The following is a 54,850-nucleotide window of genomic DNA, read 5'->3' as shown; positions in this document are numbered from 1 at the left end:
GGTCGCGGCGCACAGGGCGTTCAAGCAATGGAAACGCAAGACCGCCAAGGAGCGTGCCGAACTGCTGCAACGCTGGTACGCGCTGATGCAGGAGAACCTGGATGACCTGGCGCAGATCCTCACCGCCGAGCAGGGCAAGCCCCTGGCCGAGGCCCGGGGCGAACTGGCCAATGGCACCTCGTTTGTGCAGTGGTTCGCCGAGGAAGCCAAGCGCATCTACGGCGACACCATCCCGCAGCCCTCGGCCGACAAACGCATCCTGGTGACCAAGGAGCCGATCGGCGTGGCCGCAGCGATCACGCCGTGGAACTTCCCCCACGCGATGATCACCCGCAAGGTCGCGCCGGCCCTGGCGGCAGGCTGTGCGATGGTGTTGCGCCCTGCGAGCCAGACGCCTCTGTCAGCCTTGGCCCTGGCCGTGCTGGCTGAACGCGCAGGCATTCCGGCCGGGGTGTTCAGCGTGGTCACCGGCAGCGCGACGCAGATCGGCAGCGTGCTGACCCGCCATCAACTGGTGCGCAAATTCAGCTTCACCGGTTCCACGCCAGTGGGTCGCCTGCTGATCGGCCAATGCGCCGAGACGGTCAAGAAAGTGTCGATGGAGTTGGGCGGTAACGCGCCGTTCATTGTCTTCGACGATGCCGACCTGGATCAGGCGGTCGAGGGGGCGATGCTGTCCAAGTTCCGCAACGCCGGCCAGACCTGCGTCTGCGCCAACCGCATCTACGTGCAGGACGGCATCTATGACCTGTTTGCAGAGAAACTGGCTGCGGCAGCACGTTCACTGTTGCTGGGCGACGGCACCCAGCCGGGCGTGACCCAGGGCCCGATGATCGACGAGGCGGCGGTGCGCAAAGTCGAGGAGCACATCAGCGACGCCCTGGAAAAAGGTGCGCGGCTGGTCACCGGCGGCAAGCGGCATGCGCTGGGCGGCAGCTTCTTCGAGCCGACGGTGATGATCGGTGTGACCGCCGAGATGAAAGTCGCCCAGGAAGAAACCTTCGGCCCGCTGGCGCCGCTGTTCCGCTTCAGCAGCGAAGAGGAAGTGATCCAGCAGGCCAACGACACCGAGTTCGGCCTGGCCAGTTACTTCTACGCCCGGGATATCGGCCGGGTGATGCGCGTCAGCGAGGAGCTGGAATACGGCATGGTCGGCGTCAACACGGCGGCCATTGCCAACGAGATGGCACCGTTCGGTGGGGTCAAGCAATCGGGCCTGGGCCGCGAAGGTTCGAAATACGGCATCGAGGATTACCTGGAAACCAAATACGTCTGCCTTGGCGGCGTAGATCGCTGACCCCACCACCGCCGACGCCGGCAAGCCGTGCTGCTACGGTCTGGCGGCGGATCTGTGACCCTCGTCTAACCCGGAGCTGTGGGAGCGGGCTTGCCCGCGAAGGCGTCAGACCTGACACATTGAGGGTGACTGACCCACCACCTTCACGGGCAAGCCCGCTCCCACAGGTTATTGGTATTGCCCCCGGACCTCATAAACACTCCGATCCCGTAGCAGCCGGGCTTGCCCGCGGGTCGGTCTCGAGGCCTACGCGCGGGTGCTCTCGCGCACGATCAGCTCGAACCCCAGATCCACCGTTTCAGGCTCTGCCGGCAGGGTGCCGGTTTCGATCCAGTGCAACAGCCGGCTGGCCACCGTACGCCCGATTTCCACCGGATACGGGCGTACCGTGGTCAGGCGCGGAGCGCTGAGTTTGCTCAGGGGCAGGTCGCCAAAGCCTGCAATCGCAAGCTCGCCCGGCACATCGATGCCACGGCGGCGCGCTTCGAACAATGCGCCAATGGCCAGCACGTCGTTGGAGCAGCACAGGCCCTGGGGCTCGCTGGCCGTCAGCGCCAGTTCGTCGAACACCTGGGTCAGCACCGCATCGGAGGTGCCTTCCTGCAACGCAATCACCCGGGCCTCGCAGCCTTTGTTCGCCAGCCAGGCGGTGAAGCCTTCGGCGCGCTTGCGTGCGCGGTGGTCAAGGTGCATGCGGGCGCCGACGTAGGTGAACTGGCGCAAACCCAGATCATAGAGGTGTTCGGCCAAGGCCGCGCCGACGTGCTCGTGGAAGAACCCCACTTGCAAGTGAAACGGCGTGTCGCCCAGTTCCCACATCTGCGCCACGGGAATGCCGGTGGCCTGCAGCAGGGTGCGCGCGGCTTCATGCTGGCTACCAGTCAAAACCAGCGCGGCCGGGGACCAGGACAGGTGGGCGCGCAGCAGTTCAAGTTCGCGTTCGGGGTCGTAGTTGCTGTTGCTGATGAGCAGTTGATAGCCACGCTCTTCGAAAACGTCCTGCATGGCCTGCAGGGTTTCGGAGAAGAAGGCGTTGATCATCGACGGCACAATGACCGCCACGGCCCGGCTGTGGGAGGCGGCGAGGGCGCCTGCCAGGCGGTTGACGGTGTAGCCGGTTTCCTCGATGGCCTGGCGGATGCGCTCGGCGCGCTTGCTGGACACCGCTTCAGGGTCACGCAAAAAGAGTGAAACCGTGCTGGGCGACACCTTGGCCCGTTCGGCGACCACATCCATGGTCACGCGATTGCCCTTGCGACGGCCAGCATTGAGGTTGGCCACGGTGGCCGGTAAGTCGCTCATCTGCTACCTCAGGTGCAAAAGCTCAAGAGAATGAAAGCAGCCCGCGTGCAAGTCAATCGTGACCATCGCGATGTTCGAAATTTCGAATGCGAACAAAAATGCGCCGCAAACGAATGAAAAATCGTAGCGCTACGATTTAGCTTGGTTTATTCTCGCCCTTCAAGATTTAGCAGCGCTGCGATTTTGCCGTGCTGCTGCCCAACCCACGTTGGAGAACAACTATAAAAATGACTACGTCCCTGTTCACATTCCTCAGCATGCTGTTTTTCACAGGCCTCGTCGCTGCCATTTCCTGGTCCTTCACCCGCAAGGCCAAGGACGTCGGCGCCCACGGCTATTTCATGGCCAGTGGCGGGCTCAATGGCTGGTTCATTGCCGGTTCCATGATGCTCACCAACCTGTCCATCGACCAGTTGGTGGGCCTCAACGGCGACTCCTACGCGCACAACCTGAGCTCCATGGCCTGGGAGGCGACTGCCGCCGTCTCGACCATCGCCCTGGCGCTGTTCTTCCTGCCGCGTTACCTGCGCGGCGGGTTTTCGACCCTGCCGGAGTTCATCGAGAAGCGCTACGACGTGACCACCCGGCGCGTGGTCAGCGGCCTGATGGTGGCAACCTACACCCTGGTGCTCAACCCTGCGTCGCTGTACCTGGGGGCGATCACCTTCAACCAGATCTTCGATTTGCAGACCATCCTCGGCTGGTCCTATCCGGCGACCATTTCGCTGCTGATCGTCAGCACCGGTGTGATCGGCGCGGCCTACGCGGTGCTGGGCGGCCTGCGCGCGGTGGCGGTGTCGGACACCATCAACGGCGTCGGCTTGCTGGTCGTGGTGGTGCTGATTCCGGTGATCGGCCTGTGGACCCTGGGCAACGGCGACGTGCTGTCCGGCGCCCAGACCATCATGCATGACACCCCCGAGAAGCTGAACGCCATTGGCGGTCCCCAGGACAAGGTGCCGTTCGGTGCGCTGTTCACCGGGATGATCTTTGCCAACCTGTTCTACTGGTGCACCAACCAGGCCATCGTGCAGAAGAGCATGGCGGCCAAGAACCTCGCCGAAGGCCAGAAGGGCGTGTTGCTGTCCGGCTGCCTGAAGTTGCTGGTGCCGCTGGCGATGCTGATGCCCGGCGTGATTGCCTGGCATCTGTTCCGCGACCAGCCGCTGGCCAACTCCGACCTTGCCTACCCGGCGCTGGTCTCGGCGCTGATGCCATGGTGGATGAAAGGCTTCTTCGTGGCGGTGATCTTCGGCACGGTGATGAGCCACTTCAACGCGATCATCAACGGCACCGCCACGCTTTTGACCTACGACTTCTACAAGGCCCTGCGCCCGCTGGCCGACGACCAGGCGCTGGTGCGCTTCGGCAAGCGGGTCAGCATCATCGCCGCGCTGGTGTCACTGGTGGTCGCGCCCATGCTGATGTACGCACCGGAAGGCATTTATGCGGTGCTGCGCCGCTTTACCGGGTTCTTCAACATGCCGATCATCGCGATCATGCTGTTCGGTTTCTTCAATGCCCGTGGCGGCGCATTCCCGGCCAAGCTGGTGCTGGGCCTGCATGCCTTCTGCTACGCGGTGTTCGTGCTGGGCTTCAAGATCGACACGCGCTTTGGCATCAGCTTCATCCATGTGATGGGCATCATGTTCGCCATCGAAATGCTGATCCTGATCGCACTGCGCAAGCGTTTCGCCCGCGCCGAACCTTACGTGGTGCAGGTCGCGACTCGCACCATGGACCTGACCCCATGGCGCCACGCCGGCAGCTTCAGCATCTTCCTGCTGGCGGCTTTGGTGTCGATCTACCTGACATTTTCCGGACTGGGTGTGGCCAGCGCCACCGGCCCAAGCCCTTGGTACGGACCGCTGATGGCCGCGGTCTGGGCTCTGGCACTGGTGGCTGCAAGCGTCAGCCGCCGTCGCTGGAACCGCCGTGAACTGGCCAACAAGTCCGCTCTGACAACCTGCGAGGCACATTCTTGATGACAGCGTTCAATTCTCTCGCCCAGGCAGGCTTTCAACAGATTGACGATGAGGTTCAACTGATTGTCGGCGGCCGCGTGCTGCTGCGTCACAGCCAGGCCAACCCCGGGATTTTCATCGGCCATGGCGATGCCAGCATCAGCATGCAGCGCGGCAACTTCTCCATCACCGATTACGTGCAGGAGCGCATCGCCCTGCGTCATGCATGGCTGGACACCGCGACCAATCGCCTGGATTTCCGGGTGTGGGCCGACGGGCCGGTGATGCTCAGCCTGGCGCTGGAAGTACAAGGCAACCTGTTGCGCCTAGTGCCTGTGAACGTAGATGCCGGGATCAATCGCTTCTGGCTACGGGTGCCGGCACTGGTCGATGAGCACGTATGGGGCTGCGGCGAGCAGATGTCGTATTTCGACCTGCGCGGCCGGCATTTCCCGCTGTGGACCTCGGAGCCAGGCGTGGGCCGCGACAAATCCACCTGGCTGACCCTGCAGGCCGACAACGAAGCCAACGCGGGCGGTGACTACTACCACACCAACTACCCGCAGCCGACCTACATCTCGTCGCAGCGCTACTGCCTGCATGCGGTCACCACCGCCTATGCGGATTTCGATTTCCGCCACGACGATTTCCATGAGCTGCAATTCTGGGCCGTGCCTGAGGCGTTCGAATTCATGCTGGGCCAGGACTTCCCGGATCTGGTGGGTCAGGTGTCGAGCCATTTCGGGCGACAACCGCGTCTGCCGGAGTGGGTGATGCAGGGGGCGATCCTGGGCCTGAAAAACGGACTTGAGCACGCCCAGACGCGTCTGGACGATGCATTGCAAAAAGGCGTTGCGGTCAGCGCGCTGTGGTGCGAGGACTGGGAAGGCCTGCGCATTACCTCATTCGGCAAGCGCCTGTTCTGGGACTGGCAGTGGAATGCCGAGCGCTACCCGGATCACGCGGCCTGGGTCGATAAACTGCAGGCCCAGGGCATTCGCTTCATGGGCTACGTCAACCCGTACCTGTGCAACGACGGCCCGCTGTTTCTCGAAGCACAGGAAGCAGGATACCTGGCGACCCGCGTCGAAGGCGGAACCTACCTGGTGGACTTCGGCGAGTTCCTCTGCGGCGTGGTCGACTTTACGCTACCTGCGGCGGCGCAGTGGTTCGAAGAGCGCATCCTGCGTCGCGAGATGCTCGACAAGGGACTGTCCGGCTGGATGGCTGACTTCGGCGAGTATCTGCCGATCGACCTGAAGCTGGCTGGCGATGCCGACCCGATGCTGGAACACAACGCCTGGCCGGTGCGCTGGGCCGAGGTCAACGCGCGGGCCATCGAAGCTGCGGGCAAGACGGGCGATGCGTTGTTCTTCATGCGCGCCGGCTACAGCGGCGTGCAGCGTCACTGCCCGTTGCTCTGGGCGGGCGATCAGTCGGTGGACTTCAGCCGCCACGATGGCTTGCAGACCGTAATCTGCGGCGCCTTGTCGTCGGGGCTGCTGGGCAATGCCTATCACCACAGCGACATCGGCGGCTACACAAGCCTCTATGGCAATTGCCGCACCGCCGAGCTGTTCCAGCGCTGGGCGGAAATGGCGGCGTTCACCCCGGTGATGCGCACCCATGAGGGCAATCGTCCTGACCAGAACCTGCAGTTCTGGGACCACGACGAAACCTACGCACATTTCGCCCGCATGACCCGTCTGTACGTCGCGTTGCGGCCGTACCTGCAAAGCCTCGTCGAGGAAGCGCAGGCCACCGGGTTGCCGTTGCAGCGTCCGTTGTTCCTGCATTACGAAAACGATCCGGACACCTACGCCATTCAGGACCAGTACCTGTACGGCCGTGACCTGCTGGTGGCCCCGGTGCATGCCGAAGGCCAGCGCGAGTGGTCGGCGTACCTGCCCCAGGGCGATCAGTGGCAACACCTGTGGAGCGCCGAGCGTTTCGAAGGCGGCCAGCGGGTCCGCGTCGCTGCGCCTTTGGGCCAGCCGCCGGTGTTCATCCGCGTCGGCAGCGCCTGGCAAGAGCGCCTCGAAGCGCTGGGCCGCAACGCCTCATGAGTTGATTTCCACCGCAGTGCGCACGCGTCTGTGCGCCTTCCAGAGAGAAGGCGCCGGGTTCGTGCGCGCCCAGGAAACACCAACACCTGCGTTATCTGAGTAAGTGAACATGCATAACAAGAAAAATCACTGCTTTGCTGCTTTTGCGCTGTCTGCCGGGCTTTGCTCGGCCACCCAGGCCCAACCGCTGGTCTTCAAGGAAGGCAACTGGCAGGTCAACCCCTACGGCATCCTCGATCTGTCGCTGCAGACCGGCAAGTTCACCGACGATCATCCCGCACACGGCATGGTGTCCGATGGCAACCTGCAGGCCTCGCGCATTGGCTTGAAGATCGACTACAAGCTGGGCGACTCAGGCTATGGCCTGCGGGCGTTCGGCGAGCGCGGCCTGGTGCTGCGCAACATCTGGCGCACCGGTTACAACGAAGGCAAGATTTCCACCAACCGCGGCTATGGCGCAGGCGTGACCGGGCCCTTCGGTTCGGTGGATGTCGGCAGCCTGTACATGCCCATCTACTGGGTGTTCCTCGATTCGGACGTCGCCTTGTACGGCCTGTCGAACATGGCCTCGATCATGAGCCTTGAGCACACCACGACCCTGGGCAAGAGCGGCACCGGCGGCTTCTACGACACCACGGTGCGCTATCGCTCGCCAGAGGTGGCAGGCTTCTCCACTGAGCTTGGCTATTCCTATGGCAATTCCGACGTTGAAAACGGGCCCAAGGAGAACCGCACCAGCGGTTTCAACCTGCGCTACCGCGATGGCGACACCCGGCTGGGCTACGGCTTCAACCGCCACGACTCGATGCCGTCGCTGACCACCGGCGAAACCTACACCCAGAACACCCACGTCATCACCGGCACCTACCGCCTGGGCAAGGTATTGTGGGGCGCCAACTACATCTATTCGGATCGCGACACCGACGCACGCTGGTTCGCCTCGGCGCAGATGATCAATGCGCGCATCACCTTCGGACCCGGGGATGTGACGCTCGGGGTGTCGCACCGCATCGAAGCTGAGGGCGCCCGCGCCTGGGCGACGCACGCCGGCTACCTGTACTCACTCAACACCGACACCCAGCTCTATACCTACGTCTCGCACATCGTCAACAACGGTGACTCGACCCAGGGCTTTGCGCTGCTCAGCGAAAGCTACCCGAGCGTGCCCAAGGGTTACGATCCGTGGGCGATGACGGTGGGCATTCGCTGGGGATTCTGACTTTGAAGGCCATGCATGGACATTCTTGAACTCCACAGCGGTGATCTGCACCTTGGCGTGCTGCCCGAACTTGGCGGTGCACTGGCCTTCTTGCGCCATCGCCAGACGGACCTGCTGCGGCCCTGGGACCAGACGCCAACGGTGCGCCGTACCGCGTGCTACCCGTTGGTGCCGTACTCCAACCGAATCGCCTGGGGACGGATGGTCGTGGAAGGTCGTGCCCATGAGCTGGCGCGCAACTTCGGCGATCATCCGCACTCGATTCACGGGGTGGGCTGGCAACGTCCGTGGGCGGTTGTCGAGCAATCGAAGACGCGTTGCGTGATGCGTCTGACCCACGTTCCGGACGAGCATTGGCCTTTCGCATTCCAGGCTGAGCAGACGCTGAGCCTGGACCAACAGGGGCTGTCGCTGGTCATGAGCCTGCGCAATGACAGCGCACACAGCATGCCGGCCGGACTGGGTTGGCACCCGTATTTCCCGAGGTTTGCGGGCATCGAGCTGCAATTCGATGCCTCTGCCGTCTGGCTTAGCGATCATCAGTCGCTGCCCGCCGAGCGCGCGGCCGTACCGCCGCAGTGGCAGTTCGCGCAACAGCGTGAGGCAGGCTATGTGGGGCTGGACAATTGCTTCGAGGGCTGGGGAGGGCAGGCGCGTGTCTTCTGGCCGCAATCGGGTCTGGAATTGCACATGGACGCAGGGCCAAGGCTGAGCCATCTGGTGGTCTTCACACCACCCCAGCCACAGGATTTCATTGCGGTGGAGCCGGTCAGTCATTTGAACAACGCGATCAACACGCCGTCGCCCGAGGCGCACGGCATCGTCCTGCTCGCAGGCGGTGAACAGATCGAACGCCGCCTGCGCATGAACGTCAGGCAGCTTGCAGCAGGAGCAACAGCATGAGTTACACCGTCAATTGCGTGGTCACGCGCACCAGCGAACTGGGCGAATGCCCGGTGTGGTCCGTGCGCGAACAGGCGCTGTACTGGACCGACATCCTGGGCCGGCAGTTGCATCGCCTCGATCCTGCGACCGGCGCGGTGACCAGCCTCACCTTGCCCGAAGACCTGGGCTGCTACGGCCTGCGCCGCGACGGCGGTTTCATCGTCGCCCTGCGCAGCGGCATTTACCTGCTCGACGAACAAGGCGTGCTGGGCAAAAAGCTGGCCGACAACCCGGGTGGCGTGGAGAACAGCCGCTTCAACGATGGCCGCGTCGACCCTTGGGGGCGGTTCTGGGCGGGCACCATATGGCAGCCACGGGATCGCAACGGCGGTGTACTGATGCGCGTCGATGAACACTTGAACGCGCAGGTCATGGCCGACGACGTGATGGTGTCCAACGGCCTGGCCTTCAGCCCCGACCGCGCCTGGGCCTATCACAGCGACACCCCCAACCATGTGCTCTACCGCTACCCGCTGGATGCAAACGGCCAGCCCGGCCCCCGGCAACTGGTGCGCCACTTCGAGCGGGGCAGTGGCGGGCGGCCTGACGGCGGCGCCTTCGACAGTGAAGGCTGTTACTGGAGCGCCCAGTTCGACGGCGGCCGCATCCTGCGCCTGGCACCGGACGGCACGCAGCTGGACGAAATCCGCGTGCCCACGCGCTGGCCGACCATGGTCGCCTTCGGCGGGCCGGGGCTGCGCACCCTCTACATCACCAGCTCCAGGGAGAACCGCAGCGCCGAGGAGCTGGCCGCCTGGCCGCTGTCGGGCTGCGTCTTCAGCGTGCAAGTTGGCGTGGCCGGTTGCCCCGAACCGCTGTTCCTGGGTTGAACTTCAATACTTTCTGGCAAGGACATCGTCATGACGCAACACACTGACACCCGATACCCGTCGCTCGGCGGCAAGGTCATTCTCATCAGCGGCGGCGCCTCGGGTATTGGCGCAGCCTTTGTCGAAGCCTTCCATGAACAAGGCGCGCGGGTCGCGTTTCTGGATCTGGACGAGGCCGGTGGCGCGGCGCTGGCGGCATCGCTGGACCCGGAGCGGGTATTCTTCGCGCCCTGTGACGTTCGCGATATCGACGGCCTCAAGTCTTCCATCCAGGCAGTCGAGGCACGCTGGGGCGCCATCGACGTGCTGATCAACAACGCAGCGCGGGATGACCGCCACGCTATCCAGGACGTCAGCGTCGAATACTGGGACGAACGCATGCAGACCAACCTGCGCCATGCCTTCTTCGCCGCTCAGGCGGTGGCACCCGGCATGGCGCGCCGTGGCAGTGGCGTCATCATCAACATGGGCTCGATTTCGTGGATGCGCGGCCGGCCGGGCATGGTCTGCTACACCACGGCCAAGGCTGCATTGAACGGCATGACCCGCACCCTGGCGCGGGAGCTGGGTGACAAGGGCATTCGGGTCAACAGCCTGGTGCCGGGCGCCATCCGTACCGGGCGCCAGGACGCGATGTGGTCCAACGACCCGGCAGGATTGCAGGCTGCCAGCCAGCTGTTCATCGACCAGCAGATGCTCAAGTTCCGCCTGGATGCCAGTGACTGTGCACGCATGGCGCTGTTTTTGGCCAGTGACGACAGCCGTGGCTGCACCGGGCAGAACTTTGTGGTGGATGCCGGGTTGTCGATTCAATAAAGCGTTCCAGACGCTCGGTCTATTTCCTGTCCAGCAGGTCCAGGCACTGCCTGAGCACGGGCGACACGTCCCCGGCACGGTAACTCACGACAATCGGCGAGGTGGCGCTGCTGTCGAGCAGCCGGGTGTAGCCGATGTCGTCGCGGTGCAGCCGCTGGACCGAGGCGGGCACCAGGGTGATACCGATGCCTGCTGCCACCAGGCCAATGGCGGTCTGCAGTTCGTTGACGGTTTGCGCCACGCGGATGCGCAAACCCTGGGCGGCAAAGATGCCCAAAACATGGTCGGCGTAGCTGGGGCGCGGGCTGCCCGGATACAGCACGAAGGGCTCGGCGGCCAGTTGCGCCAGGGTCACAGGCCCACCGAGTAGCGGGTGCCCGGCAGGGAGCGCCGCGACCAGTGGATCCTCGCGCAGGATTTCCTGGGTGATGGCCGGGTCGTCAAACACGATTCGGCCGAAACCGACATCGATCCGGCCGCTTTTCAGGGCTTCAAGCTGTTGCAGGGTTATCAGCTCCGACAGCCCCAGCTCCACATCCCCCAGATTGCGCAGCCGACGGATCAGCTCGGGCAGGGCGCCATACAGCGTCGACGGCGCAAAGCCGATCCCCAGCCAGCGCTTTTCCCCAGCCGCGACACGTCGGGTGTCATCGCCGATGCGTGCCAGTTGTTCGAGCAACTGGCTTGAATGCTCGTGAAAGAACCGTCCTGCCTCAGTCAACCGTAACGGTCGGGTGCGCTCGATCAGCGCGACGCCCAGTTCATCCTCCAGTTGCTGGATCTGACGGCTCAGCGGCGGCTGGGCGATGTTCAGTTGCTCGGCGGCGCGGGTGAAGTTCAGAGTCTGGGCGAGCACCCGGAAATAGCGCAAATGTCGAAGCTCCACGATACCTCCAAGGTATTAAGCGAGACCTATTCAATATTGGACGGTCGCAAGCCGGGGCGTCAATCTGCACCCAAGAACAAACACAAAGCAGACGGAAAGCCCATGACTGCCATCACTATCGAACGCTTCGATATCCAGATCGTCGATCTGCCCACCATCCGCCCGCACAAGCTGGCCATGCACACCATGCACGGCCAGACGCTGGTGATCCTGCAAGTCCTGTGCAGCGACGGCATCATCGGCATCGGCGAAGCCACCACCATCGGCGGGCTGGCCTACGCAGGGGAAAGCCCGGAAAGCATCAAAGTGAACCTTGAGAAATGGTTCGCACCGCTGCTGATCGGGCAAGACGCCACCAACCTCAACGCGGCCATGCAACGGGTCGACCGGGGTATCCGGGGCAATACCTTCGCCCGTTCTGCCGTGGAAACGGCCCTGCTCGATGCCCAGGGCAAGCGTCTCGGGCTGCCTGTGGCTGAACTGCTGGGCGGCCGGGTTCGCGACGGCGTCGAAGTGGCGTGGACACTGGCCAGCGGCGACACCGGCAAAGACATCGAAGAAGCCGAGCGCATGCTCGACATTCGTCGCCACCGTCATTTCAAACTGAAGATCGGCGCAGGTGACCCTGCACGGGACATCGCCCATGTCGCGGCGATCAAGCGCTCCCTGGGCGACCGTGCCAGTGTGCGGGTGGACATCAACCAGGCCTGGAGCGAGGCGGTGGCCGTGCGTGCCTGCCGTCTGCTGGCCGATGCCGGTGTCGAACTGGTCGAGCAGCCGCTGTCCCGCCATGACCGTGCAGGTATGGTGCGCCTGAGTGCCCACAGCCCGATCCCGCTGATGGCAGACGAGGCCATCGAGTCGGTGCAGGACAGCTTTGCCCTGGCGCAGATGGGCGCGGCGTCGATCTTTGCCCTGAAGATTGCCAAGACCGGCGGCCCCAAGGCGGTCCTGCGCACGGCGGCGATTGCCGAAGCGGCGGGGATCGGCCTATACGGCGGCACCATGCTCGAAGGCAGCGTCGGCACCTTGGCGGCGGCTCACGCCTTTGCCACGCTGGACAAGCTGGAATGGCACACCGAGCTGTTCGGGCCGCTGCTTTTGACCGAAGACATTCTGGTGGAACCGCCGGTCTATCGCGACTTCCAGCTGATGATCCCCACCAGCCCCGGCCTGGGTATCGCACTGGATGAAGAGCGCCTGTCGCGCTTCACCCGCCGCTGATCCTGGCTCGCCGCGTATCCCTTACAGACAGAGGACCCGACATGCTTTTCCACGTACGCATGACCGTCAAACTCCCGGCCGACATGCCGGCCGAAAAAGCCGCGCAGCTCAAGGCCGACGAAAAAGAGCTGGCCCAGCGCCTGCAACGCGAAGGCGTGTGGCGCCACTTGTGGCGGCTGGCCGGGCTGTACGCCAACGTCAGCATCTTCGATGTGGCCGACAACCAGGCCCTGCACGACACACTGATGCAACTGCCGCTGTACCCCTACATGGAAATCGAAGTCACCCCGATGTGTCGGCATCCATCGTCCATTCACGCCGACGACCGTTGAACCCGCTGCAGCAACGCACTGACATCAACAAGACAAATAAAAGTGATGAGGATTGAAAAATGACCGTTCGTATCTCGCAGACCGCCGACGTGCAGCAGTTCTTCGAACAGGCCGCAGGCTTCAACCAGCCAGGCGGCGACCAACGGATGAAAACCGTCGTCCACCGGGTGCTCAATGACTCGATCAAGATCATCGAGGACCTGCAGATCACCCCTGAAGAATTCTGGAAGGCGGTGAATTACCTGAACGATCTGGGCCGCCGTCAGGAAGCCGGCCTGCTGGTGGCGGGCTTGGGCCTGGAACACTACCTGGACCTGCTGCTGGACGCCGAAGATGCTCAGGCCGGCCATGTGGGCGGCACGCCACGCACCATCGAAGGCCCGCTGTACGTGGCCGGCGCGCCGGTTTCCGAACACTTTGCGCGGCTCGATGACGGCCAGGACCCGGGTACCGTGCTGTACATGACCGGCCAGGTGCGCGACACCGACGGCCAGCCGCTGGCCAACGCGGTGGTCGATGTGTGGCACGCCAATACAGGCGGCACCTATTCCTATTTCGATCCGTCGCAGTCAGAATTCAACCTGCGCCGCCGTATCCTCACCGACGCAGACGGGCGTTACCGCTTCCAGAGCATCGTGCCGTCCGGCTATGGCTGCCCGCCAGATGGCCCGACCCAGCAATTGCTCGATCAACTGGGGCGTCATGGCCAGCGTCCGGCGCACATTCATTTCTTCATCTCGGCACCGGGTCACCGTCACCTGACCACCCAGATCAACCTCGCCGGCGACAAGTATCTGCACGACGACTTCGCCTACGCCACCCGTGACGAACTGATCGCCGAGATTCATTTCAGCGAAGACGCCAAGGGCCCACGGGCAGACATCGATTTCGACTTCGTGCTGCAGCCCACCGCCGCGCCCGAAGACCAAGCACGCCGCGAGCGGGTGAGGGCGCTCGAAGCCTGATGCCGCCCATGGCTTGATACCTCAGCCTCCCCAGCGCACGCTGGCGGGGGCTTTGTGGTTTCTCGCAGCCTTGAATACAACAACAAGAGAGGCAAGACATGACCGTGTTATTGAGTGAGCGCAGTCAGATTTTCGACCGTGCCGATGCCTATGCCGTGTCCGAATACGTGAACCAGCATGTGGGCAACCACTGCATCCGCCTGCCGCCCAAAGGGCGCCCGCAGGCCAGCATCAGCCACCGGACCTTTTCCAGCCTGGACCTGTGCCGCATCAGCTATGGCGCGCCGGTGCAGGTGACGTCCACGGCCCTTGAGACGATCTATCACCTGCAGATCCTGCTGCAAGGCCATTGCCGCTCGGCGTCTCGCGGCAAGGAGCAGGTCTTTCGCGCAGGCGAGGTGCTGCTCATCAACCCCGACGATCCGGTGGACCTGACGTACTCGGCCGACTGCGAGAAATTCATCGTCAAACTGCCGGTCAGGCTGTTCGAGAATGCCTGCCTTGAGCAGCACTGGGCGCTGCCCCATCAGGGCATTCGCTTCGTTGCCGAGCGTCAGCACCTGGACGACATGAACGGTTTTGCCCAATTGCTGGGGCTGATCTGCCATGAAGCGGAGAACGCCGCAGACCTGGAAGTGCAGACGCTGTATGAGCGCATCGTCGCCAAGAAGCTCCTGGCACTGCTGGCCAGCAATGTGCTGCGGGTCATTCCCCGGCAGGAGGAGGGCAGCGGCTTTGAGGCGGTGCGCCAGTTCATCGAGGCGCACCTGACCGAAGACATCAGCGTGGAGCAGTTGATGGCGGTGTCGCGGGTCAGCGAGCGGTCGCTGTACTTGATGTTCGAGCGCAATGTGGGTCTGTCGCCCCGTGACTACACACGCCAGCGCAAGCTTGAGCGGGTGCATGCCGAGCTGCAGAAACAGGCGGCGCGCAGCGTGACCGAAGTGGCGCTGGATCACGGGTTCGTGCATCTGGGGCGGTTCTCGGAGGCGTACCGCAAGCGTTTCGGCGAGCTGCCGTCGCAGACCTGGCGTCGCCAGCGCGAGCCGGTTGCGCTGGGTGGATAGCGATTTGCAGTAGGCGGATATTGACGGCGGGGGCAAGGGAATAGGGTGAGGGGGCCTGATAAAAGAACAACGGAGGGCCCGCCCCATGTCCAATACTCTCGACCGCCTTGCCCGTCAACTCAGTGAATCGGTCCAGGACGACCCCGCCACTGGCGTCTTTCGCTGCCGCCGCGACATCTTCACCGACCCTGACCTGTTCGCGCTGGAAATCAAACACATCTTCGAAGGTGGCTGGGTGTACCTGGCCCATGAAAGCCAGATCCCTGCGATCAACGACTACTTCACCACCTACATTGGCCGCCAGCCGGTGGTCATCACCCGCGACAAACAGGGCACGTTGCACGGCCTGGTCAACGCCTGCGCCCACCGCGGCGCGATGCTGTGCCGGCGCAAGCAGGGCAACAAAGGCTCCTTTACCTGCCCCTTCCATGGCTGGACATTCAGCAACGCCGGCAAGCTGCTCAAGGTCAAGGACGCCAAGACCGGCGCCTACCCCGACAGCTTCGATTGCGACGGCTCCCACGACCTCAAGCGCCTGGCGCGGTTTGAAAACTACCGTGGTTTCCTGTTCGGCAGCCTGAGTGACGCCGTGCCTGAACTGAGCGACTACCTGGGCGAGACCCGGGTCATCATCGACCAGATGGTCGATCAGGCGCCCGAGGGCCTGGAAGTGCTGCGCGGCAGTTCGTCCTACATCTATGACGGCAACTGGAAGCTGCAGATCGAAAACGGCGCCGACGGCTATCACGTCAGCTCCGTGCACTGGAACTACTCGGCAACCATGGGCCGTCGCAACTACGAGGCCGAAGGCACGCGCACCGTCGACGCCAACGGCTGGTCGAAAAGCCTGGGCGGCGTCTATGCGTACGAGCATGGCCACATCCTGCTCTGGACCCGACTGCTCAACCCTGAAGTGCGCCCGGTCCACGCCCATCGCGCCGCGCTGGCAGAGCGTCTGGGGCAGGAACGTGCGGACTTCATCGTCGATCAGACGCGCAACCTGTGTCTGTACCCCAACGTTTACCTGATGGATCAGTTCTCGACGCAGATTCGCGTGGTGCGGCCAATCTCGGTCAACCAGACCGAAGTGACCATCTACTGCATGGCACCCAAGGGCGAAAGTGCCGAGGAACGCGCCACCCGCATTCGCCAGTACGAGGACTTCTTCAACGTCAGCGGCATGGGCACTCCGGACGATCTGGAAGAATTCCGCGCCTGCCAGACCGGCTATCAAGGCGCGACCACCCTGTGGAACGACCTCAGCCGCGGTGCCACCCAGTGGATCGAGGGCGCCGACGACAACGCCCGGGCCATGGGCATGAACCCGCAGCTCAGCGGCGTGAAGACCGAAGACGAAGGCCTGTTCGTCAAGCAGCACGCGCACTGGGCCGCCAGCCTGCAAAAAGCCCTGGAGCTTGAACAGCAGACGTTGATCGCAACCGACAAGGAGGCACGCCCATGAGCGCTCCCCGTGAAAGCCTGAGCCGCGAAAGCCTGCTGGCGTTTCTCTACCGTGAAGCCCGGCTGCTCGATGACCGCCAGTGGGACGAATGGCTCGAATGCTACTCGCCCAGGGTCGAGTTCTGGATGCCGGCCTGGGACGACCAGGACACGCTGACCGAAGATCCGCAGAGCGAAATCTCGCTGATCTACTACCCGTCCCGCGACGGCCTGGAAGACCGCGTGTTCCGGATCAAGACCGAACGCTCCAGCGCCAGCACCCCCGAGCCGCGCACCGCGCATTTCGTGGCCAACATCGAAGTGCTGGGCGAAGACGCCGGGCACATGGACGTACGTTTCAACTGGCACACCCTCAGCCACCGCTACAAGACCACGGACAGTTACTTCGGCACCTCCTTCTACCGCCTGGATGTCAGCGGGGACACACCGCTCATCACGCGCAAGAAGGTCGTGCTCAAGAACGACTACATCCATCAGGTCATCGACATCTATCACATCTGAGGACAGTCCCATGACGTACTCCATCGCCCTCAATTTCGAAGACGGCGTGACCCGCTTCATCGACTGCAAACCCGGCGAGAAGGTGCTGGACGCCGCCTTCCGCCAGCGCATCAACCTGCCGATGGACTGCTCCGACGGCGTCTGCGGCACCTGCAAGTGCCGTTGCGAGACCGGTGCCTATGATTTGGGCGACGACTACATCGAAGACGCGCTCAGCGAAGACGAGGTCCAGCAAGGGCAAGTGCTCACCTGCCAGATGGTGCCGCAATCCGATTGCGTGATCGCCGTGCCGGTGCCTTCCAGTACCTGCAAGACCGGCACCAGCCGCTTCGCCGCCACGGTCGCGAGCATCACCCGACACGCGGATGCAGCGCTGGAGATCAGTTTCGATCTGGACCAGGCGCCGGTGTTCCTGCCGGGGCAATACGTGAATATCGAGGTGCCGGGCAGCGGGCAAACCCGGTCCTATTCCTTCAGCAGTCGCCCAGGCGAGACGCGCGCCAGCTTCCTGATCAAGCACGTGCCGGGCGGATTGATGAGCGGCTGGCTGGAACGCGCACAGATTGCCGAGCAGGTCAGCATGACCGGGCCTCTGGGCAGCTTCTACCTGCGTGAAGTGAAACGCCCGCTGCTGTTCCTGGCCGGGGGCACCGGGCTTGCGCCATTCCTCTCGATGCTCGAAGTGCTGGCCGAGCGCAACGACACCCAGCAGGTATCGCTGATCTACGGCGTGACCCGCGACCAGGACCTGGTGATGGTCGAGGCGCTGCAGGCGTTCGCGGCGCGCCTGCCCAACTTCAGTTTCGTGACCTGCGTGGCCGACCCCGCAACCCTTCACCCGCAGCAAGGCTACGTCACGCAACACATGGCGGCCGAGGTGCTCAATGACGGCGACGTCGATGTGTACCTGTGCGGGCCGCCGCCGATGGTGGATGCCGTGCGCAAGCACTTCAAGGACCAGGGCGTCACGCCTGCCAGCTTCCACTACGAGAAGTTCACCCCCAACGCAATCGTCACTGGCAACGCCGCCTGAGGACAATCCAATGAACCCACGTTTCAAGCAAAAGGTGGCGCTGGTGACCGGCGCAGCCCAGGGCATCGGCCGGCGTGTCGCCGAACGTTTGCTGGAGGAGGGCGCCTTGCTGGTCGCGGTCGACCGTTCGGAGTTGGTGCACGAGATCGCCCATGAGCGCGCCCTGACCCTGACTGCCGACCTTGAGCAGCACGCCGAATGCGCCCGAGTCATGTCCACCGCGAACGAGCAGTTCGGCCGTATCGACATTCTGGTCAACAACGTCGGCGGCACCATCTGGGCCAAGCCCTTCGAGCATTACGCCGAAAACGAGATCGAGGCCGAAGTGCGCCGTTCGCTGTTCCCGACCCTGTGGTGCTGCCACAGCGTCTTGCCGTACATGCTCGCGCAAGGCAGCGGCGCCATCGTCAACGTGTCGTCGATTGCCACCCGCAGCCTCAACCGCGTGCCCTACGGCGCAGCGAAAGGCGGGGTGAACGCCCTGACCGCCTGCCTGGCGCTGGAGACGGCCGGGCGCGGGATTCGGGTCAATGCCACTGCACCCGGAGGCACCGAAGCACCGCCGCGGCGCATCCAGCGCAACAGCCAGCCACAAAGCGAGCAGGAGCAGGTGTGGTACCAGCAGATCATCGACCAGACCCTCGATAGCAGCTTGATGAAGCGCTACGGGACCATCGATGAGCAGGCGGGCGCGATCCTGTTCCTGGCCTCGGACGAGGCTTCCTACATCACGGGCGTGACCCTGCCGGTGGGAGGCGGCGATTTGGGCTGACTGGATGCATCGGTTTTATCTGCGGATCTCACACACAAAAATAACAATGAGAGTAATGGCATGCGAATCATCGACAAAACCGACTTCTCTAGTAGGCCGTAAGGCTCCTACCATCTGATCAGCAGGTCTCGCAGCAATGTTCTTCAAGTTGAGAAGAGCCGCTGCGAGATTGTCATGGCGCTGCGTAAGAGGCTGTCTAGTCGGTGCTCGTCTTGGCTACAGTTTGACGGACGAAAGGTGTGCAACCGAAGACGAATATTGCTGCCACGAAAAAGCATGAACCTCCATATAAAGCGATATTGACCACAGTTTGGAGTAAGCCCAGAGCGCTTTCTGATGTTTGTATCTTGTGCTGCGCCATTAAACAATCCGCCTCCAGCGTCTCAAGAAATCTGCAGTCTGTCTGCTGTAAAGGGCGGTGGGTGACCGCCTCAATCTTGAATTTACTAGCATAAGCGTCAAGCTCTTTGTCGTAAAGTGTCAGCGAGGTTTGCGACATACCTACCAAGGCGATACCAATCATCACAGTTCCCGCCTTGAACAGATTGGAATAGGTTTGCGGCTTGAATATAGCCTCAAAAAAGCGGCTTTCAACTCCGGTTGACGCGTTGACTTGCTCGGGAGTGGCTGAGTTTACAGCGGCTGGAGCACCCTGCAGATACCGCTCGATTACGTTGATTAACTCCTCGTGTATCGCAGCCCTGCTGCGGATCCGAAGTGTGTCTCTCACAGCGAATACAATGGCGAGGCCGGCGATGACGAGTAACATCAGACTGTTGTATGAAGTTGATTCGACTTCGCTGTTATATATCTTTGTCCATCCGAACTTGTCTGTTGTTTTGGTAAATCCAAACGCCGTAATGAGCGTAACGAGTGCAAGTAGGAAATTTCCACGCTCAGTAAACTTGCTGTTTAAATTTTTGAGAACCCATTGGTAAGTTTTCAGCTTGTTAGCGGTTTCAGGCTGCTGCTCTACAATACCGGCAAGTGTTCGAACGCCGGAATCCAATAAGTGGTTTTCTTCAGATGTCAGCTCATCCCAATACTTTTCGGCATTGCAAAACCTTAAAAAAAAGCCGCGCGGTGTCAGGTGACTCCTCGAGAGTATGGCGCTCCGTTCCTTGATGTAGCTATTTTTCAGCGTGTGTAGCGCATCCATAAACAGACTCGTTTGGGGATTGATTTTGGGGGCACTATTAACGCACTGATGGCACTATGATGTCACGCATTTGTGCGCTGGACCAAATCTGTCAGGGGGAGAGAGCGTTCGCGTGGGGTAAGAGGGTCAGAGGTGTCGGCCTGTCGGACATTCCAGCACCACGCTCTATGGTGCAAATTCACCGTACGCTCCAGACACCTCTGGATGTCTAAATAGTGGCACCGCGTTGGGTCCGCTGGTTATGATCCGGATCCCGGGTAGTTACCCACCTCGCCGCTCACAAGGAAGCGCACGCATCATGACTATCGCTGCTCACGAACTCAAAGAAATGAATCAGTTGCTGGAAAGTGGGGTGAACATTGCGGAAATCGCAGCCAAGTATCCCGAGTATGACTATTGGGAAATCTACGGCAACGTCAAGGATTTCAGCCTTCTGGGCAAGAAGCGCATCATTACGAACCGTTTGAATGCACTTCGTAGCTGCACTTCAAAAGCTGATCGGTCCGAACTCATCGATGAGGTCCACGCGCTGGTTACCGAGATGTACGAACTGACCAAAAGCAACGGCAAAAAGCTGGTGGATATCAGCAAAATCCTCAATCGCTGAATAACGCTTTAGCAACCGGCTTGAGCGCAAAAGCGAAGCAATCCGATGGGCTGCTTCGCTTGAATGTAATAATCCAGCAATCAAACCTGAGCCTGGCCGCCGTCGGCGAACAGTTCCGAGCCGTTGACGAAGCTCGAATCACTGGAGGCCAGGAACAGCGCGGCCTTGGCGATTTCTTCAGGCTCGCCCACGCGGCCCAGCGGGATCTGCGAGGCCAGGTAGTCGAGCAAGCCTTGCTGCTGGGCAGCGTCGGGGCCTGCCAGGTCGACCAGGCCAGGCGTGCGGGTGGCGCCAGGGCTCAGGGTGTTGACCCGCACGTTGCGGTCCTTGAGGTCCAGGATCCAGTTACGGGCAAAGGAGCGGATCGCGGCCTTGGAGGCGGCATATACGCTGAAGGCCGGGGTGCCGGTGCTGGCAGCAGTGGAGCCGGTGAGGATCACCGAAGCGTTCTTGGCCAGCAGCGGCAGTGCTTGCTGCACGGTGAACAGCGTGCCTTTGACGTTGCGGTCGAAGGTGTCGTAGTAGTGCGCTTCGGTGATTTCGCCCAGTGGCAGCATCGAACCGCCGCCGGCGTTGGCGAACAGCACGTCAATGCGGCCCTGTTCGGCTTTGACGCGCTCGTAGAAGGCGTTCAGTTGTTCCACTTTCGAGGAATCCACTTGCACGCCGGTGGCGTTGCCGATCTGCGCGACGGCGGCGTCCAGTTCTGCCTGACGACGGCCGGTGATGTAGACCGTGGCGCCTTCGCTGGCGAAGAGTTTGGCAGTGGCCAGGCCGATACCGCTGGTGCCGCCGGTGACGATTGCAATTTTGCCTTCAAGTTTGCCGATCATGGTGTTTCTCCTGATTGAGTAAGTTGTTGCGTTGGGAGAATCCTATCGACCCTCAGATCTTTTCAAAATAGAATTGTCTGAAACTCATCGTTGCAGAAATGAAATGAGCAGACTTCCGGATTTCGAAGGGTTGGCGATGTTCGCCAAAGTGGCCGAAGAGGGCTCGTTCGCCGCCGCCGCCAGAGTGATGGGCGTGTCCGTGCCGACGGTTTCGCGAGCCGTGGCCCGGCTTGAAGAGCGACTGGGCGGGCGCTTGCTCAATCGCACCTCGCGGCAGTTGTCGCTGACCGAGTTCGGCCAGAGCATGGCGGCCCGTGCCGGTGAGATCTATCGCCAGGCCGAAGCAGTCGAAGGCCAGGCCATGGAATTGTCCGTGCAACCGCGCGGGCTGGTGCGCCTAGCCGTGCCGATGTCGTTCGGTGTGCGATGGGTCGCGCCGCTGATGCCCAGCCTGATCCGCCGCTACCCCGAGCTTTCGGTGGACCTGCACCTGTCCGACGCCTCGGTGGACCTGATCGGCGAGGGCTTCGATGCCGCCTTGAGAATCGCCGCCTTGCCAGACTCCTCTCTGGTGGCCAGACGGCTCTGTTCGGTCACCCAGTTTCTGGTGGCGTCCCCTGAGTATCTGGCGCGGCACGGCCACCCCGGGCATCCACGGGAACTCGCAGGCCGGCCATGCCTGAGCTACGCCTACCGAGCCCGTTCACAGCTCTGGCGCTTCACCCATGAAAGTGGCGAAGAGGCTGATATCGAGCCCAAAGGCCCCCTGCGCATGACCAACTCCGAAGCGGCAATTCCGGTGCTGCTCGAGGGCCTGGCCATTGCCGAACTGCCGGAGTTCATGGCCAGCCAGTACCTGGCCGATGGGCGCCTGGTGAGGGTTCTCCCGGAGTGGAGCATGACCAGGGGGGGCTTGTATTTCGTCACGCCCTCGGCGCGCACCCGTTCGATGAAGATCACCGCGCTGTCCGATTTCTTTCATGAACATCTGTCACAACCGGTGTGGCAATGGAGCGGTAACCCACCTGTTCGTACAATCTGAAAGGCCTGTGTATGATAATGAGGCGCGTTACGTGGCGGTAAGCCCGATCCCCCAATCTGGACGTTGAAACAAGGGCTCTACTGCATGGCCTATATGTCGCCCAAGCTCAACGGCAATTCGCCTGACGTGTTTCATCTGGAAACCACTGATGGCAGTGGCTATGCCGTCGACTGGCATGCCCACGACTGTCACATGTTGCTTCTGCCACTTCAGGGCGGGTTGTTTCTTTCCACGGAAAGCAGCCAGACGGCGCACATTTCAAGGCAGTCGTTTTCGTTCGTGCCCGCAGACTTCGCCCACGCCACCCAGGCAGCGCCGGGCCGCGAAAAGCACATGACGTTGTACGTCGATCCGTCTTGGGTGACACGCCAGGGGCGAATGAACGGTTACCGCGGCTTCGCCAAACAGGTCCAGCGCACCGGCATCTGGCAGGGCACCGAGGCGCTGGACAACATCCTGCGCCTGCACGACCAACTGCAGGGCAGCACCTCCCCGGAGGCTTTTGAGCGTCAACTGCCGCACCTCAATCACCTGATGTTCGAAGAGTGCGCGCGGGTCATCGCCTGCCAGGAGACGCAACCCCAGCCCACCGAGCACCAACAGCATGCTGCGCTGGTGCGCGATATCCAGCGTTATGTGCGGGAAAATCTGGAAACCGACCTGAGCATCGAATCCATCGGGCATCAGTTTCACCTGTCGCGGCGTCACCTCACGCGGATTTTCAAAGCCGTGACCAACGAGACGCTGCTGGACTTCACCAACCGCACCCGTGTAGAGACGGCCGCGCGGCTGGTGTCCAATACGGCATTGTCGATACTCGACGTCAGCCTGGCGGTCGGCCTGCATTCCCCCTCGTATCTGACCCGCCTGTTTCATCGCCACCTGGGCCTGAGCCCGAGCGAACTTCGCAAGCCGCGCTGAGGCGATGGCCCAAATGGGCACATGAGCGGCCCGATCAGGCCGTTGCGCCTCGTCAATGCTCGGCACAATAGACCTCGTCTCCAGCACTTCAGAGGTCACGATGAGCCATGTGAGCATTGCAAAAGCCGCTGCATCCATAGGCATCGATTTCGCACGGCTCAGCCCTGAGCAACTGATCGTACTCGACCGTTACCTGCGGCGCCTGCAGCCAGGGGGCGATGCGGCCAGACTCAGCGCCTGGCAGGAGAGGGCGGCCAAGAAGATGATGATGGACAACCTCGATGGCGGCATCCAGATTTCTGACGTCGCCCGGGAGTGCTCGTTGTCACGCAGCCACTTCTCCCGCGCGTTCAAGAACAGCACCGGGCAGACCCCGCGTGACTGGCTGCAACTGGCACGATTGACCCAGGCCAAGGAGCTGCTGGAGCAGACGGACCTGTCCATCTCGCAGGTCGGTCTGGAGTGCGGGTTCGCGGATCAACCGCATTTCACCCGGATGTTTACAAGACGGTTTGGCATGACGCCGGGACGGCTCAGAACAGAGCAGCGCGGTGTGACAGCGGGGTAAATCGCCCTACGGCTTGTTGCGGCGGCATCGCTCGGAGCAGTACTTCACTTCGTTCCAGCAGCGTGCCCATTTTTTGCGCCAGGTGAATGGCAGGCCGCAGGTGGCGCAGATCTTTGTAGGCAACTCGTTTTTCTTCAAGCGGGCTCCGGGCAATCACAAAAAAGGGCCTTCCCATGATACGGGAGGCCCTTCGATTATGGTGCCTGCGCACGCCCGACTCACTGCACCTGTTTTTCCAGCGCCGTCAGCGAGGTACCCGCAACAAAGATGGAAGCCGCCAGCAGCCCGAGGTCTTTGAGCAGGAACTGCCCTGGCACTACCGAGATGGCCGGGAAGCCAAGAGATGGCTCGAACACGCCCGGCGTTGTCAGCATGAACGACAGCGTGGTGAAGAACAGTCCGGCTGACAGAATCCCGCCCAGAAGGGAAAGTTTGGGCGAGATCAGCCGGCCAGCGATCAGCACACCCACGGAGATTTCCAGTACACCCAGGAAGTTGGAAAAGCCCTGAATGCTCATGAAGCTGTACATCCAGGACAGCAACGGGCTGTTGCTGACAAAACCGTGAATCCCGTTCGCTTCGTAACCTGAGAATTTCATCCCGCCGAACCACAGGTAAATCACCGTCATCGCAAAGTAGAGGGCGCCGATTCCAAGTCTGGTTACCTTATCGCCCAAACCCTTCTTGAGCAGGCTGACGGAACCCGTGTTGTTGCCAGTTGTGAAGGTACTCATGATGTCTCTCCAAAGGTGCAGCGCGTTGTGCGCTGTGTATGGCGAGATCATGCGCTGGAACTTCATCGCATTGGACGCAGATAGTCGATACTATGCTGCAGATCGTCCAGAGTAGGTGAACACCATGGATCGCCTGTCCACTTTACTGTCGTTGTTCGGCGTGCGCGCCAACATGTACTACAGCGGCGAGCTGTGCGGAGTGAGCCCCCTGTACGGTGCTGTCCAGAGAGGCTATCTGCACCTGCTGCAACAGGGAGAACTCGGGCTGGCCATCTCGGGCAAACCGGTTCAGCGCCTGACCCAGCCCAGCCTGATCTTCGTGCCCAGGCCCAGCCGTCATCATCTGATCGGCGACGAGGAGGGCGGGGCACATCTCCGATGCGCCTCCCTGGAATTCGCAGGCGGGGCGAACAACCCTCTGGCGGCGTCGTTGCCGGACCTGATCGTGCTGCCACTCGCCGAATTGCCGATGCTCGCCGACACCCTCAAATGGCTGTTTGCCGAAGCTGAGGCCGATCATCATGGCCGTCATGCGGCGCTGGACCGCCTGTTCGAGTTGGTCGTCATTCAACTGCTGCGCCATCTACTCGAGCAGCAACAGCTCAAATCCGGAATGATGGCGGGCCTAGCGGACCCTCGTTTGGCGCGCTCGCTCATGGCAATCCACGAACAGGCGCAGCACCCTTGGTCAATTGCCGAACTGGCCGCGACATCCAACATGTCGCGAGCCAGTTACGCAGCGCATTTCAAAGCGGTGGTAGGGCAGACTCCGGCTGAATACCTGCTGGCATGGCGGATAAGCCTTGCGCAGAAGCTGTTGAGGGAAGGGCGTTCAATGGCCCTGATTTCTGACCAGGTGGGTTATGAAAGTCCGTCGGCTTTGGCGAGGGCCTTTCGGCGCAGGACGGGGTTGAATCCTCGGGATTGGATGAAGTCGGTGGATGCCGGTCAGCCGAACTGATTAACGACTGATCACAGCATCCGGCCAATGGCGGGGCCGATGACTTGCGCAAACCCTCATGGTGATGCCCATTTCGCTACGTCATCCTCCAAGGCCAGGAAATCACTAACATCACGTACCGGAGCTTCTTTGCGCACGCTGGCCAGTTCAAGCCGGCTTACTTTGCGGTGTGTAAGTTTCTTGGGAGGCGAGGTGGCTTCAAATATGTCCCGAGAATATTGATCGAAATAATAGAAACGTATGCGAGGAGTATTGACGTTCTTGAAGCTAATGAGAACATATACAAATTCGGCCTTCAGCGTCCCCAGGCGACTTTCGAGTTGTGCTGCGTTGATTTTTCCCCAGCATAAGCGTTGTATCAGGCCGTTCGCTGCTAATAGATCCTCTTTGATAGAGGTGATTTTTGTCTGCGCAAATAGCCTCTGTGACACCAGCCCGAAGTCCGCTAGACAATCATATTCGAGAGTCTGTTTGTTGAGACTATTGGCGGAGCGCATGGCGTATGTGGGTGCATGGGCTTGCGGAGCCGCGTTTTTAGCCACGTCAAGCGGATCTATTGCCGGAAAGTCAAACAGCATCGTCGTGAAGCCTTCGATGCTTTCGAATGGTTCAAGCGTGACAGGGTTGTCACCGACCACTGTGCAAGCAATAGTGTAGCCAGGAAATAATCGCTGCATGAGCGAGTATTTCCTGAGCGCTTCGCTCTTCAGAGTTCGAAGATTTTCCGGTTTTTGAGTCAGAGTGCATTCATAGAAAGTTAGGCCGCTATCAGAGAGTATAATCGCATCAAACTCTGCGACCGATAGCCCGTGACTGTTGTAGATACATTGACCCTTGGCGTCGCAGTAAAAACCTTGCTTCACAAAGCCATTATTTTTTGGCGTATAGATTCCCTTGGAAATCAGTTTTGCCACCGGGGAGGCGTCAGAACTGCTGAGTGCTACCAAGTACTCGTAAAAGGCGGCCTCGTAGATCTCGCCGCGAAAATTGGACAACGCCGCAGGATTGCCTCGTTGCTTTAAAAAAGCGGCCGCATGGCTGTAGCGATATTTATACAGATTCATGACGCGGGCTCCGCCAGTCGAGTTTGTGGGCGGACCCGTGCCGGGTGGTCCCAGCTGGGAGGGGCATTAATACTTCCTTGTAAATCGGGGGCAGGTTGATTGAGTGCTTGTGTGCCAAGTTGCCATCATTTGGGATCGTCCGTCAATGGTGGGTCTTATGGCTGTGTTTCGTCGGCATTCCGGCCAGCGCTAGGGGTCTAGTTGTCGCTATATCGAATTCCTGCATTCGCCAATAATGCTTGTTTGATCGAGGAGATCGCGGCGGAGGCGTTGTTGTCTGTGTGACAGAGCTGGAATCCAGCCAATACAGTGGGTCGGGAGCGTGCACGTGCAATATCCGGGTCTGACAGTTATCGGATATTGCAAATGCGTCTTTCCACGCTCCAGGGCTCTAAACCGAGCCTTTTCGCTGATTAGCGTCAATCTGGCCGTGACTCGCTCCATATGTAGATCAAATGCCTTTCATGCACTTGCGGACATCGTCGTCGATCACATTCCCAGGCTTGATGCAGTCCCTTAACGGCTTCTCATCCTGCAACGCCTCGAACTCGGCTCGCTGCCTGTTCTTGCAGTTCTGATTCATGGCTTTGCCAAGCGCCGAGGTGTCGCCTTTGTAGGATTCGCACATCGATGCATTGGCGAGCCGTTGCATCTGGATGACCATAGGCAGCGTCACGGGATCTGCAGCCCATGTGCTGGAATGAATGCAAGCCAGGAGAATGAGCGCCGCGTGTTTCATTGTTCGTCCTTGAGTTGGAAAGTGAAGCTCGTGATCTGGTGGGTGCGGATTGTAAGTTGGTCTGGGTCGTCGTGATTGGCGTGGCGATGATGGAGAGCGTTGGGATGGGATTGGTCAGTATGTGGGTGTGGTGAATGGGATGAACTGGGCGGTGACAGGATTGGGGGTTTCTGAGCCTTTCAAAGCGAGACACCCAGCCTCGGGAAACGGATACGCAATTACGTATAATGTATATTATGTTAAATAGCGTATTAGACACGTTCGCTCGTCGAGTCACCAGCCTCATGGTTTTCACGGTGGTCACGTCGAATCTGCCATGTAAATGTCACGCCTTTTGAAAACGGCTTCTACACTGCTAAGTACCCAGCCGCTCATGAGGTGTGCCCATGCCCCACATCGAGCACCATGCCACGACCGCTCTCGATAGCCTCAAGTATCTGCGAGTCGTTCTGATTCTGGCCGGCCTCGCGTGCCTTGCCCTCTACCCACTCATGTTGTTTTGGCCTTCCGGCTGGGCCTGGCATAACGGTCACTCGGACTACCCGATGATGATCGTTGGCATCTACGCCACACTTGGCGTGTTCTTGATTTTGGCCGCACGTGATCCACTCGCCAATCTGAGTCTGATCTGGTTCACCGTCTGGTCTAGCGCCATACACAGTGGAGTCATGGCCGTCCAGGCGCTCACCCAGCCGGCGCAGATGGGACATTTGGCAGGTGACGTGCCGGCACTCTTCATTGTGACGGTGGCCTTGGCCATCTTGACGCCTCGTCATCCTCCGGGGCCCGGGGTACCTCATCACCGGGCAACCGGTCGAAATGGCGAATAGCAAGCTGGATGGATGTGATGGCATCGAACCCGCTTCGTTCGTTGCTGCTCATCCTGTCGAATGAGCAGTCATTCCTCATCAAAAGGCAGAGGGGAATCGGAATCACGTCGGACGTCAAAGACATTCAAGGTCATCGCCACCAACGCGTAATACCCGTACACCCCGACAAGTTCGACCATCGCTGACTCTCCAAAAAACGCGACACCTTGCTCATACAGTGCAGCATCAACTCGCCGGCTCTGATAAAGCGACTGACCGATCTCATACACGCACTGTTCGTCAGCACTGCTGAAGACCGGTGTCTGCTGCTGCCTGAGAGACTCGATCACAGCGTCGGAAATTCCAGCGTCTCGGGCGATGGGCTCATGAATCTGCCACTCGGCCTGAGAGCGCCACCAGGCAGCCGTTGTGAGAATGGCGAGTTCAGTCAGCCGGAGCTCTAACGCAGTGCCGTATCGGCAGAACGCTCCCAAACGCTGCGCGTGGTCGGCCAACTCCGGGCTGTGGATCCAGGCCAGGAACGGGCCATCCAGATTACCGCGAGGCCCTTTCAGAATGTCGGCCAACACGCGCTGCTGGTCTTCGCTCATCTCATTCGGCTGCAGTGCTGAAAGACGTGATTGAATGTCCATCGTTTACTCCTTCCAGATTTGAGTCGCTACGTCACGCTCGAACCCAGGCCTGGCGCAGTCGGCCAATCGAACCTGCATACAAAATGGACACTGGGCTGCAGCCTCGCTATCTCGATTCACCGCAGACAGCTATCAAGCACCAGGAGCCGCTGCCTTCAACCGCAAGAACGACCAATTGTTACTGGCAAGAATGCACGATGCAAAAATCAAAACTCCCCCTATCCAGCTTTGTAAGGTGATCGGCTCATTGAGCCAGAGCATGGCAAATATTCCGCCGAATATGGGTTCGCTACCCATCAGCAACGAGACTCTCGTGGGGTTGCTTCGCTTTATCGCGTAATTCTGGGCAAAAAAAGCAAACAGCGTGCATGCCATGACCAGGTAGCCGATGTAGCCCCAGAAAGCCGTGGGGTCGGAGATCTGGGCAAGGCTTTCCAGTGGCGCAGGCATGGTGAGAAACGTCAGCAATATGCAGCCCAATGCAACGACCCCAGACTGCAGTGCAGTCACGGACAATGCTGGAATCTGGCTGCTTTGGACGACGCGCTTGATAAGGCAAACCTGCACTGCCCTACCCAACGCAGCCAGCAAGATCAGCGCATCACCGGCGTTGATTTGGAAATGACCGTGCTGGGTCATGAGTACCGCACCGATTACGGATATGCCTACCGCCAGCCACTCTAGTTGGGTCGGCCTTCTTTTCAGCCAGAACCACTCGACCAGGGGCGTGAGCATTACGCAAAGGCTGATGAGGAATGCCGCATTTGTGGCGGACGTGTAAAGCAGTCCTAATGTCTCGCTCAGGAATATCGCCAGCAGCAGAAACCCCGTGCTCAGCAGTCCCAGAAATCCCTGCAGTGATAATCCAGCCAGTTGCCGTAGCGCTGGGCTCAGGATGATGAAGGTAATTCCGAATCTCAGGGCTAACAACCCCAGCACTGGGTAAAACACCAGAGCGGACTTCACTACGCCATAGCTTGTGCCCCACACCACGGCTACGGCCAAAAGCATGAGGTCGCTGATGAATAACGTTTTACTGCGGTTGATCATTGGTACGCCCCTTTGTCTAGGCGGGCAGTATTGAGCCGCACCCAAGGCAAGACAACGCATCTGCGCGACACATGAGTTATGCTGTGGTTGCACAAATCACACTAGTGAAATGATCATGACCCCTGCCCAGCTACATGAATCACTGGCCGATATGGCGCTTCTGGTGCGTGTCATCGATGCGGGTAACTTCTCGGAGGCGGCCCGCCAGCTCGGTAGTCTGCCCTCCTCTGTGAGCCGGCAGATCAAGCGCCTGGAACAGTCCTTGGGCGCACAACTGCTGGAGCGTACAACGCGGCGGCTTCGTCCGACCGAGGCCGGGATGGAGGTTTATCGCCACTGCAGCCGCATGCTTGAAGCCGCCAACAGTGCAGTAAACGTTGCGGGAGAGCTCGCCTCCTCGCCCAGAGGCCGGGTCAGGCTGAGCGCGCCTACGCAGTTTGCGCGGACAGTATTGCACCCGCTTGTCCCGGCATTTCTGGGCCTCTACCCGCAGATTGACGTGCAGTTGGTTTACAACGACCTTGACGCCGACCCTCTGGCGGATGATGTGGACCTTGTGATTCGTCTCACCAATCGCCCGCCGCAAGGGCTGGCTGGGCGTCCGCTTGGAAGGGTTCGCTGGCTACTTTGCGCATCACCCGGGTATTTGCAGCGCCATGGCCTCCCGACGATTCCGTCGGACCTGGCGCAGCATCAGTGCGTGTATCTGGGGGAAACGCCTGATGACAATCACTGGAGGCTCCGACAGGGAGATCGAACTCAGTCTGTCCATGTCAAAGGTCGCTACATCGCAAATCACGCCGGCGCGCGATTGAGTGCGGCGGAGCAGGATCTGGGTATCGCAAATCTTCCAGATTTCATCGCCAGAGACGCCCTGCAGAGTGGGAGAGTTACTCACGTGCTGCCTGAGTGGGAGCTGGATCCGGGCAAGTATCATGGTGAGATCTGGTTGCTCTACCACCCGACGCGCTTTCTGCCTGCGAAGGTGCGCGTACTCATTGACTATCTGATCGCTCATGTCAGTCAACAGTCATACCCTTCTGGGGCCGAGCGGTAGCTTGTCTTCTAACGGCTAGCATGGACGCGGCGTTTTCGTCTGCCCAGCGTTCAGAAAACACCCTGAATTCATACCCAACCCCGCAGTCCTAAACCAAAGCCCCTCAGAGAGCCAACCATGATCAGGATTGCGTTACGCATATGTGTTATCGGCGGGCTGTTGGGCCTGTTGCTGGGCTGTTCACCTCTGAAAGTGCTAAACGCCTTCACGCCCGGTGGCACTTTCAGCAAGGCATCGGACTTGAAGTACGGTGACGATCCGCGCAACCGGCTGGATGTCTACACGCCGATCAATCTCACAGCCGACGCGCCGGTAGTGGTGTTCTTTTATGGCGGCAGTTGGAACAGTGGTTCGCGCAGTGACTACAGTTTTGTAGGCGAGGCGCTGGCGGCACGGGGTATCGTGGCGGTGCTGGCCGACTACCGGCTGTATCCTCAGGTCCACTACCAGGGCTTTCTCGAAGACAGCGCGAGCGCGGTGGGCTGGACTCGCGAACATATTCGCCAGTACGGCGGTGATCCGGGCCGGCTTTACGTCATGGGCCATAGCGCCGGCGGCTACAACGCCGCGATGCTGGCGCTCGACCCCAAATGGCTGGCCGCCGTGGGCATGAAGCCTTCGATGCTCAGCGGCTGGATCGGTCTGGCCGGGCCCTATGACTTTCTCCCCATTGAGAACCCGGAAGTGAAACCGGTCTTCTACTTTCCGAATTCACCCCCCGATTCTCAACCGATCAACCACGTCAGCGCCCTCTCGCCGCCTGCGCTGTTGATAGCCGCGAAGGATGACACACTGGTCAACCCCGAGCGCAACACCGGCGGCATGGCCCGACTTCTGCGCGGCCAGGGTGTGCCCGTGCGCGAGCTGTATTTCTCCAAGCCTGGCCACGGCACGTTGATCGCTGCATTCTCCCGCCCGATGCGCGGACTGGCACCGGTGCTGGATGAGGTGGTGGCGTTCATTCACAGCCGGGATCAGACATTGGTCTACTGACTCACGCCAATGCGCGCCATGAACGCGCGAGTCAAGCCAGCCATCTGCTCGGTCTGCTCATCGAGGGCAAAATGTCCCGCCTCTAGAATGTGTACTTCTGCGCCTGGCACATCGTCCTTGTAGCGCAGGGCCCCGGGCACAATGAACGAGGGGTCGAATTTGCCCCACATGACCAGCATGGGCGGCTGATTGTCTTTCAACCACCGCTGCCATTTCGGGTACGAGGCGACGTTGTTGCGGTAATCCAGCAGTAAGGCTGACTGTATCTCGCGCTGGCCGGGCCGGGACAAAGCCGCAAACTCGTCTTCCCATGTATCGGGGTTGTAGCGCTCGGGATGAGGGCTTGTGCCCAGGTGACGTTGTTTCGTGCCTTCGTATCCGGTGAACCCATCGACTTGCTCGGGGTGCTCCGAAGGTGCCTTCCAGTATTTGGCAATGTTTACCCACTTGGCGCCCAGCCCTTCGTCATAGGCATTGGCGTTCTGAATGATGATGCCATGGAGTTTCTGCGGGGCGTTGAGAATCATCCGAAAGCCCACCGGACCGCCGTAGTCCTGCATGAACAGCGTGTACTTGTCGATATGCAACTGCGTCAGCAGCGTTGCCATGGTTTCGGCCAGGTGGTCAAACGTATAAGCGTAAGCCGCCAGGGAAGGCGCGTCGCTTCTGCCAAATCCGGGGTAATCGGGTGCAATCACGTGATACTTGTCAGCAAGCAGCGGTATCAGCGAGTCCCACATCCGTGAGGAGGACGGGTACCCGTGAAGGAGCACCAGCACGGGGGCATCGGCAGGGCCGGCCTCGCGGTAAAAAACCCTTACGCCGTCTACGCTGGCCCAGTGATAGGACGCGGACTCACTGGTGTACGGGATGGAGGCCACGGGTTCTGCCGCTTGCGCTGACTGGGTAAGGGTAAACGTTGTCACGAGGGCACCTAGCAGGCTGAGGGTTCGGAGGTTCACTTGGATCGATCTCGACTGTTTGCATTTCCCGGCGAAATGCACTTGCCGTCAGCGTGAACGCATTGCCGGTTCGACACCATTGGCCCAATCACCCTTTTTCATTATTATTGGGCCAACATCGATCAGGCCACCTCCCGTGACAAAAACACTGAACGTCTGCGTCATTGCCTTCAACGGGATCAGCCCCTTTCACCTTTCCGTCCCTTGCCTGGTGTTCGGCCAAGACCGGCGAGTGGGTGATTCGCCCTGGTTCAAACTGGCTGTCTGCGCAGGCGAGGACGGGGTTTTGATGACCAACGCCGGCTTCGCCATCCAGTGCGATCATGGGCTGGACCAGGTCACCCGTGCTGACATCGTCGTGGTTCCGAGCTGGAGAGACGTCGACGCCCGCCCACCGGACGCGATTCTCGACGCGCTCAATGCAGCGCACGCCCGAGGCGCGCTGGTGGTCGGGCTTTGTCTGGGCGCATTCGTCCTCGCGCATGCAGGTCTGTTGGACGGCAAACAGGCCACCACTCATTGGGCGTGGGCGGCACAGCTGGCGCAAGACTTCCCACAGATCGACGTGGATGCCAAGGTGCTCTACGTCGAACAGGACCAGGTCCTGACCTCGGCAGGCGTGGCCGCAGGGCTCGACTGCTGCATCCATATCGTCAGGCGGGCCTATGGGCGTGAGATTGCCAACACCCTCGCCCGCCGCCTGGTCGTGTCGCCACACCGCGAAGGCGGCCAGGCGCAGTTCATCGATCAACCCGTCCCTCAGGGTGCCAGCGATCAGCGCCTGAGCCTGCTTCTGGACTGGCTGCGGGCGAACCTTGGAGAGGCGTTGTCGATCGACCAGGTGGCGCAGAGGCTAGCGATGAGCCGGCGTAGCTTCACGCGCCACTTCAAGCAGATCACCGGTTCGACGTTCGGCAAGTGGCTGACCAATGAGCGAATCAAAGCCGCCCAGCAGCAGCTTGAAACCACCCACGACAGTGTCGAGAAAATTGCCACCGTTTGCGGATTTGGGACAAGCCTTTCTCTGCGGCAGCACTTCTCGGCAGTCGTGGGTGTGAGCCCGACGAGTTACCGAAAGACGTATCGGCGGTAGGCCGGAGGCGTCAGCCCCTACTCAGCAACTCCGCCACCCTGGCCGTCAACGCATCCAGTGCAAACGGCTTGGTGAGCACGGCGGTGGGTGGCGATGCGGGCATGTGGACTGGCATCGCTGGCTCGGCGTATCCCGTCATGAACAGCACGGGAAGGCCTGATCGGCACCCGCGGCCTTCTTTTGCCATCTGACGGCCGTCTGCACCGCCAGGCAGGCCGACGTCGGTTACCAGCAAGTCGATTGGCGTGTCGGAGCGCAACAGCTTGAGGCCAGCCTGGCTGTCGGCCGCCTCGATCACGACGTAGCCCAGGCTGCTCAAGGCCTCGCTGACAAACAGGCGAACTGTAGGCTCGTCATCGACCACCAGCACGGTTTCACCCGATGCCACCGGGCCCATCTGAGCCGCTGGCTGCATCTGATCAGGGGATTTCAGCTCGGCCGGATGATACGGCATCTGCAAGCAGACCCGGGTGCCCTTGCCTTCCTCGGACTCGATCCTGACCTGCCCGCCCGATTGCTTGGCAAAGCCATAGACCATGGAAAGCCCCAGCCCGGTGCCCGCCCCGACGGGCTTGGTGGTGAAGAAGGGTTCAAACGCCTTCGACAGGGTTTCGGCACTCATGCCCGTCCCGTTGTCGGCCACGGTGATGGTCAGGTAGGTGCCCGGCGCCAGGTCCGGGTCCAGGCCATCGCCCTCCTCCTGGACCTGATTGGAGGTCTGGATGGAAATCTTCCCGCCGTCCGGCAGCGCATCTCTGGCGTTGATGCAGAGGTTCAGCAAGGAGTTTTCTACCTGGGCCTGATCGACCAGGCAGGTACTCAGCGCTGCATTCAAATCGACGCTCAGGTCGATGCCAGGCCCCACGGTGCGGCGGATCAACTCTTCCATCTCGGCGATCAGCACATGCACGTCGGTGTGTTCGGGAAGCAGGGTCTGCCGGCGGGAAAACGCCAGCAAGCGGTGAGTCAGTGCCGCTGCGCGCTGGGCCGCTCCGTAGGCCACCGACACGTAGCGTTCGACGTCAACCGTGCGGCCCTGATTGAGTCGCAGCTTGATCAGGTCCAGGCTGCCGGTGATCCCGGCCAGCAGGTTGTTGAAGTCGTGGGCGATGCCGCCGGTGAGTTGGCCGATCGCTTCCATCTTCTGCGACTGGCGCAACGCAGCCTCTGCCGCCTCGCGCTCCGCGACCGCTTGAGCGACGCGCACCTCCAGCGTCCGGTTGAGCTCCAGCAGCGCGTTTTCGGCGTGTTTCCTGTCGCTCACGTCGATCGAAGAACCCACCAGGCCGATGACCTCGCCCGCGTCGTTCAGCAGCGGGGCCTTGGCAGAGAGCCAGGTCGTTGCCGACCCGTCGGGCATGTCGACCCGTTCCTCGATCTGTTCGGCCACACCGCTGCGCATGATGCGCTGATCGGTCGCCATCACCTGCCGGGCCTGGGCCTTGTCTTCGAGGATTTCCAGGTCCGTCTTGCCCAGGTAAAACTCGGGCGGCTTGCCGATCAGCTCGGTGGTGCCGTGGTTGGCCACCAGTAGCCGGCCTTCCAGGTCCTTGGCGTAGATAACCCCCGGAACCGCTGCGGTGAAGGTGCGCAGCATGGCCGACATTCTGTCGCGCTCGGCTTCGGCGGCTTTGCGCGACTCGATGTTCATCAGCACGCCGGGGAAGCGGATTGCTTGTCCTTGGGGATTGAGTTCGGCGCGACCGTTGGCCTCGACCCAGCGGTAGAATCCGTCGTCCTGGCGAACGCGGTATTCACAGCGAAACGCGCCGCCTCTGGCCATGGTGGCCTCGATTTCAGAGGCCAGGCGATCAACGTCCTCGGGGTGAATCGAGGAAAACGCTTCGGCGATGGGAATGCCGGATTTGCAGCGCTCCACCGGCAACCCGAACGAGCGGGCAAAGCGTTCGTCCGCCGTCACGCGGTCGCTGAGAATATCCCACACCCAGGTGCCGATGATGGCCCCCGCATCGAGGGCCAGTTGAAGACGCTCGGACGCATCTGCCGGGAATTCGCAAGCCTCAACCAGAGCGGACGTACCCGCCGGTTGAACAAGCGGCTCAGAGTTGCCTTGTTCCATTCCCAACCTCGTTCCCGCGTCATCTGCAAAACGTGCAGGATACGCGCTGGAGCCGGTCAGGCGAAGGCATGGCAGATGAAATGCCTTGTTGCGGGCATCACTGCGGCGGCCTGATTGTCGCCGCCATCCCGGCCTGCGCGGCAGGTTGGCGCACTAGGGTGATGCTCAGCAGCATGCCGGCGCCAAGGCAGAGGGCGATGCACGCCAAGGCGATCTTGAAAGCCTCGGTGATGCCTGTGGGGTCCGTGTGGGTACCCAGTGCGCTGTAGAAGATCCCGCCGATCACGGCCACGCTCAGCGCCGTGCTGATTTGCAGCGTGGAGCTGACCACGCCGGCGATCATCCCCGAATAGGCCGGCGCTACCCGTCCTGTGACCATGCGCATGAGGGTCGGCAGCGCGAGCCCCTGGCCGAAACCGATGGTGAAAAGCAGTGGCGCCAGGAGGATCGAGGCCGGGTGCATACCGATGGGCGTCGTCGTGATAAGCCACAGCAGCCCGAGCAAACCGGCCGACTGCAGCCCCATGCCGAAGGGGTTTACGTACACCCCGAATGCGCGGCGAAACAGTGGCGTGAGCAGCGGCCCGAGCAGAAAGCCTGCGCCGAAGGGCAGGAACACCAGCCCGGCGCTCAGTGCCGAGGTGTGCAGCGCGCCTTGCAGGAACACCGAGAACAGCAGGAAAAACGGCGCGATTGCGTAATACAGCAGTGCAACCACCAGCGCTCGGCCCAGACCTGGCGCCTGCAACACGGCCGGGTCTACCAAGGGCGATCCACCGGCACGGCCCAGACGGGTTTCATACCGCCAGAACAGCCACGCCAGTACCGGCATCGCGATCAACAAGGCCCAGGCCCACAGCGGCCACCCAGCCTCCCTCCCCTCGATCAGCGGGACGATCAGCGCCGCCAGGGTAAGCACCGACAGCGCCATGCCGCCCGGATCGAGCCGGGTGGCGTTGCGCGCGCGGGTTTCTTTGAACACCCGGATGCCAAACAGCAGCACCAGCGCCGCAACCGGCAGATTCACCAGAAAGATGACCCGCCAGCCCAGGCCGAACAGGTTCAGCGAAATCAAGACGCCACCCAATGCCTGCCCGACCACCGAAGCCAGGCCGAACACCGCGCCATACAGGCTCAGCGCCAGCGGCTTTTCAGCTTCGGGGAAGATGGCCTGCACCGACGCCAGCGCCTGGGGCGCCATCACTGCCGCCGTGATGCCCTGCAAGGCGCGCCCGATCACTAAGGCCCAGGGCGACCCCGCGCAACCGCAGAGCAGCGACGCGGCGGCAAAGCCAATCAAGCCGATGAAAAACATCCGGCCGCGGCCATAGATATCACCCAGTCGTCCGCCGGTGATCAGGGTGACGGCGTAGAGCCCGGCATAGGCTGAAATGACCAGTTGCTCGGTGGACGCTGAAGCGCCCAGGTCCTGCCTGATCGATGGCAGCGCCACATTGATGATGAAAAAATCCAGCGGCGGCAGGAACGCGCCCACCAGCAGGATCACGAACATGGCCCAACGGCGCGGGTCAGGCAGGGAAACATCTTCCCGGGACATGGAAAGCCTCCATAGGCAACGGTGGCGAAACAAGGGGCGTGAATCGAGGCGGCGCATCGCGGGATGCGCCTTTGGATGCGCAACGTCTAGGTGCGCTCGAACGCTTCGCAGCCCGCGACAGGCTTCCAGTTCACCAGCGGTGTCAGGAAGTGCAATTCGAACCGCCGCGCGGTGAATCGCCACTGCCCGCCGCGCCGTTCGAATCGGTCGTGATACAGGCCGCTGACCTGCACCGGCCCCTGCTCGACATCATGAAACAGACAATCTGCGGCGACGGTGGCCGTCGCTGATCCCCCGTCGATGCTGATCATCGGGTTGGACATCCAGTGGTGCATGTGAGGCATCCGTTGCCAGTTCCTCTGGGCCATCGCCAGGATTTCCTCGGGACTTGTGCCGCCACCGAAGCCCGGCAGGTCGAGGATGGCGTCGTCATGCCAGAGGGTGAGCAGCAGTTCGCTGTCCATCAGGTCGAAGGCGTTGGCGTAGCCGGAAATCAATGACTCGATCGCCGCGCGGCTTTCCAGTGCTTCCAGCCGTGCTGCCAGATGTTCAAGGGTCATGGTCAGGTCCTTGTGTGGGTGTTGGTGCAGCTGGACTGGGTTTGTCTGCTGGCGGGGACCATTGTGAAAGCGCCGGGGTTGCGACGGGACTGCCATTGCTGCATCTTCGCCGTTCACTTTTGTACGAGGTACGCCATGGATTGGAATGACCTGCGCGTCTTTCTGGCCATCGCCCGCGGCGGCTCCCTGGGCGCTGCTGCGAAATTGCTGGGCGTCAGCCACCCCACCGTGGGGCGGCGCCTGCATGTGCTTGAGCAGGCCAGCGGTGAAGTGTTCTTCCGCCGCACGGCCACGGGGCTGGTGTTGACCGACAGCGGCGAGCGGATCTTCGAGCTGGCCGAAGACATGGAGCGCAGCGCCCTGACCATCGAGCGGCGTATCGCCGGTGAAAGCGACCAGCCGGAAGGCCTGTTGCGGATTTCATCGGCGGACTGGTTCGCCTGCTACGTGCTGGGACCGGTGCTGAGGGAGCTGCTTGTGCGTCATCCGCTGATCGTGCCCGAAGTGATCGCCGGGCACCGGCTGTTCGACCTGACACGCCGGGAGGCAGACATCGCCTTCAGGATCGTGCCATTCACCGAGCCCGACATCGTGCAGCGGCGATTGACCACCCTGAGCTACGGGCTGTACACAGGCGCCGGGCAAGCGTTCGAACCGGGTGCCGAGGGTGAAGGCGTCGGGTTGATCACCATGAACACCGCCCAGGCCCACTACCCCGACGTGCTCTGGCTGCAGGAGCGGTTTCCCCAGGCCCGGATCACGTTCACCAGCAGCAGCCGCACGGTGCAGGCACGCATGAGCGCGCTGGGGCTCGGGGTGTGCGTGCTGCCAAGGGTGTTGGGGGATCAGTTGCCAGCCCTCAGAAAGCTGGACATCGGCCAGACGCCGCCAGGGCGCGACATCTGGATGGGGTATCACCACGACATGCGCCAGATGGACCGGCTGCGGGCGTTTGCGGATCTTGCGGGGGAGATGGTTGGCGAGGATCCGGGGCCTTCCTTGTAATGCGACAACGCTGCAACACCGTGCGCTGTGACAACGCGCACCTGTAGGAGTGAGCTTGCTCGCGATGGCAGCGTGTCAGTCAACATCTCTAACGCTGACACACCTCAATCGCGAGCAAGCTCACTCCTACAGGTTTAGGCTGGAGAATACCGCACGCCCCGTGCCCGCCAGGCGAACCCCAGGACCATCAACAACCCCAGAGCCGCCATCAGCGCACCGGCCAGCGAGATCGCCGGATAACCCAGTCCGGCATTGATCACCGCGCCGCCCAGTGCCGCGCCGATGGCATTACCGAAGTTGAACGCGCCGATGTTCACCGCCGATGCAAGGTTCGGCGCATCCTTGGCCGCTTCCATCACGCGCATCTGCAGCGGCGGCACCAGGGCGAAACTGGCGACGCCCCAGATCAGGATCGCCACGGCGGCAGGCACAGGCCAGCGCATCAGCACCGAGAACGCCAGCAGGACCAGAATCAACACCACCAGCGAAACGAGCAGGGTCCGGTCAACCGAACGGTCTGCTGCCTTGCCGCCCCACATGTTGCCCAGCGTCAGGCCCACCCCGAACAGCACCAGCATGGCCGTGATGAAGGCGGTGGAAGCATGGGTTTCGCTGCTCAGGATCGGCGCGATGTAGGTAAACACTGTGAACATGGCGCCAGAGCCGACCACCGTCAGCGCCAGAGCGGCCAGCACAGGACCGCGGCCCAGCACGCGGATCTCGGCCAGCACGCCATCGCTTTTCGGCAGCGGCAGGTTGGGCAAGGCGTACCACAGCGCCGCCATGGCGACGAAACCAAGACCGGCAATGCCCCAGAACGCCGTGCGCCAGCCCAGCAGTTCACCGAACCAACTGGCCAGCGGCACACCGCCGATGGTCGCCAGGGTGAGCCCCATGAACATGGCCGCCACGGCCCCTGCCCGTTTCTCGGACGGCACTACGCTGGCGGCAACGATGGAACCGATGCCGAAAAACGCGCCGTGGTTGAGCGACGTCACGATCCGCGCAACGAGCAGGCTTTCATAGCTGGTGGCCATGGCCGACATCAGATTGCCCAGGGTGAAGATCGCCATCAGGCCGATCAACAGGTAACGCCGTGGAATCTTGCCGGTGGTCAGGGTCATCAGGGGCGCGCCGATCAGCACACCCAGTGCATAGGCGCTGACCAGCAGCCCGGCAGTGGGGATCGAGACGCCGAGGTCGGACGCGATACTGGGCAACATGCCCATGGGGGCAAACTCCGTCACGCCGATGCCGAAGGCACCGATCGAGAGGGCTACAAGGGGTGGGTTGATTCGCATGAAATGGCTCCTTATCTATGCCGCCAATGCTACGATCATGGCTTTCGAGGCGGTAGAGCCCTTTCGGTACAAGCACCTTTGCTTACGAGGCACAAATGGACTTCAACGGCAGGTCGGGAGAAATGGAAGTGTTCGCCAGGGTGGCACAGGCCGGGAGCCTGTCCGCGGCGGCGCGGGCATTGGGACTGACACCCTCGGCGGTGAGCCGGATCATCGCGCGCACCGAGCAGCGCATTGGCGCGCGCCTGCTGTTGCGCACCACCCGCGCCATCACCCTCACCGCCGAAGGTGAGGCGTATCTGCGAGGCGCGCGGCGCATCCTCGCGGACATGGACGAAGTCGAGCAGGCCATCGCCAGCCAAGGCGTGCCCCGTGGCCGGCTGCGAGTCAGCGCTTCATTGGCCCACGGTCGGCTGGCCATCGTGCCGCTGGTGGCGGCCTTCACTGCGCTCTACCCGGAAATCCTGGTGGATTTGACCCTGGGCGATGAAGTCGTCGACATCCTCGCCGGCCAGGCCGACGTCGCCGTGCGCTTCGGCCATCTGCCGGACAGCCCCTTGAGCGCCCGCTGCATCGGCGAAACCGGCCAGGTGATCGTCGCCTCGCCCCAGTACCTGGAACGCCACGGCACGCCCAAACAGCCCGAAGACCTGAGCGAGCACAACTGCCTGCGCTTCAATTTCCGCAGGGCCGCGCCGGACTGGCCGTTCTGTCGCGACGGTCGCGACTTCTCCCTGAAAATCTCCGGCACCATCGCCTGCAGCAGCGGCGAAGCCCTGGCGCAAATGGCCAGGCTTGGCGCCGGTATCGCACGCATCGGTGCGTTCACCGTGGTCGACGAGATCGAACGCGGGGAGCTGGTGCCACTGCTGGAAGACTTCAATCCCGGCGACCGGGAGCCGATTCACGCCGTGTTCGTCGGCGGCTCTACGATGAGCGCCAGGGTCAGGGTGTTCGTGGACTTTCTGCTGGATCAGCACCGGGACGGTCGGTATTCCATCATCACCTGATACCCAGGATCCATTCCCGGCAACGCCCTCAGTCACAGCTAAGTTTCACCCCGTAACTTCTCCCCTGCGCCATTTGCGGCGCTGTCCATGGAGAAGCGATCCCGATGAATCCCTCAATAGCCGGTTGGCTCAATAAAGTCCCCGAAGTCACCCTGTCGTTCTGGGTCATCAAAATCATGTCGACCACGGTCGGCGAAACCTTCGCTGATTTTCTCGCCGTCGATGCCGGGCTTGGCGCGGGCGTCACGACAGTGGGAATGGCGACGCTGCTCGCCATTGCCCTGTTCGCCCAACTGCGCACTCGTGCCTACACCCCTTGGATCTACTGGCTCACGGTGGTGCTGGTGAGCATCGTCGGCACCCAGATCACCGATGTGCTGACCGACATGCTAGACGTCAGCCTCTACACCAGCACAGCGGTGTTTTCGGTGCTGCTGGCCGCGACATTCACGGTCTGGTACCGGACTGAACGCACGCTGTCGATCCACGAGATCGTCACCTCCAGACGCGAGTTGTTCTACTGGGCAACCGTGCTCTGCACCTTCGCCCTGGGCACGGCGGCCGGGGATCTGGCCACCGAAGCGCTGGGCCTGGGCTTCACCCTGGGCGTCGGCATCTTCGGGGTGCTGCTGGCTGCGACATTCGCCGCCTGGCGCATGGGCGGCAACGCCGTGCTGACCTTCTGGATCGGCTACATCCTGACCCGCCCGTTCGGCGCCTCCCTGGGCGACCTGCTCACCCAAGCCAAGACCTACGGCGGCCTGGGCATGGGCGCCACCTGGACCAGCGCCATCTTTCTCTGCGTGATCCTGATGCTGGTCACCGTTGCCCAGCTCAGCGTCGGCAACCGTAAACACGTCACTCAATAACCCGCTCTATCCACTCTTACACCCTTGAAAGGAAATAACATGCGCTACGTCAAAAACGCTATCCGCCATGTCGCCATCGCGACTTCTATCTTTCTGCTGACTGTTGCTGCGGGCTGCTCCAAGCCTGCCGACAAGCCCACCCCTGCGCCGAACGCCAACGCTTCGCAAACAGGTACCGGGCAAAGCAGCGCTTCGAAACTGGGGGATCTGTCCGGCTTTCGCGCCATTGCCGCCGAGGTTGCGGACCTGGTAGACAAAAATGACCTGCCAGGGGCGAAAACCAGAATCAAGGACCTTGAATCGAGCTGGGATTCGGCCGAAGCCGGCATCAAGCCTCGCGCCGCCGGTGACTGGCACCTGTTGGACAAGGCCATCGACCGCGCCCTCTCCGCACTGCGTGCCGGCAGCCCGAACCAGGCCGACTGCAAGGCAGCGATGGATGACCTGATGAAGGCGTTCGACTCCCTCCAGGGAAAACCATAAGCTTGTTAATTCCCCGCTCGCTCATCATCGGAGACATACAGTGCGGATACTTCTGGTCGAAGACGATCCGATGATTGGAGAAGCCATCGAGGGCGCACTCAAGGACGCAAGCTATGCCTGCGACTGGGTCAGGGACGGCCTGATCGCCCTCGCCGCCCTCGACACCCAGCACTACGATCTGGTGCTGCTTGACCTGGGTCTGCCGGGCAAGGACGGGCAAGCGGTTCTGGCCAGCATCCGCGGCCAGAACAACCCGGTGCCCTTGCTCATCATCACCGCCCGCGACAGCCTCGATGAACGCCTTCGCGGGCTCGATGGCGGCGCCGACGACTACCTGCTCAAACCCTTCGAAATGGCGGAACTGCTGGCTCGGATGCGCGCCGTATTGCGCCGCAAAGGCGGCAATGCCATCCCGCTGCTGGGTAACGGGGTCGTGTCACTGGACCCCAGTTCCAAAGAGGCCTGCGCCGAAGGCTGCGCCCCCGTGCAGCTTTCCAACCGGGAGTTCGCCCTGCTCCACGCGCTGCTGATTCGCCCCGGCGCTATCCTTTCCCGTGCCGATCTCGAAGACCGCATCTACGGCTGGGGCAACGAAGTGGAAAGCAACGCCGTGGAATTCCTGATCCACTCCCTGCGCCGCAAACTGGGCAGCCACGTCATCAAGAACGTCAGAGGTGTGGGATGGATGGTTTCAAAAAACGCCTGAGTGAATCGGTACAACTCAGGCTGTCGATGGCCCTGTCCGTGGCCATTCTGCTGGTCGCCATCGCCGCCGGGGTGTTCGCCTTTGTCTCGGCGTTCGATGAAGCCCACGAAATGCAGGACGACACCCTGCGCCAGGTCGCGGTGCTGTTCGACCGCCAGCAGATGACCCTGCAGTACCCGCTCCATGGCGTTATCGAGGGTGACGACGAAGAATCCCGGGTCACCATTCAGTACCTCGCCGACGGCAGCAAGGCGCCTGCCAGCAGCGACGCTGGAACCCCCTTGCCGTTGCCGACGACATTGCCCGACGGCATCAGCACGCTGGACGTTGGCGGCGAGCCGTTTCGCGTTCTGGTCAGGACCACCACCCGCGGCGAACGCATCGCCGTCGCGCAGGAAACCGGCGCCCGTGACAGCGATGCTCGTGAAAGCGCCTGGCGAAGTCTGCTGCCCTTTCTGATCCTGTTTCCCGTGTTGCTGCTGGTGGTCGGCGATCTGGTGCGCAAGCTGTTCCGCCCCATCGCCACCCTCTCGGCGGAAATCGACCAACGCGCCGAGCAGGCCCTGCATCCCATCGACGAACACCATCTACCGACCGAAGTCAGGCCGTTCGTGGTCGCAATCAACCGGCTGCTGGGCCGCGTCCGGCAATCCATGGAGGCCCAGGGCCGATTCGTCGCCGATGCCGCCCACGAATTGCGCTCGCCGCTCACCGCGCTTTCTTTGCAGGCCGAACGACTGGCCAGCGCCGAGATGCCCGAGCTGGCCCGCGAACGTTTGACTACGCTGCGCCGTGGGATTGAGCGCGGGCGAAATCTGGTCGATCAGTTGCTGGACCTCGCCAAGGCGCAATCAGGCTCTACGCCGCAGCCTTCGGTGGTTTCGGTACATGCGGTGTACCGGCATGTACTGGAGGATTTGCTGGCGCAGGCAGAGGCCAAACAGATCGACATCGGCGTCGAAGGTGAGCAAGACGCACAGGTTCTGATACCTGAAATCGAGCTGACCATGCTGGTGAAGAACCTGGTCGACAACGCCATCCGCTACACACCCGCCGGCGGCCGGGTCGACCTCTCGGTGAGTATCGACCAGGGCTTTGCCTGCTTGCAGATCAAGGATTCAGGCCCGGGAATCGCAGTTCACGAACGCGAGCGCGTCTTCGATCCGTTCTACCGCACCCTGGGCAGCGAACAGCGCGGATCCGGGCTTGGCCTGTCCATCGTCCAGGCCATCGCCCAACGAGCCGGCGCCATCGTTACCCTGGGGTTTTCCAACGAGCAACTGGGCCAAGGCTTGTGCGTGTCGGTGCGCCTGAAGCTGCATGGTCAGGCGCGCTGAGGTTTGGCGCCAGATGGCATGCCTTGCCAGCCTTTTCGCAGAAACACCACTTGGGCCACCACGCCGACAATCAGCGCAAGGGCGATCAACCCCAGTGCGCCTTTGAGCAACGGCGAATTCGGGTCGGTGACGATGGGATGACCATCTGGAACCCGGCGCAGGGTCTCCGAGACGGTCGGCACCATCATGAAGAACACTGTCAGGCTCAGCAGGATGGTTTCAAGGTATATCCCCGCACGGCCCAGCCAGGCAATGAAGCCCACTCCGTAACCCGCGAGCAGCAGCACCAGTGTGACCGCGCCGATCACCGGGCTGATGGGTTGATGCGCCACCAGAAACACCGTGCAGGCGCCGATCAGCATCGAGACGAAGTAGGCTACGCCTGCGCCCGAGCGCGGCACGATGCGCCCGTGCCGAATCAGCATCCAGGCGGCCAGAGGGATGGCAGGCAGGCTGCCCAGTGTGTGTACCCAGCCAAGGGCAGAGATCCCGAACATTCGATTATTCCTTTTTTGTCTGGATGATAGGCATAGCGCACGGAGCGCTGCGCAGTTGCCGATCAGCCGTGTGAAAGGGTTATGATTTCAGGGTTCAGACTATTGAAGACGCGGCCGGACTGACATGACGGATTTACTCGAAAACTTGACCATTCTTCCGGAAATGCAGTTGGAAGGCCTGGCCACCGGCGATCTGCTCTCGCAGGTACTGGCACAGATTCGTCTGACCGGGGATCGCGTCTATTCCACGACACTGGCCTTGGGGCAGCGTCTGGAGCTGGACGAAAAAAGCTCGCACATCTGCGTCTTGCAACAGGGCCAGTTGCGCATCGAAGGCCCCGACGGGCATGGGCAGGTGATCGAGCAAGGGGACATTCTGCTGCTGCCCCATGATCCGTCATCCCTGAACATTATCACCACAATGGGGCCGGCCGCGCTGGTGGTCTGCCGCTTCTGGTTCGACGCCAGCAGCTTCCAGGCCATGCTGTTCGCCATGCCGTGGCTGATCCACGTCAGGCGCGCCGAAGCCGCCGCCTGGTCGGACGGCATCTTGCATTTCATGCTGATCGAGGCCAACGACACCCAACCTGGCGGCGCGTTGATGATTTCCCGTCTGATCGACCTTACCGTCATTCGCATCCTGCGAACCTGGGTGCAGCACGGCATGGCCTCGGGCTGGCTGGGCGGCTTGTCGGATGCGCGCATCGCCAGAACCCTCAAAGCCATCCACGAAAAACCCGGTCAACAATGGCGCATCGACGCACTGGCCAGCGTCGCCGGCATGTCACGCTCAAGCTTCTGCGAACGCTTCACCGCGCTGGTGGGGCGCTCACCCCTGCGCTATCAGAATGAGTGGCGACTGACCCTGGCGAAAACCATGCTGGCCCGGCACGACAGCCGCATCGGCGAGGTGGGATTTGCTATTGGCTACGAATCCGAAGCGGCATTCAGCCGCGCCTACAAAGCGTTTTTTGGCCGCTCGCCACGGGACGACAACAACCAGGCCCTGCCCTAGCGCTGCTGAAACGCGATCTTCAGTCCCAGTGCCATGAACATCGTGCCGATGATTTTTCCCTCCCATCGACGCAGCCCGGCAAGGCCCTTGATCGCCTGGCTCAAGGGGCGAATGGCGAGGGCCAAGAGGCTGGTGTAGATAGCGCTCAGACCTGAAAAGATCAGACCAAGCACTGCAAATTGCAGAAACGACGAACCGGAAGCCGGGTGGATGAATTGCGGCAGGAACGCCAGGAAAAAGATCGCCGTCTTGGGGTTCAGCACTTCGGCGCCGATTGCCTGGAAAAACGCCTGGGCCGGCGTCACCGCGCTCAGTTGTGCTTTGGAATCACCGCCTGATCTGGACATGAACGCTCGCACGCCCAGATAGATCAGGTAGCAGGCGCCGACCAGTTTCACCACGTTGAAGGCGGTGGCCGAGGTCATCAGGATCGCCGACAGCCCCAGTGCCGCGCAGAGGGTGTGGATCAGATCGCCCGCGGCAACGCCCAGCCCGGTGGCGATACCCACCTTGCGCCCACCCTGCACGGTGCGCGTCATCACCAGCAGCACCGCCGGCCCGGGTATCAGGAACAGTCCCAACACGACGGCTACGTAGGTCAGCAAGGAGCTCAGGTCGAACATGGCGGGTGATCTCGATGGGGGGCGCGAACGCCAGTAATCCTGATCCGAACACCGAACGCAAGCTGTCTGTAATTCCTGGTTGATCGGCTGTCCGGGCACACGTATTCGGTGGGATCAGCCTATCCTTTCAATCCAGTCGTTTCTGCATGAAAAACCGCTAATGCCCCGGCGGAAAATCATCCAGCGTTCCAAACTTGCTGAAGCCCAGTCGCTCGTAGAAAGACGGTGCCTGGAAATCAAAGGTGTCGAGCCAGAGGCCGACGCAGCCTCTTTCCCGGGCGACCTCTTCGGCCATCCCGATCAGCCGTGAGCCAGTGCCTTGACCTTGGGTTTGCTCAGGTATCGCAAGCAGTTCGATGAAAAACCAGCGATAGAATATCTCTCCATACAGGCCTCCGATAATTTCGTCGGTCTCCTCATCACGGACCACCAGAGCGATTGTCTCGGGCTTTGGATCACCAGCCCGAGACAGGTTATGCGCCCGCAATGGCTTGAGGATGGCTGCACGTGCGTCATCTGCCGGATCGACCATCACTTCTATACGCGTCATCATCGCTAATCCTTTAGGTACTCACATTGATAGGGTAAAACGGCCCGCAGCTGCCTGCGCTTCTCGCGATGCGCTCGCAACCTTGAAAAGATACAATAAATTCAATGATTTATTTCTGTTGTTCATTTCCCATATGTCGCCCCAGCCAAGGGAATCTCAATGTCTGCGCCTGCCACTCCCCACCCGCTGTTTGAAACCTATGCCCGGTTCGGCGAGCTGAATTTCAGCTCCCTGAAAGAAGAACTTGCGGCCATCACCGATTACCTTGGGCAGTTTCCCGAACAGGCGCAGGCGGTCGAGGGCTACCGGGCGGTGCGCAGTTTTCTCAAATCCTACGCGGGCAACGAGGCAACGTTCAATTCCTACCGCACCCACGTCGAGCGCTTGCTGTTGTGGGCGCTGCTCAAGGCGCGGATTCCCTTGCTGGAAATGCGCCGTACCCACGCCGAGAGTTTCATGGAGTTTTGCCTGGCGCCTGACCCCGCCTGGGTCGGCCCGGTGGTCAAGTCGCGTTTCAATCGTATCGGGGCGCGCAAGAAATCGAGCAGCGATACCTACGTGCTCAACCCCGAATGGCGCCCGTTCAGCCAGACGGTGTCCAAGGAAGAACGCAAACGCGCCAAGGAACAGAATCGCCCTGCGCAACTGGACGCCTACAAGCTCGCCCAGGGTTCTATCGCGCAGATCTTTGCGGTGTGCGGGAGTTTCTTTCAGCACGCCATCGATGAGGGCTTCTGCGAGCAGAATCCGTTTCGGGCGGTCAAGCAGAAGAGCAAGTACAAGCAGCGCAATACCGACGACCAGGACACCCGCATCCTGACCTCGCTGCAATGGGATTTCGTGCTGGAAACCGCCGAGCAACTGGCTGCGGCCGATGCCCGCTATGAGCGCACGCTGTTCATCGTGGCAACGATTTTCGCCATGTACCTGCGGGTTTCCGATCTGGTCGGGCGTGACAACTGGAAGCCGACCATGGGCGACCTGCGCAAGGACAACGCGGGCAATTGGTGGTATCACGTGGTCGGCAAAGGCAACAAGGCGGGCAAGATCAGCGTGCGCGACGACTACGTCGAGAACTATCTGAAACGCTGGCGGCTGCACCAGGGCCTCTCGCCCCTGCCCGGCTTTCGTGAAAGCACGCCGCTGATCGCGACCCAGCGTGGCCGTGCGGGGCTGTCGGACCGGCACATCCGCGTTTTATTGCAAGAGGTGTTCGACCGTGCGCTTGCGCGCATGCAGGCCGAGAACTGGGCGGACGAGGACGTCGGCCGGCTGCGTGCGGCCTCGCTGCACTGGTTGCGCCACACCTCGGCTACCTTCGATGCGCCCCATCGCGACATGAAGGATTTGCAGATCGACCTGCGTCACAACAGCCTGAGCACCACGCAGAACGTCTATTACAACTCCGAAGACGAGAAACGCGCCTACTCGGTCAAGCGTCTGGCGATGAAAGAGCGATAGCCGGCGCTATCGCTCTCAACCTGGTTTCAGGCCTTCTTGCCGCCAGAACCAAAGGCGGCGAAGCGCTTGTTGAAACCTGCGATACGGCCTTCGGTGGTGGCCTGGCGCTGCTGACCGGTGTAGATCGGATGCGAGGCGCTGGACACATCGAGGGCGACGTATGGATAGGTGTTGCCGTCGGTGTGCTGGTGGGTACGATCGGTGTCGGCGGTCGAGCCAATGAGGAAGTACACATCGGCGGCGGTGTCGTGGAACAGCACGGTGCGGTATGCGGGGTGGATATTCGGCTTCATGATGGTCTCCAGGATTGGATATCGATAGATACGTTATACTGTATCTTTTTGATATTTTCAAGGCGCCCCCCCCCCGGGTGGGTGGTTGCGCGGTTTGTGTACATCCGGGCGTTAGTGGCGCCGAAAGACGAAGCTGTCGCTGCCGTCTGGCTCGACCGCTTGAAGAGTCTCCACCTGCGTGAAGCCGACGGCCTTTGCCAGACGCTGGCTTGCGGTGTTGGCGCTGGCGGTGGTCAGATACAGAGACTGGCCCTCAAGCAACACCAACAACGCCGCCAGGGCCTCCTTCATCAGGCCTTGGCCGGCATGGCGCTGGTTGGCCCAGTAGCCGATTTCGAAATCTTCATTCGCAGTCGGCCCAGGCATCAATCCGATGCAGCCGACAATCTCCGGGGCGCCGTTGCGCGGCAGGACGAGGTAGCGCTTTTCGGCACCGCAGCGGAAAAAATCCCTGGCGGCCAGTTCCAGACTTTCAGCGGCTTGTTCCAGCGTCCAGTGGGGCTGGCTCCAGGCGAGGAATTCCCGGTGCAGGGTGTAACTGGCGTTCAGGGCGCAGGCCAGGGCCTCGGCGTAGCAGACGTCAGCCGGCACCAGGCGCAAGCGTTCGGTGACGAGGGTCAATGGCACCCGTACTTCGGGCGCCAGGCTGTGCGCCCAGATGACGCCCGGATGTGTCAGGGCGGGGATAGATGAAGGTGGTGAATCCATGCTCACAGAAGATCCTTGGGTTAGTCGCCCCTAATGTAGGAGCGCTCGCCTCCGGCTGCAATGGACCTGTCGCATCAACCCTGAGCACGCCGCGAAACTGTAGGAGCGCGCTTGCCCGCGACAGGGCCGTGTCAGGCGCCGGCGATGCGACCGGTACACCGCAGTCCCGGGCAAGCGCGCTCCTACAGGGCGATGGCCGCAACCGCTCGCGGTGGCTTTGCGGTGATTACCGACTCATGCATCGCCAACCGGGCTCGCAGCCGGCGCAGTATCCACCGATGCCGAACGCCGCCGCGTCAGGTACCAACCTATGGTCAACCCCACTGCCAGCACCGGGATCATCGCAATGGTCCAGGTCCCGCTCGGATAATCGAACGCCATCAGCACCAACACTACCGCCAGGAATCCCATGGTGGCCCAGGAGGTATACGGCGCCCACGGCATCTTGAAGGTCACATCCGGCAGTTCACCGCGCTTGACCGCCTGGCGAAAGCGGATCTGACACATCACGATGAAACCCCAGGTGGTCACGATCCCCAGCGAGGCCACGTTCAACACGATCTCGAACGCTTGGGCCGGAACGATGTAATTGAGCGGCACGCCAATCGCGATCACCGCGACGGTCACCAGGATCCCGCCGTAAGGCACACCACGGCTGTTCATTCGCGAAACGTACTTGGGTGCAGAGCCACCCATCGCCAGGGAACGCAGGATGCGACCGGTCGAATACAGCCCCGAGTTGAGGCTCGACATGGCCGCGGTCAGCACCACGATGTTCATCACGCTGCCCATGTACGGCACTCCCAGCTTGCCGAAAAAGGTCACGAACGGACTCTCGCCTGCGCTGTACGCCGTCCACGGCAGCAGCAAGGTCAGCAGCACCACGGAGCCAACGTAGAACAGGCCGATCCGCCACATGATGGAGTTGATCGCCTTGGGCAAGACCTTGCGTGGATCCGCCGTTTCTCCGGCAGCCACGCCCACCAGTTCGATGCTGGCATAGGCGAAGATCACCCCCTGAATGATCAGCACCGCCGGCACCAGCCCGTGAGGAAACACACCTCCGTTGTCGGTAATCAGATGCAGCCCAGTGGCGTGCCCGTCAATCGGGTGGCCGCTGGCGAGAAAGACCGTCCCTATGATCAGAAACAGGCTGATGGTGAGCACTTTGATCAACGAGAACCAGAACTCCATCTCGCCGAAATACTTGACGCCGATCATGTTCAAGACCGTGACAATCCCCAGTGACCCCAGCGCAAACAGCCACTGCGGCGCGTCGGCAAAAGCGCCCCAGTACTTCATGTAGATGGCAATCGCCGTGATATCGACGATGCCGGTGGTTGCCCACACCAGGTAATACATCCAGCCGGCAACGTAGGAGGAACGCTCGCCGAGAAACTCCCGGGCGTAGGACACGAAGCTGCCCGTCGTAGGACGGTGCATCACCAGCTCACCCAGTGCACGCATGATGAAAAAGGCAAACACGCCGCAGACCAGATACACCACCGCCAGCGCCGGCCCGGCCATTTGCAGGCGTGCCCCGGCCCCCAGGAACAGGCCGGTGCCGATGGCGCCGCCCATGGCAATCATGTGTACGTGTCGGGATTTGAGCTTCTTTTCGTATCCGCTTTCGTGGGAAGCGAACAGGTCTTCATTGCGGACATGCTTCATGAGCGTCTCCAGGTGCGTGCTTCTCGGGAAGCGATTTTTGTAATAGTCAGGGAGGCATGTTGAGCATGGTTCGGTGATGCAATTGGCGGGTTGCAAGGTCGGTAGCCTGCCAGTTGAATCACCTGTTCTTCCTTGATGATGTTGCGCTTCTAACGACTTCACCTGCGTTGCGCCGATTCTATATCGTTGCGTAGAATCAGGGTTTTTCGCAAAATCAAAACCTGTTTTGCAACCAGCGCAATAAGAAGCCAGCCATGAAATCGAAAGCAAAAGACGCAGGCCCGGATGATCTCGGGGCGATGAGGACCTTCGTCAAAGTCGTCGAAGCCGGCAGTTTCTCGGCCGTCGCGCGGGAGGCACACTTGTCCACCTCTACGGTGGCGCGCAAGGTGTCGCAGATCGAGGAGTCGCTGGGTGTGGTGCTGCTGCATCGCTCGACGCACAAGATCAGCCTGACCGAAGCCGGCAGCCTGTACCTTGAGCGCGCCACCACGCTGATTGCCGATTTCGATGACACCATGCGGGTAGTGGCCGAACTGGACGCCCAGCCTAGCGGCCCGCTCAAGCTCACCGCGCCGGTCGCGTTCGGCCGCCGCTATCTGGCGCCTCTGGTCGCACCCTTCCTGGCGCACTACCCCACCATCCAGCTGGATGTGCGCCTGACCGACAATCACAACGATCTGGTTGCGGGCGGCTTCGACCTGGATATCCATGAAGGCGAGAACTACCTGGACAACCTCATCGTCCAGAAGCTCTCACGCAATGACAGCGTGCTGTGCGCGGCCCCCGCCTACCTTGAACGCCGGGGGCGGCCCCTGCATCCGGACGATCTCAAGGCACACAACTGCCTGCGCTACGTTCACCCCGAGGGAGACCCGCGCTGGCACCTGGTGTCCGGGAAGGACCGGCACAGCCTGCTGCCGACCGGCAATCTGGTGTCCGACCACTCCGAGCTATTGCTGGAGGCCACCTGCGCGGGACTTGGCATTGCCGATTTCGAGATCTGGCTGGTGCGTGACTATCTGGCCACAGGCCGCCTGGAAGTGGTGTTGCCCCAGTACCGTCTGGAGAACACCCTGACCGGGCGGCACATCTACCTGGCGTATCTGGCGAACCGGCGCGGGTCCACCAAGTTGCGTGTCCTGCGTGACTTCATCGCCGAGCAGTTGCAGCACATCGGCAGTTTTTCCGATGAGGAGTTGCGCAAGATGCGCGGCGATGACTTCTAAAGGTAGCGCTCCATCACTCAGGGCTTCTGAAGCTCGAAGCTGAACTCGGCGTGACCAATCTCGCGTTTCATGGTGTTGATCATCTTCGGGCGATGGAAAGCCGACAGCAGGCCGCGCTGTTGCGAGGTGCCAATCTGCAGGCGCTCGAGGATTTCACAGACGAGCATGTACAGCACCTCGATATTGCCGTCCTCGACTTTCACCGAGAACCCCAGCGCGCCATCCGAACCCAGCCGCCGGGTCTGTTCCGATGCACGAATGCCAATGCCGTATGAACCGTCGGCACCGAGCTTGCCGACCACGTCGCCATCAAATGCCTTCATCAGTTCGGTGCAGAACCGCCCTTCGCCGGCGACCATTTCAGGGTGACGGGTCATCGCCCGGTAGATCCTCGCCAGTGCCTTGCTGCGTTCGCTGGCGATCTCGCCCGATGCGGTTAGGTCCGCCGCCGAAGCAAGCCTTGCGTACATCCGTGCCAGGCGGTCGAGGGGGAATGCCGGGGTCGGCAGGTTGCATCCGTCGGTGGCCCACTCCACGCCGTCTACCGGCAAGTCGCACAGGTCCGCGACAACAGCCTTGACGTGGCGCTGCAGCGGGTGATCGGGGGATTCGTAGTTCTCGGCGGTCTGCCCCAGGGCCAGCGCTGCGCCAAGCATGCCCACGTGCTTGCCGGAGCAGTTGCTGCAGGCGGCCGTGGGTGTGAAATCGCGCTTGATCCAGTCCTTATAGACCGCATCGGAAATCGGCGGGTGACCGCCGCAGCGCATGCTCGATTCGGTGAGGTCGATCTTGCCCAGCATCGCCAGGGTTCGCTCGATGTGCCGCGGCTCGCTGCTGTGGGAGGCGCACATCAAGGCAAGGTCTGCCTCGTCGAAACCAAAGCGCTCGAACGCACCCGCTTCCAGCACCGCCAGCGCCTGGGCAGGCTTGGCGGCTGAGCGCGCCAGGGTCATGCGTTGAGGATTGCCGAAGCCATACAGCAGCTTCCCGGAGGCATCCACCACCGCCACATTGGCGTGATGCAGGTTCTCGACAGAGCCCCCACGGTACGTCACCACCGCAGCTTTATTGTTGTTCATTCATGTCATCCTCAAACCGGTCGAACTGATTCCTGAATTCGGTGCCTAGTGTATGAGGATCGATCATCAATGGCCTGTCCAGCCTTTGAAAAGGGGTATTGCGTCAGATGCAATACCGGATGGCTGCCGCCCATGGCGGGAAGCTCCACAGCGTTTAGGCCCACGGATCGGGTGAAAACCAACTACATTGCCTCCAAACCTTGCAGGAAAATGCCCCTTGGCCCTCAACCCACTGACACCAGGCATCACCCAGGAAGACGCCGGTTCCACCGCGCTTGGCGTTTTGCTGCAAGCTTGTGCCGCCGGTAACCGACTGGCGTTCGAGGCGCTGTACCGCGCGACCTCGGCAAAGCTGTTCGGCATTTGCTTGAGGTACGTCAACAACCGCGCCGACGCCGAAGAAGTTCTTCAGGAAGTCTTCACCACGGTCTGGCTCAAGGCTGGCAGTTTCGATCCCAGGCTTGCAGGCGCGATCACCTGGATGGCGACCATCGCCCGGCACAAGGCGATCGATCGACGCCGGGCGCAACATCGCCATGAAGATCTGGATGACGTCACTGAATGGCCGAGCCAGGTGTCGGTGGTTGAAACCGTCGACGCCCAGCGCCAGAACAGCCAGATCGACCGCTGCATGGATACGCTGGGTGAGCAGCAGCAGACCTACATCCGAGTGGCCTTCTTCGAGGGTTATTCCTATGCCGAACTGGCAGCGCGTCACAGCATCGCGCTGGGGACGATGAAAAGCTGGATTCGGCGGGGCCTCTTACAACTGCGGGCGTGCCTTGGGCTATGAGCGAACATGACACTACACCCGGCGATGAGCATGATTTGCTGATCGCCGAATATGCATTGGGCGTGCTGTCTGCCCAGGAGCGTGCGCAGGTCGAGGC

Annotated in this window: 57 protein-coding genes (2 of these 57 cut by a window edge); 35 read left to right on the top strand and 22 right to left on the bottom strand. The window is 61.4% G+C overall.

What is annotated here, in order from left to right:
- On the top strand, positions 1 to 1,297 hold the 3' portion of the coding sequence (locus ACIPO9_RS06300; RefSeq protein WP_400779430.1) for a 3-sulfolactaldehyde dehydrogenase. 164 nt of this gene lie to the left of the window's left edge; only the last 1,297 of its 1,461 coding nucleotides appear in the window; its start codon lies beyond the left edge, outside the window; it ends in the stop codon at positions 1,295 to 1,297.
- A 246-nt stretch (positions 1,298 to 1,543) separates the two neighbouring features.
- Here ACIPO9_RS06300 and ACIPO9_RS06295 read toward each other — a convergent pair whose 3' ends face one another.
- Positions 1,544 to 2,599: a LacI family DNA-binding transcriptional regulator gene (locus ACIPO9_RS06295; RefSeq protein WP_400779428.1), complete on the bottom strand. Its 1,056-nt coding sequence runs from the start codon at positions 2,597 to 2,599 to the stop codon at positions 1,544 to 1,546.
- Between the two features lie 227 nt (positions 2,600 to 2,826).
- Between ACIPO9_RS06295 and ACIPO9_RS06290 the strand changes: the two genes are divergently transcribed.
- From ACIPO9_RS06290 to ACIPO9_RS06265, 6 genes are all read left to right on the top strand, one after another.
- Positions 2,827 to 4,584 carry a solute:sodium symporter family transporter gene (locus ACIPO9_RS06290; RefSeq protein WP_400606688.1) on the top strand — a complete coding sequence of 586 codons (1,758 nt, stop codon included), beginning with the start codon at positions 2,827 to 2,829 and terminating at the stop codon, positions 4,582 to 4,584.
- Entirely contained in the window at positions 4,584 to 6,629 is a 2,046-nt protein-coding gene (locus ACIPO9_RS06285; protein ID WP_400779426.1) for an alpha-glucosidase, read from the top strand. Before ACIPO9_RS06290 ends, ACIPO9_RS06285 begins: the two co-directional genes overlap by 1 nt.
- Positions 6,630 to 6,738: 109 nt before the next feature.
- Complete coding sequence (locus ACIPO9_RS06280; RefSeq protein ID WP_274131037.1) at positions 6,739 to 7,848, top strand: porin; 1,110 nt, start codon at positions 6,739 to 6,741, stop codon at positions 7,846 to 7,848.
- A gap of 15 nt (positions 7,849 to 7,863) precedes the next feature.
- Entirely contained in the window at positions 7,864 to 8,751 is an 888-nt protein-coding gene (locus tag ACIPO9_RS06275; protein WP_400779425.1) for an aldose 1-epimerase, read from the top strand.
- Positions 8,748 to 9,623, top strand: a complete 876-nt coding sequence (locus tag ACIPO9_RS06270) for a 6-deoxy-6-sulfogluconolactonase (protein WP_400779423.1) — start codon at positions 8,748 to 8,750, stop codon at positions 9,621 to 9,623. Before ACIPO9_RS06275 ends, ACIPO9_RS06270 begins: the two co-directional genes overlap by 4 nt.
- Before the next feature lie 30 nt (positions 9,624 to 9,653).
- Complete coding sequence (locus ACIPO9_RS06265) at positions 9,654 to 10,439, top strand: sulfoquinovose 1-dehydrogenase (protein ID WP_400779421.1); 786 nt, start codon at positions 9,654 to 9,656, stop codon at positions 10,437 to 10,439.
- Between the two features lie 19 nt (positions 10,440 to 10,458).
- Here the strand turns inward: ACIPO9_RS06265 and ACIPO9_RS06260 are convergent, their stop codons facing one another.
- The gene (locus ACIPO9_RS06260; protein WP_400606696.1) at positions 10,459 to 11,325 is read right to left on the bottom strand and encodes a LysR family transcriptional regulator; all 867 of its coding nucleotides are present in this window, start codon (positions 11,323 to 11,325) and stop codon (positions 10,459 to 10,461) included.
- Between the two features lie 102 nt (positions 11,326 to 11,427).
- Between ACIPO9_RS06260 and ACIPO9_RS06255 the strand changes: the two genes are divergently transcribed.
- The 8 genes from ACIPO9_RS06255 (at position 11,428) to ACIPO9_RS06220 (ending at position 18,680) form a co-directional block, all read left to right on the top strand.
- Positions 11,428 to 12,549 carry a muconate cycloisomerase family protein gene (locus ACIPO9_RS06255; protein ID WP_400779419.1) on the top strand — a complete coding sequence of 374 codons (1,122 nt, stop codon included), beginning with the start codon at positions 11,428 to 11,430 and terminating at the stop codon, positions 12,547 to 12,549.
- Positions 12,550 to 12,590: 41 nt separating this feature from the next.
- A complete protein-coding gene (gene catC / locus ACIPO9_RS06250) occupies positions 12,591 to 12,881 on the top strand; it encodes a muconolactone Delta-isomerase (RefSeq protein ID WP_400606700.1) in 291 nt (96 codons plus the stop codon).
- 59 nt (positions 12,882 to 12,940) lie between these two features.
- A complete protein-coding gene (catA, locus tag ACIPO9_RS06245) occupies positions 12,941 to 13,846 on the top strand; it encodes a catechol 1,2-dioxygenase (RefSeq protein ID WP_400779418.1) in 906 nt (301 codons plus the stop codon).
- Positions 13,847 to 13,944: 98 nt separating this feature from the next.
- Positions 13,945 to 14,913 (top strand): AraC family transcriptional regulator, encoded by a 969-nt coding sequence (locus tag ACIPO9_RS06240; protein ID WP_400779416.1) that lies wholly within the window; start codon positions 13,945 to 13,947, stop codon positions 14,911 to 14,913.
- A gap of 85 nt (positions 14,914 to 14,998) precedes the next feature.
- Positions 14,999 to 16,375, top strand: coding sequence for a Rieske 2Fe-2S domain-containing protein (locus ACIPO9_RS06235; protein ID WP_400779414.1), 1,377 nt, complete (start codon positions 14,999 to 15,001; stop codon positions 16,373 to 16,375).
- Complete coding sequence (gene benB / locus ACIPO9_RS06230; protein ID WP_400779412.1) at positions 16,372 to 16,875, top strand: benzoate 1,2-dioxygenase small subunit; 504 nt, start codon at positions 16,372 to 16,374, stop codon at positions 16,873 to 16,875. Before ACIPO9_RS06235 ends, benB begins: the two co-directional genes overlap by 4 nt.
- A gap of 10 nt (positions 16,876 to 16,885) precedes the next feature.
- On the top strand, positions 16,886 to 17,908 hold the full coding sequence (gene benC, locus ACIPO9_RS06225; protein WP_400779410.1) for a benzoate 1,2-dioxygenase electron transfer component BenC: 1,023 nt from the start codon (positions 16,886 to 16,888) through the stop codon (positions 17,906 to 17,908).
- A gap of 10 nt (positions 17,909 to 17,918) precedes the next feature.
- A complete protein-coding gene (locus ACIPO9_RS06220; RefSeq protein ID WP_400779408.1) occupies positions 17,919 to 18,680 on the top strand; it encodes a 1,6-dihydroxycyclohexa-2,4-diene-1-carboxylate dehydrogenase in 762 nt (253 codons plus the stop codon).
- 196 nt (positions 18,681 to 18,876) lie between these two features.
- On the opposite strand, the gene ACIPO9_RS06215 is transcribed toward ACIPO9_RS06220, so the two are convergent.
- Positions 18,877 to 19,839, bottom strand: a complete 963-nt coding sequence (locus ACIPO9_RS06215) for a hypothetical protein (protein ID WP_400779406.1) — start codon at positions 19,837 to 19,839, stop codon at positions 18,877 to 18,879.
- A gap of 298 nt (positions 19,840 to 20,137) precedes the next feature.
- Between ACIPO9_RS06215 and ACIPO9_RS06210 the strand changes: the two genes are divergently transcribed.
- Positions 20,138 to 20,446 (top strand): hypothetical protein, encoded by a 309-nt coding sequence (locus tag ACIPO9_RS06210; protein ID WP_400779405.1) that lies wholly within the window; start codon positions 20,138 to 20,140, stop codon positions 20,444 to 20,446.
- Between the two features lie 80 nt (positions 20,447 to 20,526).
- On the opposite strand, the gene ACIPO9_RS06205 is transcribed toward ACIPO9_RS06210, so the two are convergent.
- Positions 20,527 to 21,279, bottom strand: coding sequence for an SDR family NAD(P)-dependent oxidoreductase (locus ACIPO9_RS06205; protein WP_400606718.1), 753 nt, complete (start codon positions 21,277 to 21,279; stop codon positions 20,527 to 20,529).
- Positions 21,280 to 21,382: 103 nt separating this feature from the next.
- On the opposite strand from ACIPO9_RS06205, the gene ACIPO9_RS06200 reads away from it, so the two are divergent.
- From ACIPO9_RS06200 to ACIPO9_RS06190, 3 genes are all read left to right on the top strand, one after another.
- The gene (locus tag ACIPO9_RS06200) at positions 21,383 to 22,321 is read left to right on the top strand and encodes a LysR family transcriptional regulator (protein WP_400779403.1); all 939 of its coding nucleotides are present in this window, start codon (positions 21,383 to 21,385) and stop codon (positions 22,319 to 22,321) included.
- Between the two features lie 84 nt (positions 22,322 to 22,405).
- The gene (locus ACIPO9_RS06195; RefSeq protein ID WP_400779401.1) at positions 22,406 to 23,242 is read left to right on the top strand and encodes an AraC family transcriptional regulator; all 837 of its coding nucleotides are present in this window, start codon (positions 22,406 to 22,408) and stop codon (positions 23,240 to 23,242) included.
- 109 nt (positions 23,243 to 23,351) lie between these two features.
- The gene (locus tag ACIPO9_RS06190; RefSeq protein WP_400779399.1) at positions 23,352 to 23,810 is read left to right on the top strand and encodes a helix-turn-helix domain-containing protein; all 459 of its coding nucleotides are present in this window, start codon (positions 23,352 to 23,354) and stop codon (positions 23,808 to 23,810) included.
- 6 nt (positions 23,811 to 23,816) lie between these two features.
- Here ACIPO9_RS06190 and ACIPO9_RS06185 read toward each other — a convergent pair whose 3' ends face one another.
- Together ACIPO9_RS06185 and ACIPO9_RS06180 are read right to left on the bottom strand one after the other, a co-directional pair.
- The gene (locus ACIPO9_RS06185; protein ID WP_400779397.1) at positions 23,817 to 23,948 is read right to left on the bottom strand and encodes a DUF2256 domain-containing protein; all 132 of its coding nucleotides are present in this window, start codon (positions 23,946 to 23,948) and stop codon (positions 23,817 to 23,819) included.
- Between the two features lie 80 nt (positions 23,949 to 24,028).
- Complete coding sequence (locus ACIPO9_RS06180; RefSeq protein WP_400779858.1) at positions 24,029 to 24,544, bottom strand: YkgB family protein; 516 nt, start codon at positions 24,542 to 24,544, stop codon at positions 24,029 to 24,031.
- 124 nt (positions 24,545 to 24,668) lie between these two features.
- Between ACIPO9_RS06180 and ACIPO9_RS06175 the strand changes: the two genes are divergently transcribed.
- A complete protein-coding gene (locus tag ACIPO9_RS06175; protein ID WP_400779395.1) occupies positions 24,669 to 25,505 on the top strand; it encodes a cupin domain-containing protein in 837 nt (278 codons plus the stop codon).
- A gap of 56 nt (positions 25,506 to 25,561) precedes the next feature.
- Here the strand turns inward: ACIPO9_RS06175 and ACIPO9_RS06170 are convergent, their stop codons facing one another.
- The gene (locus ACIPO9_RS06170; RefSeq protein ID WP_400779393.1) at positions 25,562 to 26,569 is read right to left on the bottom strand and encodes a hypothetical protein; all 1,008 of its coding nucleotides are present in this window, start codon (positions 26,567 to 26,569) and stop codon (positions 25,562 to 25,564) included.
- 451 nt (positions 26,570 to 27,020) lie between these two features.
- Positions 27,021 to 27,308, bottom strand: coding sequence for a hypothetical protein (locus ACIPO9_RS06165; protein WP_274131013.1), 288 nt, complete (start codon positions 27,306 to 27,308; stop codon positions 27,021 to 27,023).
- A 386-nt stretch (positions 27,309 to 27,694) separates the two neighbouring features.
- On the opposite strand from ACIPO9_RS06165, the gene ACIPO9_RS06160 reads away from it, so the two are divergent.
- Complete coding sequence (locus tag ACIPO9_RS06160) at positions 27,695 to 28,138, top strand: DUF6632 domain-containing protein (RefSeq protein WP_400779392.1); 444 nt, start codon at positions 27,695 to 27,697, stop codon at positions 28,136 to 28,138.
- Positions 28,139 to 28,206: 68 nt separating this feature from the next.
- Here ACIPO9_RS06160 and ACIPO9_RS06155 read toward each other — a convergent pair whose 3' ends face one another.
- Both ACIPO9_RS06155 and ACIPO9_RS06150 read right to left on the bottom strand, forming a co-directional pair.
- Positions 28,207 to 28,770, bottom strand: coding sequence for a carboxymuconolactone decarboxylase family protein (locus tag ACIPO9_RS06155; protein WP_400779390.1), 564 nt, complete (start codon positions 28,768 to 28,770; stop codon positions 28,207 to 28,209).
- Between the two features lie 132 nt (positions 28,771 to 28,902).
- Positions 28,903 to 29,820 carry a DMT family transporter gene (locus tag ACIPO9_RS06150; protein ID WP_400779389.1) on the bottom strand — a complete coding sequence of 306 codons (918 nt, stop codon included), beginning with the start codon at positions 29,818 to 29,820 and terminating at the stop codon, positions 28,903 to 28,905.
- Between the two features lie 115 nt (positions 29,821 to 29,935).
- Here ACIPO9_RS06150 and ACIPO9_RS06145 point away from each other — a divergent pair, with 115 nt between their 5' ends.
- The gene (locus ACIPO9_RS06145) at positions 29,936 to 30,877 is read left to right on the top strand and encodes a LysR family transcriptional regulator (RefSeq protein ID WP_400779387.1); all 942 of its coding nucleotides are present in this window, start codon (positions 29,936 to 29,938) and stop codon (positions 30,875 to 30,877) included.
- A 117-nt stretch (positions 30,878 to 30,994) separates the two neighbouring features.
- On the top strand, positions 30,995 to 31,870 hold the full coding sequence (locus ACIPO9_RS06140; RefSeq protein ID WP_400779386.1) for an alpha/beta hydrolase: 876 nt from the start codon (positions 30,995 to 30,997) through the stop codon (positions 31,868 to 31,870).
- On the opposite strand, the gene ACIPO9_RS06135 is transcribed toward ACIPO9_RS06140, so the two are convergent.
- Positions 31,864 to 32,796 (bottom strand): alpha/beta fold hydrolase, encoded by a 933-nt coding sequence (locus ACIPO9_RS06135; protein WP_400779384.1) that lies wholly within the window; start codon positions 32,794 to 32,796, stop codon positions 31,864 to 31,866. The two genes, ACIPO9_RS06140 and ACIPO9_RS06135, sit on opposite strands and share 7 nt — an antisense overlap.
- A gap of 184 nt (positions 32,797 to 32,980) precedes the next feature.
- Between ACIPO9_RS06135 and ACIPO9_RS06130 the strand changes: the two genes are divergently transcribed.
- Positions 32,981 to 33,925, top strand: a complete 945-nt coding sequence (locus ACIPO9_RS06130) for a GlxA family transcriptional regulator (RefSeq protein ID WP_400779856.1) — start codon at positions 32,981 to 32,983, stop codon at positions 33,923 to 33,925.
- A gap of 10 nt (positions 33,926 to 33,935) precedes the next feature.
- Here ACIPO9_RS06130 and ACIPO9_RS06125 read toward each other — a convergent pair whose 3' ends face one another.
- The 3 genes from ACIPO9_RS06125 to ACIPO9_RS06115 form a co-directional block, all read right to left on the bottom strand.
- Positions 33,936 to 36,005, bottom strand: coding sequence for an ATP-binding protein (locus ACIPO9_RS06125; RefSeq protein WP_400779382.1), 2,070 nt, complete (start codon positions 36,003 to 36,005; stop codon positions 33,936 to 33,938).
- A 97-nt stretch (positions 36,006 to 36,102) separates the two neighbouring features.
- Complete coding sequence (locus tag ACIPO9_RS06120) at positions 36,103 to 37,563, bottom strand: MFS transporter (protein ID WP_400779380.1); 1,461 nt, start codon at positions 37,561 to 37,563, stop codon at positions 36,103 to 36,105.
- An 86-nt stretch (positions 37,564 to 37,649) separates the two neighbouring features.
- Positions 37,650 to 38,123 carry a nuclear transport factor 2 family protein gene (locus ACIPO9_RS06115; RefSeq protein WP_400779378.1) on the bottom strand — a complete coding sequence of 158 codons (474 nt, stop codon included), beginning with the start codon at positions 38,121 to 38,123 and terminating at the stop codon, positions 37,650 to 37,652.
- A 135-nt stretch (positions 38,124 to 38,258) separates the two neighbouring features.
- On the opposite strand from ACIPO9_RS06115, the gene ACIPO9_RS06110 reads away from it, so the two are divergent.
- A complete protein-coding gene (locus ACIPO9_RS06110; RefSeq protein ID WP_400779377.1) occupies positions 38,259 to 39,128 on the top strand; it encodes a LysR family transcriptional regulator in 870 nt (289 codons plus the stop codon).
- A gap of 134 nt (positions 39,129 to 39,262) precedes the next feature.
- On the opposite strand, the gene ACIPO9_RS06105 is transcribed toward ACIPO9_RS06110, so the two are convergent.
- On the bottom strand, positions 39,263 to 40,429 hold the full coding sequence (locus tag ACIPO9_RS06105) for an MFS transporter (protein WP_400779375.1): 1,167 nt from the start codon (positions 40,427 to 40,429) through the stop codon (positions 39,263 to 39,265).
- A gap of 95 nt (positions 40,430 to 40,524) precedes the next feature.
- Here ACIPO9_RS06105 and ACIPO9_RS06100 point away from each other — a divergent pair, with 95 nt between their 5' ends.
- From ACIPO9_RS06100 to ACIPO9_RS06080, 5 genes are all read left to right on the top strand, one after another.
- Positions 40,525 to 41,439: a LysR family transcriptional regulator gene (locus ACIPO9_RS06100; protein ID WP_400779373.1), complete on the top strand. Its 915-nt coding sequence runs from the start codon at positions 40,525 to 40,527 to the stop codon at positions 41,437 to 41,439.
- Between the two features lie 104 nt (positions 41,440 to 41,543).
- Positions 41,544 to 42,308, top strand: coding sequence for a hypothetical protein (locus tag ACIPO9_RS06095; protein WP_400779372.1), 765 nt, complete (start codon positions 41,544 to 41,546; stop codon positions 42,306 to 42,308).
- A gap of 39 nt (positions 42,309 to 42,347) precedes the next feature.
- On the top strand, positions 42,348 to 42,791 hold the full coding sequence (locus tag ACIPO9_RS06090) for a hypothetical protein (protein WP_400779370.1): 444 nt from the start codon (positions 42,348 to 42,350) through the stop codon (positions 42,789 to 42,791).
- Between the two features lie 40 nt (positions 42,792 to 42,831).
- Positions 42,832 to 43,497: a response regulator gene (locus ACIPO9_RS06085; RefSeq protein ID WP_400779368.1), complete on the top strand. Its 666-nt coding sequence runs from the start codon at positions 42,832 to 42,834 to the stop codon at positions 43,495 to 43,497.
- Entirely contained in the window at positions 43,473 to 44,834 is a 1,362-nt protein-coding gene (locus ACIPO9_RS06080) for an ATP-binding protein (RefSeq protein WP_400779366.1), read from the top strand. Before ACIPO9_RS06085 ends, ACIPO9_RS06080 begins: the two co-directional genes overlap by 25 nt.
- Here ACIPO9_RS06080 and ACIPO9_RS06075 read toward each other — a convergent pair.
- Complete coding sequence (locus ACIPO9_RS06075; protein ID WP_400779364.1) at positions 44,822 to 45,331, bottom strand: hypothetical protein; 510 nt, start codon at positions 45,329 to 45,331, stop codon at positions 44,822 to 44,824. The two genes, ACIPO9_RS06080 and ACIPO9_RS06075, sit on opposite strands and share 13 nt — an antisense overlap.
- A gap of 124 nt (positions 45,332 to 45,455) precedes the next feature.
- Between ACIPO9_RS06075 and ACIPO9_RS06070 the strand changes: the two genes are divergently transcribed.
- Complete coding sequence (locus tag ACIPO9_RS06070) at positions 45,456 to 46,346, top strand: AraC family transcriptional regulator (protein WP_400779362.1); 891 nt, start codon at positions 45,456 to 45,458, stop codon at positions 46,344 to 46,346.
- On the opposite strand, the gene ACIPO9_RS06065 is transcribed toward ACIPO9_RS06070, so the two are convergent.
- Complete coding sequence (locus ACIPO9_RS06065) at positions 46,343 to 46,969, bottom strand: LysE family translocator (protein WP_400779360.1); 627 nt, start codon at positions 46,967 to 46,969, stop codon at positions 46,343 to 46,345. The genes ACIPO9_RS06070 and ACIPO9_RS06065 overlap by 4 nt on opposite strands.
- A gap of 157 nt (positions 46,970 to 47,126) precedes the next feature.
- Positions 47,127 to 47,522, bottom strand: coding sequence for a GNAT family N-acetyltransferase (locus ACIPO9_RS06060; RefSeq protein WP_400779358.1), 396 nt, complete (start codon positions 47,520 to 47,522; stop codon positions 47,127 to 47,129).
- A gap of 156 nt (positions 47,523 to 47,678) precedes the next feature.
- Here ACIPO9_RS06060 and ACIPO9_RS06055 point away from each other — a divergent pair, with 156 nt between their 5' ends.
- Positions 47,679 to 48,980: a tyrosine-type recombinase/integrase gene (locus ACIPO9_RS06055; protein ID WP_400779357.1), complete on the top strand. Its 1,302-nt coding sequence runs from the start codon at positions 47,679 to 47,681 to the stop codon at positions 48,978 to 48,980.
- Positions 48,981 to 49,006: 26 nt separating this feature from the next.
- Here ACIPO9_RS06055 and ACIPO9_RS06050 read toward each other — a convergent pair whose 3' ends face one another.
- The 3 genes from ACIPO9_RS06050 to ansP form a co-directional block, all read right to left on the bottom strand.
- A complete protein-coding gene (locus ACIPO9_RS06050; protein WP_400779355.1) occupies positions 49,007 to 49,273 on the bottom strand; it encodes a type B 50S ribosomal protein L31 in 267 nt (88 codons plus the stop codon).
- A gap of 111 nt (positions 49,274 to 49,384) precedes the next feature.
- Positions 49,385 to 49,981 (bottom strand): GNAT family N-acetyltransferase, encoded by a 597-nt coding sequence (locus ACIPO9_RS06045; RefSeq protein WP_400779353.1) that lies wholly within the window; start codon positions 49,979 to 49,981, stop codon positions 49,385 to 49,387.
- Between the two features lie 234 nt (positions 49,982 to 50,215).
- Positions 50,216 to 51,652: an L-asparagine permease gene (gene ansP, locus ACIPO9_RS06040; RefSeq protein ID WP_400779351.1), complete on the bottom strand. Its 1,437-nt coding sequence runs from the start codon at positions 51,650 to 51,652 to the stop codon at positions 50,216 to 50,218.
- Positions 51,653 to 51,906: 254 nt separating this feature from the next.
- On the opposite strand from ansP, the gene ACIPO9_RS06035 reads away from it, so the two are divergent.
- Complete coding sequence (locus ACIPO9_RS06035; RefSeq protein WP_400779349.1) at positions 51,907 to 52,881, top strand: LysR family transcriptional regulator; 975 nt, start codon at positions 51,907 to 51,909, stop codon at positions 52,879 to 52,881.
- A gap of 17 nt (positions 52,882 to 52,898) precedes the next feature.
- Here ACIPO9_RS06035 and ACIPO9_RS06030 read toward each other — a convergent pair whose 3' ends face one another.
- Positions 52,899 to 53,960: an asparaginase gene (locus tag ACIPO9_RS06030; RefSeq protein WP_400779347.1), complete on the bottom strand. Its 1,062-nt coding sequence runs from the start codon at positions 53,958 to 53,960 to the stop codon at positions 52,899 to 52,901.
- Between the two features lie 217 nt (positions 53,961 to 54,177).
- On the opposite strand from ACIPO9_RS06030, the gene ACIPO9_RS06025 reads away from it, so the two are divergent.
- Together ACIPO9_RS06025 and ACIPO9_RS06020 are read left to right on the top strand one after the other, a co-directional pair.
- Positions 54,178 to 54,753, top strand: coding sequence for a sigma-70 family RNA polymerase sigma factor (locus tag ACIPO9_RS06025; protein WP_400779346.1), 576 nt, complete (start codon positions 54,178 to 54,180; stop codon positions 54,751 to 54,753).
- Positions 54,750 to 54,850, top strand: partial view of an anti-sigma factor domain-containing protein gene (locus tag ACIPO9_RS06020; protein WP_400606863.1) — the start only. 607 nt of this gene lie beyond the right edge of the window; the window shows 101 of its 708 coding nt (coding positions 1-101); its start codon is at positions 54,750 to 54,752; its stop codon lies beyond the right edge, outside the window. Before ACIPO9_RS06025 ends, ACIPO9_RS06020 begins: the two co-directional genes overlap by 4 nt.

Source organism: Pseudomonas sp. NPDC090203, from assembly GCF_044746765.1.
GTDB classification, from domain to species: domain Bacteria; phylum Pseudomonadota; class Gammaproteobacteria; order Pseudomonadales; family Pseudomonadaceae; genus Aquipseudomonas; species Aquipseudomonas putida_AD.
This window is presented reverse-complemented; position numbering and strand designations above follow the sequence as displayed.

Excerpts from the sequence above, each read along its gene's own strand:
- ACIPO9_RS06295 (WP_400779428.1), bottom strand. The coding sequence starts at position 2,599 with ATGAGCGACTTACCGGCCACCGTGGCCAACCTCAATGCTGGCCGTCGC.
- ACIPO9_RS06290 (WP_400606688.1), top strand. The coding sequence starts at position 2,827 with ATGACTACGTCCCTGTTCACATTCCTCAGCATGCTGTTTTTCACAGGC.
- ACIPO9_RS06285 (WP_400779426.1), top strand. The coding sequence starts at position 4,584 with ATGACAGCGTTCAATTCTCTCGCCCAGGCAGGCTTTCAACAGATTGAC.
- ACIPO9_RS06280 (WP_274131037.1), top strand. The coding sequence starts at position 6,739 with ATGCATAACAAGAAAAATCACTGCTTTGCTGCTTTTGCGCTGTCTGCC.
- ACIPO9_RS06275 (WP_400779425.1), top strand. The coding sequence starts at position 7,864 with ATGGACATTCTTGAACTCCACAGCGGTGATCTGCACCTTGGCGTGCTG.
- ACIPO9_RS06270 (WP_400779423.1), top strand. The coding sequence starts at position 8,748 with ATGAGTTACACCGTCAATTGCGTGGTCACGCGCACCAGCGAACTGGGC.
- ACIPO9_RS06265 (WP_400779421.1), top strand. The coding sequence starts at position 9,654 with ATGACGCAACACACTGACACCCGATACCCGTCGCTCGGCGGCAAGGTC.
- ACIPO9_RS06255 (WP_400779419.1), top strand. The coding sequence starts at position 11,428 with ATGACTGCCATCACTATCGAACGCTTCGATATCCAGATCGTCGATCTG.
- catC (WP_400606700.1), top strand. The coding sequence starts at position 12,591 with ATGCTTTTCCACGTACGCATGACCGTCAAACTCCCGGCCGACATGCCG.
- catA (WP_400779418.1), top strand. The coding sequence starts at position 12,941 with ATGACCGTTCGTATCTCGCAGACCGCCGACGTGCAGCAGTTCTTCGAA.
- ACIPO9_RS06240 (WP_400779416.1), top strand. The coding sequence starts at position 13,945 with ATGACCGTGTTATTGAGTGAGCGCAGTCAGATTTTCGACCGTGCCGAT.
- ACIPO9_RS06235 (WP_400779414.1), top strand. The coding sequence starts at position 14,999 with ATGTCCAATACTCTCGACCGCCTTGCCCGTCAACTCAGTGAATCGGTC.
- benB (WP_400779412.1), top strand. The coding sequence starts at position 16,372 with ATGAGCGCTCCCCGTGAAAGCCTGAGCCGCGAAAGCCTGCTGGCGTTT.
- benC (WP_400779410.1), top strand. The coding sequence starts at position 16,886 with ATGACGTACTCCATCGCCCTCAATTTCGAAGACGGCGTGACCCGCTTC.
- ACIPO9_RS06220 (WP_400779408.1), top strand. The coding sequence starts at position 17,919 with ATGAACCCACGTTTCAAGCAAAAGGTGGCGCTGGTGACCGGCGCAGCC.
- ACIPO9_RS06215 (WP_400779406.1), bottom strand. The coding sequence starts at position 19,839 with ATGGATGCGCTACACACGCTGAAAAATAGCTACATCAAGGAACGGAGC.
- ACIPO9_RS06210 (WP_400779405.1), top strand. The coding sequence starts at position 20,138 with ATGACTATCGCTGCTCACGAACTCAAAGAAATGAATCAGTTGCTGGAA.
- ACIPO9_RS06205 (WP_400606718.1), bottom strand. The coding sequence starts at position 21,279 with ATGATCGGCAAACTTGAAGGCAAAATTGCAATCGTCACCGGCGGCACC.
- ACIPO9_RS06200 (WP_400779403.1), top strand. The coding sequence starts at position 21,383 with ATGAGCAGACTTCCGGATTTCGAAGGGTTGGCGATGTTCGCCAAAGTG.
- ACIPO9_RS06195 (WP_400779401.1), top strand. The coding sequence starts at position 22,406 with ATGGCCTATATGTCGCCCAAGCTCAACGGCAATTCGCCTGACGTGTTT.
- ACIPO9_RS06180 (WP_400779858.1), bottom strand. The coding sequence starts at position 24,544 with ATGAGTACCTTCACAACTGGCAACAACACGGGTTCCGTCAGCCTGCTC.
- ACIPO9_RS06175 (WP_400779395.1), top strand. The coding sequence starts at position 24,669 with ATGGATCGCCTGTCCACTTTACTGTCGTTGTTCGGCGTGCGCGCCAAC.
- ACIPO9_RS06170 (WP_400779393.1), bottom strand. The coding sequence starts at position 26,569 with ATGAATCTGTATAAATATCGCTACAGCCATGCGGCCGCTTTTTTAAAG.
- ACIPO9_RS06165 (WP_274131013.1), bottom strand. The coding sequence starts at position 27,308 with ATGAAACACGCGGCGCTCATTCTCCTGGCTTGCATTCATTCCAGCACA.
- ACIPO9_RS06160 (WP_400779392.1), top strand. The coding sequence starts at position 27,695 with ATGCCCCACATCGAGCACCATGCCACGACCGCTCTCGATAGCCTCAAG.
- ACIPO9_RS06155 (WP_400779390.1), bottom strand. The coding sequence starts at position 28,770 with ATGGACATTCAATCACGTCTTTCAGCACTGCAGCCGAATGAGATGAGC.
- ACIPO9_RS06150 (WP_400779389.1), bottom strand. The coding sequence starts at position 29,820 with ATGATCAACCGCAGTAAAACGTTATTCATCAGCGACCTCATGCTTTTG.
- ACIPO9_RS06145 (WP_400779387.1), top strand. The coding sequence starts at position 29,936 with ATGACCCCTGCCCAGCTACATGAATCACTGGCCGATATGGCGCTTCTG.
- ACIPO9_RS06140 (WP_400779386.1), top strand. The coding sequence starts at position 30,995 with ATGATCAGGATTGCGTTACGCATATGTGTTATCGGCGGGCTGTTGGGC.
- ACIPO9_RS06125 (WP_400779382.1), bottom strand. The coding sequence starts at position 36,005 with ATGGAACAAGGCAACTCTGAGCCGCTTGTTCAACCGGCGGGTACGTCC.
- ACIPO9_RS06120 (WP_400779380.1), bottom strand. The coding sequence starts at position 37,563 with ATGTCCCGGGAAGATGTTTCCCTGCCTGACCCGCGCCGTTGGGCCATG.
- ACIPO9_RS06115 (WP_400779378.1), bottom strand. The coding sequence starts at position 38,123 with ATGACCCTTGAACATCTGGCAGCACGGCTGGAAGCACTGGAAAGCCGC.
- ACIPO9_RS06110 (WP_400779377.1), top strand. The coding sequence starts at position 38,259 with ATGGATTGGAATGACCTGCGCGTCTTTCTGGCCATCGCCCGCGGCGGC.
- ACIPO9_RS06105 (WP_400779375.1), bottom strand. The coding sequence starts at position 40,429 with ATGCGAATCAACCCACCCCTTGTAGCCCTCTCGATCGGTGCCTTCGGC.
- ACIPO9_RS06100 (WP_400779373.1), top strand. The coding sequence starts at position 40,525 with ATGGACTTCAACGGCAGGTCGGGAGAAATGGAAGTGTTCGCCAGGGTG.
- ACIPO9_RS06095 (WP_400779372.1), top strand. The coding sequence starts at position 41,544 with ATGAATCCCTCAATAGCCGGTTGGCTCAATAAAGTCCCCGAAGTCACC.
- ACIPO9_RS06090 (WP_400779370.1), top strand. The coding sequence starts at position 42,348 with ATGCGCTACGTCAAAAACGCTATCCGCCATGTCGCCATCGCGACTTCT.
- ACIPO9_RS06080 (WP_400779366.1), top strand. The coding sequence starts at position 43,473 with ATGGATGGTTTCAAAAAACGCCTGAGTGAATCGGTACAACTCAGGCTG.
- ACIPO9_RS06075 (WP_400779364.1), bottom strand. The coding sequence starts at position 45,331 with ATGTTCGGGATCTCTGCCCTTGGCTGGGTACACACACTGGGCAGCCTG.
- ACIPO9_RS06070 (WP_400779362.1), top strand. The coding sequence starts at position 45,456 with ATGACGGATTTACTCGAAAACTTGACCATTCTTCCGGAAATGCAGTTG.
- ACIPO9_RS06065 (WP_400779360.1), bottom strand. The coding sequence starts at position 46,969 with ATGTTCGACCTGAGCTCCTTGCTGACCTACGTAGCCGTCGTGTTGGGA.
- ACIPO9_RS06060 (WP_400779358.1), bottom strand. The coding sequence starts at position 47,522 with ATGATGACGCGTATAGAAGTGATGGTCGATCCGGCAGATGACGCACGT.
- ACIPO9_RS06055 (WP_400779357.1), top strand. The coding sequence starts at position 47,679 with ATGTCTGCGCCTGCCACTCCCCACCCGCTGTTTGAAACCTATGCCCGG.
- ACIPO9_RS06050 (WP_400779355.1), bottom strand. The coding sequence starts at position 49,273 with ATGAAGCCGAATATCCACCCCGCATACCGCACCGTGCTGTTCCACGAC.
- ACIPO9_RS06045 (WP_400779353.1), bottom strand. The coding sequence starts at position 49,981 with ATGGATTCACCACCTTCATCTATCCCCGCCCTGACACATCCGGGCGTC.
- ansP (WP_400779351.1), bottom strand. The coding sequence starts at position 51,652 with ATGAAGCATGTCCGCAATGAAGACCTGTTCGCTTCCCACGAAAGCGGA.
- ACIPO9_RS06035 (WP_400779349.1), top strand. The coding sequence starts at position 51,907 with ATGAAATCGAAAGCAAAAGACGCAGGCCCGGATGATCTCGGGGCGATG.
- ACIPO9_RS06030 (WP_400779347.1), bottom strand. The coding sequence starts at position 53,960 with ATGAACAACAATAAAGCTGCGGTGGTGACGTACCGTGGGGGCTCTGTC.